Annotated in this window: 59 protein-coding genes, 1 pseudogene and 1 riboswitch (1 of these 61 running past the window's edge); of the genes and pseudogenes, 27 read left to right on the top strand and 33 right to left on the bottom strand. The window is 66.8% G+C overall.

What is annotated here, in order from left to right; genetic code table 11:
- Positions 1-63, top strand: a riboswitch (guanidine-III (ykkC-III) riboswitch); it begins 3 nt to the left of the window's first position.
- Positions 64-69: 6 nt separating this feature from the next.
- Both HLA91_RS12695 and HLA91_RS12690 read left to right on the top strand, forming a co-directional pair.
- Positions 70-381 (top strand): DMT family transporter, encoded by a 312-nt coding sequence (locus tag HLA91_RS12695; protein ID WP_170275003.1) that lies wholly within the window; start codon positions 70-72, stop codon positions 379-381.
- Positions 378-734 carry a DMT family transporter gene (locus HLA91_RS12690; protein ID WP_170274995.1) on the top strand — a complete coding sequence of 119 codons (357 nt, stop codon included), beginning with the start codon at positions 378-380 and terminating at the stop codon, positions 732-734. Before HLA91_RS12695 ends, HLA91_RS12690 begins: the two co-directional genes overlap by 4 nt.
- Positions 735-744: 10 nt before the next feature.
- Here HLA91_RS12690 and HLA91_RS12685 read toward each other — a convergent pair whose 3' ends face one another.
- The 4 genes from HLA91_RS12685 to HLA91_RS12670 all read right to left on the bottom strand — a co-directional run bounded on the left by HLA91_RS12685 (position 745) and on the right by HLA91_RS12670 (position 5,144).
- Entirely contained in the window at positions 745-1,821 is a 1,077-nt protein-coding gene (locus HLA91_RS12685) for an NADH:flavin oxidoreductase/NADH oxidase (protein ID WP_170274994.1), read from the bottom strand.
- Between the two features lie 52 nt (positions 1,822-1,873).
- On the bottom strand, positions 1,874-3,505 hold the full coding sequence (locus HLA91_RS12680) for an SLC13 family permease (RefSeq protein WP_170274993.1): 1,632 nt from the start codon (positions 3,503-3,505) through the stop codon (positions 1,874-1,876).
- Positions 3,506-3,574: 69 nt separating this feature from the next.
- Positions 3,575-4,384, bottom strand: coding sequence for an alpha/beta fold hydrolase (locus tag HLA91_RS12675; protein ID WP_212754368.1), 810 nt, complete (start codon positions 4,382-4,384; stop codon positions 3,575-3,577).
- A 121-nt stretch (positions 4,385-4,505) separates the two neighbouring features.
- Entirely contained in the window at positions 4,506-5,144 is a 639-nt protein-coding gene (locus tag HLA91_RS12670; RefSeq protein WP_170274992.1) for a thymidine kinase, read from the bottom strand.
- A 221-nt stretch (positions 5,145-5,365) separates the two neighbouring features.
- Between HLA91_RS12670 and HLA91_RS12665 the strand changes: the two genes are divergently transcribed.
- On the top strand, positions 5,366-7,591 hold the full coding sequence (locus tag HLA91_RS12665) for an NADP-dependent isocitrate dehydrogenase (RefSeq protein ID WP_170274991.1): 2,226 nt from the start codon (positions 5,366-5,368) through the stop codon (positions 7,589-7,591).
- Between the two features lie 78 nt (positions 7,592-7,669).
- On the opposite strand, the gene HLA91_RS12660 is transcribed toward HLA91_RS12665, so the two are convergent.
- Entirely contained in the window at positions 7,670-8,842 is a 1,173-nt protein-coding gene (locus HLA91_RS12660; protein WP_170274990.1) for a C40 family peptidase, read from the bottom strand.
- Positions 8,843-9,020: 178 nt separating this feature from the next.
- Here HLA91_RS12660 and HLA91_RS12655 point away from each other — a divergent pair, with 178 nt between their 5' ends.
- Entirely contained in the window at positions 9,021-9,473 is a 453-nt protein-coding gene (locus HLA91_RS12655) for a DUF6392 family protein (protein WP_170274989.1), read from the top strand.
- Between the two features lie 20 nt (positions 9,474-9,493).
- Positions 9,494-10,015: an O-acetyl-ADP-ribose deacetylase gene (locus HLA91_RS12650; protein ID WP_165884801.1), complete on the top strand. Its 522-nt coding sequence runs from the start codon at positions 9,494-9,496 to the stop codon at positions 10,013-10,015.
- On the opposite strand, the gene HLA91_RS12645 is transcribed toward HLA91_RS12650, so the two are convergent.
- Together HLA91_RS12645 and HLA91_RS12640 are read right to left on the bottom strand one after the other, a co-directional pair.
- Positions 9,996-10,730, bottom strand: a complete 735-nt coding sequence (locus HLA91_RS12645) for a hypothetical protein (protein WP_170274988.1) — start codon at positions 10,728-10,730, stop codon at positions 9,996-9,998. The two genes, HLA91_RS12650 and HLA91_RS12645, sit on opposite strands and share 20 nt — an antisense overlap.
- A 97-nt stretch (positions 10,731-10,827) precedes the next feature.
- On the bottom strand, positions 10,828-11,304 hold the full coding sequence (locus HLA91_RS12640; RefSeq protein ID WP_170274987.1) for an OsmC family protein: 477 nt from the start codon (positions 11,302-11,304) through the stop codon (positions 10,828-10,830).
- 239 nt (positions 11,305-11,543) lie between these two features.
- Here HLA91_RS12640 and HLA91_RS12635 point away from each other — a divergent pair, with 239 nt between their 5' ends.
- The 3 genes from HLA91_RS12635 (at position 11,544) to HLA91_RS12625 (ending at position 14,962) form a co-directional block, all read left to right on the top strand.
- Complete coding sequence (locus HLA91_RS12635; protein WP_170274986.1) at positions 11,544-13,031, top strand: peptide MFS transporter; 1,488 nt, start codon at positions 11,544-11,546, stop codon at positions 13,029-13,031.
- A 112-nt stretch (positions 13,032-13,143) separates the two neighbouring features.
- Positions 13,144-14,211, top strand: a complete 1,068-nt coding sequence (locus HLA91_RS12630) for a DUF808 domain-containing protein (RefSeq protein ID WP_170274985.1) — start codon at positions 13,144-13,146, stop codon at positions 14,209-14,211.
- A 31-nt stretch (positions 14,212-14,242) separates the two neighbouring features.
- Positions 14,243-14,962 carry a PIG-L deacetylase family protein gene (locus HLA91_RS12625; RefSeq protein WP_170274984.1) on the top strand — a complete coding sequence of 240 codons (720 nt, stop codon included), beginning with the start codon at positions 14,243-14,245 and terminating at the stop codon, positions 14,960-14,962.
- Positions 14,963-15,038: 76 nt separating this feature from the next.
- On the opposite strand, the gene tpx is transcribed toward HLA91_RS12625, so the two are convergent.
- The 4 genes from tpx to HLA91_RS12605 all read right to left on the bottom strand — a co-directional run bounded on the left by tpx (position 15,039) and on the right by HLA91_RS12605 (position 18,748).
- A complete protein-coding gene (tpx, locus tag HLA91_RS12620; RefSeq protein ID WP_170274983.1) occupies positions 15,039-15,536 on the bottom strand; it encodes a thiol peroxidase in 498 nt (165 codons plus the stop codon).
- Positions 15,537-15,602: 66 nt separating this feature from the next.
- Complete coding sequence (locus HLA91_RS12615; RefSeq protein ID WP_170274982.1) at positions 15,603-16,628, bottom strand: DUF368 domain-containing protein; 1,026 nt, start codon at positions 16,626-16,628, stop codon at positions 15,603-15,605.
- A 103-nt stretch (positions 16,629-16,731) separates the two neighbouring features.
- A complete protein-coding gene (locus tag HLA91_RS12610; protein ID WP_170274981.1) occupies positions 16,732-17,793 on the bottom strand; it encodes a zinc-binding dehydrogenase in 1,062 nt (353 codons plus the stop codon).
- 85 nt (positions 17,794-17,878) lie between these two features.
- A complete protein-coding gene (locus HLA91_RS12605; RefSeq protein WP_170274980.1) occupies positions 17,879-18,748 on the bottom strand; it encodes a uracil-DNA glycosylase in 870 nt (289 codons plus the stop codon).
- 157 nt (positions 18,749-18,905) lie between these two features.
- Between HLA91_RS12605 and HLA91_RS12600 the strand changes: the two genes are divergently transcribed.
- The 3 genes from HLA91_RS12600 to HLA91_RS12590 all read left to right on the top strand — a co-directional run bounded on the left by HLA91_RS12600 (position 18,906) and on the right by HLA91_RS12590 (position 21,117).
- On the top strand, positions 18,906-19,829 hold the full coding sequence (locus HLA91_RS12600) for a patatin-like phospholipase family protein (protein WP_165883216.1): 924 nt from the start codon (positions 18,906-18,908) through the stop codon (positions 19,827-19,829).
- 140 nt (positions 19,830-19,969) lie between these two features.
- Positions 19,970-20,470 (top strand): 4'-phosphopantetheinyl transferase family protein, encoded by a 501-nt coding sequence (locus tag HLA91_RS12595; RefSeq protein WP_170274979.1) that lies wholly within the window; start codon positions 19,970-19,972, stop codon positions 20,468-20,470.
- Positions 20,471-20,526: 56 nt separating this feature from the next.
- Positions 20,527-21,117 carry a protein-L-isoaspartate O-methyltransferase family protein gene (locus HLA91_RS12590; RefSeq protein WP_170274978.1) on the top strand — a complete coding sequence of 197 codons (591 nt, stop codon included), beginning with the start codon at positions 20,527-20,529 and terminating at the stop codon, positions 21,115-21,117.
- Between the two features lie 113 nt (positions 21,118-21,230).
- Here HLA91_RS12590 and HLA91_RS12585 read toward each other — a convergent pair whose 3' ends face one another.
- Complete coding sequence (locus HLA91_RS12585; RefSeq protein WP_170274977.1) at positions 21,231-21,893, bottom strand: peroxiredoxin; 663 nt, start codon at positions 21,891-21,893, stop codon at positions 21,231-21,233.
- A gap of 120 nt (positions 21,894-22,013) precedes the next feature.
- Positions 22,014-22,847 (bottom strand): siderophore-interacting protein, encoded by an 834-nt coding sequence (locus HLA91_RS12580; RefSeq protein ID WP_170274976.1) that lies wholly within the window; start codon positions 22,845-22,847, stop codon positions 22,014-22,016.
- A gap of 220 nt (positions 22,848-23,067) precedes the next feature.
- On the opposite strand from HLA91_RS12580, the gene HLA91_RS12575 reads away from it, so the two are divergent.
- Positions 23,068-24,684 (top strand): inorganic phosphate transporter, encoded by a 1,617-nt coding sequence (locus tag HLA91_RS12575; RefSeq protein ID WP_170274975.1) that lies wholly within the window; start codon positions 23,068-23,070, stop codon positions 24,682-24,684.
- Between the two features lie 67 nt (positions 24,685-24,751).
- Here HLA91_RS12575 and HLA91_RS12570 read toward each other — a convergent pair whose 3' ends face one another.
- From HLA91_RS12570 to HLA91_RS12555, 4 genes are read right to left on the bottom strand one after another with little or no spacing between them, the layout of a single operon-like run.
- Entirely contained in the window at positions 24,752-25,225 is a 474-nt protein-coding gene (locus HLA91_RS12570; protein WP_102162758.1) for a SufE family protein, read from the bottom strand.
- Positions 25,222-26,130: a rhodanese-like domain-containing protein gene (locus HLA91_RS12565; RefSeq protein ID WP_170274974.1), complete on the bottom strand. Its 909-nt coding sequence runs from the start codon at positions 26,128-26,130 to the stop codon at positions 25,222-25,224. The genes HLA91_RS12570 and HLA91_RS12565 overlap by 4 nt, the downstream gene beginning before the upstream one ends.
- Before the next feature lie 54 nt (positions 26,131-26,184).
- Positions 26,185-26,724 carry a DUF1697 domain-containing protein gene (locus HLA91_RS12560; protein WP_170274973.1) on the bottom strand — a complete coding sequence of 180 codons (540 nt, stop codon included), beginning with the start codon at positions 26,722-26,724 and terminating at the stop codon, positions 26,185-26,187.
- On the bottom strand, positions 26,721-27,161 hold the full coding sequence (locus tag HLA91_RS12555; RefSeq protein WP_170274972.1) for a YchJ family protein: 441 nt from the start codon (positions 27,159-27,161) through the stop codon (positions 26,721-26,723). Before HLA91_RS12555 ends, HLA91_RS12560 begins: the two co-directional genes overlap by 4 nt.
- A gap of 62 nt (positions 27,162-27,223) precedes the next feature.
- Between HLA91_RS12555 and HLA91_RS12550 the strand changes: the two genes are divergently transcribed.
- Entirely contained in the window at positions 27,224-27,808 is a 585-nt protein-coding gene (locus tag HLA91_RS12550; RefSeq protein ID WP_102162761.1) for an HhH-GPD-type base excision DNA repair protein, read from the top strand.
- Positions 27,809-27,878: 70 nt separating this feature from the next.
- Here HLA91_RS12550 and HLA91_RS12545 read toward each other — a convergent pair whose 3' ends face one another.
- Together HLA91_RS12545 and HLA91_RS12540 are read right to left on the bottom strand one after the other, a co-directional pair.
- Positions 27,879-29,147: a CPBP family intramembrane glutamic endopeptidase gene (locus HLA91_RS12545; protein ID WP_170274971.1), complete on the bottom strand. Its 1,269-nt coding sequence runs from the start codon at positions 29,145-29,147 to the stop codon at positions 27,879-27,881.
- A gap of 163 nt (positions 29,148-29,310) precedes the next feature.
- Entirely contained in the window at positions 29,311-30,162 is an 852-nt protein-coding gene (locus HLA91_RS12540; protein WP_102162763.1) for an alpha/beta fold hydrolase, read from the bottom strand.
- A gap of 146 nt (positions 30,163-30,308) precedes the next feature.
- Here HLA91_RS12540 and HLA91_RS12535 point away from each other — a divergent pair, with 146 nt between their 5' ends.
- From HLA91_RS12535 to HLA91_RS12525, 3 genes are all read left to right on the top strand, one after another.
- Positions 30,309-31,799 carry a VWA domain-containing protein gene (locus tag HLA91_RS12535; protein WP_170274970.1) on the top strand — a complete coding sequence of 497 codons (1,491 nt, stop codon included), beginning with the start codon at positions 30,309-30,311 and terminating at the stop codon, positions 31,797-31,799.
- 147 nt (positions 31,800-31,946) lie between these two features.
- Positions 31,947-32,597 (top strand): DJ-1/PfpI family protein, encoded by a 651-nt coding sequence (locus HLA91_RS12530; protein ID WP_338076743.1) that lies wholly within the window; start codon positions 31,947-31,949, stop codon positions 32,595-32,597.
- A gap of 25 nt (positions 32,598-32,622) precedes the next feature.
- Positions 32,623-33,324, top strand: coding sequence for an MgtC/SapB family protein (locus tag HLA91_RS12525; RefSeq protein ID WP_170274968.1), 702 nt, complete (start codon positions 32,623-32,625; stop codon positions 33,322-33,324).
- A gap of 3 nt (positions 33,325-33,327) precedes the next feature.
- Here the strand turns inward: HLA91_RS12525 and HLA91_RS12520 are convergent, their stop codons facing one another.
- Complete coding sequence (locus HLA91_RS12520) at positions 33,328-33,612, bottom strand: YdeI/OmpD-associated family protein (RefSeq protein ID WP_170274967.1); 285 nt, start codon at positions 33,610-33,612, stop codon at positions 33,328-33,330.
- A 151-nt stretch (positions 33,613-33,763) separates the two neighbouring features.
- Positions 33,764-33,973, bottom strand: coding sequence for a hypothetical protein (locus HLA91_RS12515; protein WP_170274966.1), 210 nt, complete (start codon positions 33,971-33,973; stop codon positions 33,764-33,766).
- Here HLA91_RS12515 and mobA point away from each other — a divergent pair.
- A complete protein-coding gene (gene mobA, locus HLA91_RS12510) occupies positions 33,966-34,556 on the top strand; it encodes a molybdenum cofactor guanylyltransferase (protein ID WP_170274965.1) in 591 nt (196 codons plus the stop codon). The two genes, HLA91_RS12515 and mobA, sit on opposite strands and share 8 nt — an antisense overlap.
- Before the next feature lie 10 nt (positions 34,557-34,566).
- On the opposite strand, the gene HLA91_RS12505 is transcribed toward mobA, so the two are convergent.
- A complete protein-coding gene (locus tag HLA91_RS12505) occupies positions 34,567-35,535 on the bottom strand; it encodes a WcbI family polysaccharide biosynthesis putative acetyltransferase (protein ID WP_170274964.1) in 969 nt (322 codons plus the stop codon).
- 148 nt (positions 35,536-35,683) lie between these two features.
- On the opposite strand from HLA91_RS12505, the gene HLA91_RS12500 reads away from it, so the two are divergent.
- From HLA91_RS12500 to HLA91_RS12490, 3 genes are read left to right on the top strand one after another with little or no spacing between them, the layout of a single operon-like run.
- The gene (locus tag HLA91_RS12500; protein WP_170274963.1) at positions 35,684-36,370 is read left to right on the top strand and encodes a glycosyltransferase; all 687 of its coding nucleotides are present in this window, start codon (positions 35,684-35,686) and stop codon (positions 36,368-36,370) included.
- Positions 36,367-37,371, top strand: coding sequence for an acyl-CoA dehydrogenase family protein (locus HLA91_RS12495; protein ID WP_170274962.1), 1,005 nt, complete (start codon positions 36,367-36,369; stop codon positions 37,369-37,371). Before HLA91_RS12500 ends, HLA91_RS12495 begins: the two co-directional genes overlap by 4 nt.
- Positions 37,364-38,806, top strand: a complete 1,443-nt coding sequence (locus HLA91_RS12490; RefSeq protein ID WP_170274961.1) for a bifunctional PIG-L family deacetylase/class I SAM-dependent methyltransferase — start codon at positions 37,364-37,366, stop codon at positions 38,804-38,806. The genes HLA91_RS12495 and HLA91_RS12490 overlap by 8 nt, the downstream gene beginning before the upstream one ends.
- Before the next feature lie 60 nt (positions 38,807-38,866).
- Here HLA91_RS12490 and HLA91_RS12485 read toward each other — a convergent pair whose 3' ends face one another.
- From HLA91_RS12485 to HLA91_RS12470, 4 genes are all read right to left on the bottom strand, one after another.
- The gene (locus HLA91_RS12485; protein WP_170274960.1) at positions 38,867-39,220 is read right to left on the bottom strand and encodes a DUF488 domain-containing protein; all 354 of its coding nucleotides are present in this window, start codon (positions 39,218-39,220) and stop codon (positions 38,867-38,869) included.
- 28 nt (positions 39,221-39,248) lie between these two features.
- The gene (locus HLA91_RS12480; protein WP_170274959.1) at positions 39,249-40,187 is read right to left on the bottom strand and encodes a diacylglycerol/lipid kinase family protein; all 939 of its coding nucleotides are present in this window, start codon (positions 40,185-40,187) and stop codon (positions 39,249-39,251) included.
- A 228-nt stretch (positions 40,188-40,415) separates the two neighbouring features.
- Positions 40,416-40,835, bottom strand: coding sequence for a type II toxin-antitoxin system VapC family toxin (locus HLA91_RS12475; RefSeq protein ID WP_170274958.1), 420 nt, complete (start codon positions 40,833-40,835; stop codon positions 40,416-40,418).
- A complete protein-coding gene (locus HLA91_RS12470; protein WP_170274957.1) occupies positions 40,832-41,065 on the bottom strand; it encodes a FitA-like ribbon-helix-helix domain-containing protein in 234 nt (77 codons plus the stop codon). Before HLA91_RS12470 ends, HLA91_RS12475 begins: the two co-directional genes overlap by 4 nt.
- Before the next feature lie 188 nt (positions 41,066-41,253).
- Here HLA91_RS12470 and HLA91_RS12465 point away from each other — a divergent pair, with 188 nt between their 5' ends.
- The 3 genes from HLA91_RS12465 (at position 41,254) to HLA91_RS12460 (ending at position 43,743) form a co-directional block, all read left to right on the top strand.
- A complete protein-coding gene (locus HLA91_RS12465; protein ID WP_170274956.1) occupies positions 41,254-42,873 on the top strand; it encodes a helicase HerA-like domain-containing protein in 1,620 nt (539 codons plus the stop codon).
- A 56-nt stretch (positions 42,874-42,929) separates the two neighbouring features.
- Positions 42,930-43,052: a hypothetical protein gene (locus tag HLA91_RS14115; RefSeq protein WP_259845159.1), complete on the top strand. Its 123-nt coding sequence runs from the start codon at positions 42,930-42,932 to the stop codon at positions 43,050-43,052.
- Positions 43,053-43,146: 94 nt separating this feature from the next.
- A complete protein-coding gene (locus HLA91_RS12460; RefSeq protein ID WP_170274955.1) occupies positions 43,147-43,743 on the top strand; it encodes a 1-acyl-sn-glycerol-3-phosphate acyltransferase in 597 nt (198 codons plus the stop codon).
- 208 nt (positions 43,744-43,951) lie between these two features.
- Here HLA91_RS12460 and HLA91_RS12455 read toward each other — a convergent pair whose 3' ends face one another.
- The 4 genes from HLA91_RS12455 to HLA91_RS12440 form a co-directional block, all read right to left on the bottom strand.
- Entirely contained in the window at positions 43,952-44,824 is an 873-nt protein-coding gene (locus HLA91_RS12455; protein ID WP_170274954.1) for a PKD domain-containing protein, read from the bottom strand.
- Positions 44,821-45,429, bottom strand: a complete 609-nt coding sequence (locus HLA91_RS12450) for a hypothetical protein (RefSeq protein ID WP_170274953.1) — start codon at positions 45,427-45,429, stop codon at positions 44,821-44,823. Before HLA91_RS12450 ends, HLA91_RS12455 begins: the two co-directional genes overlap by 4 nt.
- Positions 45,430-45,715: 286 nt before the next feature.
- Complete coding sequence (locus HLA91_RS12445) at positions 45,716-46,465, bottom strand: DUF429 domain-containing protein (protein ID WP_170274952.1); 750 nt, start codon at positions 46,463-46,465, stop codon at positions 45,716-45,718.
- Between the two features lie 6 nt (positions 46,466-46,471).
- Entirely contained in the window at positions 46,472-48,901 is a 2,430-nt protein-coding gene (locus tag HLA91_RS12440; protein WP_170274951.1) for an ATP-dependent DNA ligase, read from the bottom strand.
- Between the two features lie 30 nt (positions 48,902-48,931).
- Between HLA91_RS12440 and ku the strand changes: the two genes are divergently transcribed.
- Complete coding sequence (ku, locus tag HLA91_RS12435) at positions 48,932-49,858, top strand: non-homologous end joining protein Ku (RefSeq protein WP_170274950.1); 927 nt, start codon at positions 48,932-48,934, stop codon at positions 49,856-49,858.
- A 56-nt stretch (positions 49,859-49,914) separates the two neighbouring features.
- Complete coding sequence (locus HLA91_RS12430; protein ID WP_170274949.1) at positions 49,915-50,484, top strand: hypothetical protein; 570 nt, start codon at positions 49,915-49,917, stop codon at positions 50,482-50,484.
- A 187-nt stretch (positions 50,485-50,671) separates the two neighbouring features.
- Here the strand turns inward: HLA91_RS12430 and HLA91_RS12425 are convergent, their stop codons facing one another.
- The 3 genes and pseudogenes from HLA91_RS12425 to HLA91_RS13960 form a co-directional block, all read right to left on the bottom strand.
- A complete protein-coding gene (locus tag HLA91_RS12425) occupies positions 50,672-51,112 on the bottom strand; it encodes a YtoQ family protein (RefSeq protein ID WP_170274948.1) in 441 nt (146 codons plus the stop codon).
- Between the two features lie 110 nt (positions 51,113-51,222).
- Complete coding sequence (locus HLA91_RS14305) at positions 51,223-51,540, bottom strand: HXXEE domain-containing protein (protein ID WP_375545122.1); 318 nt, start codon at positions 51,538-51,540, stop codon at positions 51,223-51,225.
- 191 nt (positions 51,541-51,731) lie between these two features.
- A pseudogene (locus tag HLA91_RS13960) lies at positions 51,732-53,171 on the bottom strand (arylsulfotransferase family protein).
- A 517-nt stretch (positions 53,172-53,688) separates the two neighbouring features.
- Between HLA91_RS13960 and HLA91_RS14300 the strand changes: the two are divergent.
- Both HLA91_RS14300 and HLA91_RS12405 read left to right on the top strand, forming a co-directional pair.
- The gene (locus HLA91_RS14300) at positions 53,689-53,853 is read left to right on the top strand and encodes a transposase (protein ID WP_170274946.1); all 165 of its coding nucleotides are present in this window, start codon (positions 53,689-53,691) and stop codon (positions 53,851-53,853) included.
- Positions 53,854-53,902: 49 nt separating this feature from the next.
- Positions 53,903-54,083: transposase (locus tag HLA91_RS12405; RefSeq protein WP_170274945.1), on the top strand; the 181-nt coding region annotated here is incomplete at its 3' end.

Raw genomic sequence — 54,083 nt, 5'->3', positions numbered from 1 at the left:
CAGGCACCGACAGTGCCAGCGGACGAGGGAGCCGTACCCGCCGAGCGCAAAGACGGCCGCTTTCTCATCATGTACTGGACTGTTCTCATCTCATCCGGCACGTTCGAGGCGATGTGGGCGTTCGCCCTGGCCGCCCGCCATCTGCGGATCGTGCCGCGTCTGACTCTCTTCATCATCGGAACCATCGTCTCTATGGGAGGCCTCGCGTGGGGTCTGCAGAAGGTTCCTGTCGGCTCCGGTTATGCCGTGTGGGTCGCCGTCGGCGCGATCACCACGCTGGCGCTCGGCGCGCTGCGCGGGACTGAACGGCTGAATCTCGTGCGGATCGCCTGTGTCGCAGCGATCATCGCCGGTGTCGTCGGACTGCAGGTGCTGTCATGACGAAGTACTGGCTGGCACTCATCTTCTCCGGCATGGCCGAGGCGGTTTGGGCGGGCATGCTGGCCGCCGGAGTGCTGCACCCCGGACGCGGAGCGCTCTTCCTCATAGGCCTCGCGGCATCGCTGACCGGCCTAGCCTATGCAATGCGGGCGATCCCAATGGGCACCGCCTATGCGATCTGGACCGGAGTCGGCGCAGCGACGACCGCTGCCTGGTCCGCAGTCCTCGGCGAGGAGTTCGGGCCCGGCAAGATCGCCTGTCTGGTCCTCATCATCGCCGGTGTTGCCGGGCTGCAGCTCACCGCTGATAAGGCCGATGACGCCGGTACGGAGAAGGCAGCGTCGCAGTCTTAGGACTGTCGACTCACCACTTGCCGCGGGTGTACTGCGGCGGGTACGGCGCGTCGCGCCAGTTGAGTCCCAGTGCGTGAGCGGCCCGCAGCGGCCAGGCAGGTTCGCGCAGTGCAGCACGGGCCAGCAGCACGACATCGGCATCACCGGAGACCAGGATGCCTTCGGCCTGGGCGGGTTCGGTGATGAGCCCGACAGCACCGGTGGTGACACCGGCGGCGGCGATCTCGGCGGCCAGCGGCACCTGATAGGACGGGCCGACCGGGATGTCGGCGATGACGTTGCCGCCGGAGGACACGTCGATGAGGTCGGCACCGGCGTCCTGCAGGGCGATGGAGACCTCGGTCGCCTCGGCGACGTCGAAGCCGCCGTCGGTCCATTCGCTGGCCGAGATCCGCACGAGCACCGGTTTATCCTCGGGGAAGGCCTCGCGCACGGCGGTGTAGACCTCCATGAGCAGCCGTGAACGGCCGGCGAGGTCACCGCCGTATTCGTCGTCGCGGACGTTGGACAGCGGTGAGAGGAACGAGTGCAGCAGGTAGCCGTGGGCGGCGTGGATCTCGACCGTGTCGAAACCGGCCGCGTCAGCCCGGCGGGCGGCGGCTGCGAAGGCCTCGACGACCTCGGCGATGGCCTCCCGGCTCAGCGCTGCCGGCTCTGCCAGCCCTTCGAATGCGAGGGCCGAGGGCCCGACCGTCGCCCAGCCGCCCTCTGCCTCGGGGACGGAGCCGGACGGTTCGCCGACGAACGGACGGTAGGTGCTGGCCTTGCGGCCGGCGTGGGCGAGCTGCATGCCGATCGCTGCGCCCTGGCTGTGGGCGAAGTCGACGATCGGAGCCCAGGCCTCGGTGTGGGCATCGGACCAGATGCCGGCGTCCTGGGGGGAGATCCGGCCCTCGGGCAGCACTGCGGCTGCTTCGGTGAGGATGAGCCCGAAGCCGCCGGTGGCGCGGGCGCCGAGGTGGACGAGGTGCCAGTGACCGGGCATGCCGTCGAGGTTCTCGCAGGAGTACTGGCACATCGGTGCCAGCCAGACGCGGTTGCGGACGGTGAGTCCGCGCAGGGTGACCGGTTCGAAGAGCTTCGCCATGCCCTCACCCTAACTGCTGGTCAGCAGGCTGAGGGCATGACGGTCCTCACATTCACAGAGCGATCGAGAAGACGCCCACCGCGATCGTCATCGTGACGATCGAGATGATGACGATGCCGATGACGTTGAGCACCACACCGCCCTTGACCATGTCGGCGATGCGCACATAACCCGAGCCGTAGGCCACCGCGTTGGGCGGGGTGGCCACCGGCAGCATGAACGCACACGTGGCGGCGAGTGCGACCGGGATCGTCAGCAGCAGCGGGTCGTAGCCCAGGCCCATCGCCACACCGGCGACCACCGGGATGAACGTCGCTGCCGTCGCGGTGTTCGAGGTGATCTCGGTGAGGAAGATGATGCCGGTGGTGAGGATGACGACGAGTGCGATAAGCGGCACCCAGTCCAGCGCCTGGACTGATTCGCCGATCCAGTCGGTCAGCCCGGTCTTGGTGAACTGGTCCGACAGCGCCAGGCCGCCGCCGAAGAGCAGCAGCACACCCCACGGCAGTTCGACGGCCGATTCCCAGTCGAGCAGGCGCACGCCGCGGGCGTGGCCGGCGGGCATGAAGAACAGCAGCAGGCCGATGGTCATGGCGATGCCGGCGTCGTCGATCGGCGGGTCTTCGAAGATGATCGGGAGCGCGATCCACGACACAGCAGCGAGCACGAAGAGGGTGAGGACACGCCATTCGCCCTGGGAGACCGGTCCGAGCTTGTCCATCTCCGCCCGGATGAGGTCGCGGCCGCCGGGGATCCGGTCGATCTCGGGTTTGAAGAACATCTTGGTGAGCACGAACCAGGCGACGACGAGCATGACGATCGCCACCGGGGTGCCGACGAGCATCCACTGGCCGAACTGGATGTTGATGCCCTCGTTCTCGCGCAGGTAGCCGACCAGCAGGGTGTTCGGCGGGGTGCCGATGATCGTGGCGACCGAGCCGATCGAGGCGGCATAGGCGATGCCGAGCATGAGTGCGGTCCCGAAGCGCGACTGCAGGATGCCGTCGGTGCCGGTCGCGTCGTCATCGGCCTTCTCGGAGTCTTCGAGCGTGTCATCACCGGTCTTCGACATCGCCTCGTTGACGAGCACGAGGACAGACAGGCCGATGGGCAGCATGAGCACGGCGGTGGCGGTGTTCGACACCCACATCGACAGGAACGCGGTGGCGATCATGAAGCCGGCGATGAGTGCGCCGGTGCGCTCGCCCATGAACGACAGGATGATGAGGGCGATGCGCCGGTGGAGGTTCCAGCGCTGCATCGCCAGGGCGATGAGGAACCCGCCCATGAACAGGAAGATCGTGTCGGAGCCGTATTTCGCGCCGACTGAGGAGACGGTCACCGGGGCCTCTTCGGTGCCTTCGATGAGGAGGGGGAAGACGACGAGCGGGACGAGTGCGGTGGCCGGGATCGGCAGCGCCTCGGTCATCCACCACACTGCCATGAGGCTGGCTGTGGCGGCGGTGACGCGGGCGCCGTGGGGCACGTCCTCGGGCATGACGAACCAGATGATGGCGGCGAGCACGAGCCCTCCGATGATGCCGATCCAGCGGGTGTAGTTCGTCGACGTCGAGAACGGCTGTGCCCGCTCTCCGGGTGAGAGCATATTCTGCTCGCTGCTGCCGGTGCGCGGCAGCGGCGAGTAGTGGGAGGCGTGTTCGCCTGCTGGTCTGTTCTCGGACATCGGGCTCATTCCCTCAGATCGATGGGGGCGGTGGACAGGCGGATGGATGGGGCGGGTGGACGGGGTGTGTCAGCTGCGGTTCTCGGTGCGGGAGAAGAAGGCGGTCAGCGCATCGCAGACGAGGTCGGGGTGTTCGGCGACGACGATGTGGGCGGCATCCGGGATGACGGTCGCTTCACCTGCCTCGACCTGTTCGGCCAGGGCGCGCATGGACTCCGGCGGGTTGCCGATGTCCTGGGCGCCGGCGACGAAGAGGATCGGGATGGAGATGTCGGAGATCCGGTCGGTGAGGTCGAAGCGCGACAGCGCCTGGCAGCAGGCGATGTAGCCGGCGTCAGGGACGTTGCCGAGCATCTCGCAGACCATCGGGCCTGCCGGGTTGTCCTCGTCGAGGAAGCCGGCGGCGAACCACCGGTCGGCGGTGTCGGGGATGAGGCTGCGGGTGCCGTCAGCCCGGACGGCGGCGATGCGCGCGTCCCAGCTCTCAGCGTCACCGAACTTCGGGGCCGCGCACAGAGCGGCTGCGGCGGTGACCCGGTCGGGGTGGTCGAGGGCCAGCTGCATGGCCACCCCGCCGCTGATCGACAGGCCGGCGTAGAGGAAGGTCTCAGCGCCGATCGCATCGGCGATGGCGATGACACCAGCGGCGATGTCGGTCAGAGTGAGGTCGGCGAGCTGGGCTTCAAGATCGTCTGCGGTGTGACTGGCGGGGTCGTGGCCGGGCAGGTCGAAGGTGACGATGCGGTAGTCATCGGCCATCCGGTAGGCCACACCAGCCCAAAGTTCGCGGGTGGTGCCCAGCGCGTTGCCGAGGATGAGGACGGGAGCGTCGGGGCCGGGATCGTGGACGATCGAGTAGGACAGCAGCGGGATCGTCATGGTCGAGCCTCCTCCTTCACACGGAACGTTCAGCTTCCACCATAGTGAAGGCGCTCACGCACCGATACCGCAGGGCGCAGGCGTGTCCGGATCGTTAGGCGTCGCCGAGGCGGCGGCCGGCTCAGCGCGGCGCGCCGAGCACTCCCCCGGACCGGGTGAGATAGCAGTTGGCGCACAGCGACTCGTAGGTGACGTCCATGCCGTCGATGGCGACCTGGTCGCCGGAGAAGACGAACTCGCCATCAACCTGGCGGCCGTTGAACATCGCCTTGCGCCCGCACCGGCAGATCGTCTTGAGCTCCTCGAGCGTGTGGGCGATCTCCAGCAGCCTCGCTGAGCCGGGGAAGGCCCGTGTCTGGAAGTCGGTGCGGATGCCGTAGGCCATGACCGGCACGTTGTGCAGGGTCGCGATCCGCAGGCAGTCATCGACCTGGCTGCCGGTGAGGAACTGGGCTTCGTCGATGAGCAGGCAGGCGACCGGCTGGACGGGCATCTCCAGGCTCTCGATGAGCGCATCGTGGTCGACGTAGCCGGCGGTGTCGGCAAAGATCTGCTCGACATCGGCATCAGCGTCGATGAGGAAGTCGACGGTGCGGGTGACGCCTAAGCGGGAGACGATCTCGTCAGCGCCCTTCGTGTCGATGCGCGGCTTGGCCAGCAGCACCCGCTGGCCGCGCTCCTCATAATTGTAGGCCGCCTGCAGCAGGGCGGTGGACTTGCCCGAATTCATGGCGCCGTAGCGGAAGTACAGCTTCGCCATCGCGGTCTCCTCCCCTGTGCTGGTACTCAGCCGTCACCGGATCTTCCCTGGTGGCGGCAGGGTCGCGTGGACCCCGCGCAACAGGATAGTACGAACCGGCAGCCGGCCGGCGGGGCGTGTGCGATCGCACTCGCATCGTGCCCGAGGGGGTTAGGCCGCCGCCAGGGACGCTGAGTAGACTGACAGAGATAACCCCTAGCGATCTGGAGACGTCACTGACCATGTCAAAGATCATCTATACGCATACCGATGAAGCGCCGATGCTGGCGACGTACTCGTTCAAGCCGATCCTCGAAGCCTTCGCCACCACCGCCGGCGTCGAGGTCGAGACCCGTGACATCTCACTGGCTGGCCGCATCATCGCCCTCTTCGGCGACTACCTCACCGAAGAGCAGAAGGCTCCCGATGCTCTCGCTGAGCTCGGTGAGCTGGCCAAGCAGCCTGAGGCCAACATCATCAAGCTGCCGAACATCTCCGCCTCGGTCCCGCAGCTCAAGGCCGCGATCGCTGAGCTGCAGGAGAAGGGCTACCAGCTCCCGGACTACCCGGAGGAGCCGGCGACGGATGAGGAGAAGGACGTCCGCGCGCGCTACGACAAGGTCAAGGGCTCAGCCGTGAACCCGGTGCTGCGCGAGGGCAACTCCGATCGCCGCGCACCGGAGGCAGTGAAGAACTACGCCAAGAAGCACCCCCACTCGATGGGCGAATGGTCGGCTGACTCGAAGACCGCGGTTGCCACGATGGGCAAGGACGACTTCCGCTCCAATGAGCAGTCCGTTATCGCCGAGAAGGACGACACCTTCACGATCCGCCTGCGCACCGCCTCGGGAACCGAGACCCTCAAGGAGGTTCCGGTGCTCGCCGGCGAGGTCGTCGACGCGACCTTCCTCAAGGCCTCGGCGCTCGATGCGTTCCTCAGCGACCAGATCGCCCGCGCCAAGGACGAGGGTGTGCTGTTCTCCGTGCACCTCAAGGCGACGATGATGAAGGTCTCCGACCCGATCATCTTCGGCCACGTCGTCGAGGCGTTCTTCCCCGAGGTGTTCAGCACCTACGGCGAGCAGCTGGCCAAGGCCGGCCTGAGCCCCAACGACGGGCTCGGCGCGATCCTCTCCGGACTCGACGATGTCCCGGCAGACGTCGCCGACGGTGTCCGCGCAGGCATTGAGAAGGGCCTGGCTGAAGGCCCGGAGATGGCGATGGTCAACTCCGATAAGGGCATCACCAACCTGCACGTGCCCAGCGACGTCATCGTCGACGCGTCGATGCCGGCGATGATCCGCATCGGCGGCAAGATGTGGGGACCCGACGGTGAAGAAGCCGACACGCTGGCCGTCATCCCCGACTCCTCCTACGCTGGCGTCTACCAGGCAGTCGTCGAGGACTGCAAGGCCAACGGCGCCTACGATCCGGCCACCATGGGCTCGGTGCCCAATGTCGGTCTCATGGCCCAGAAGGCCGAGGAGTACGGCAGCCACGACAAGACCTTCGAGATCAGCGAAGCCGGCACCGTCGAGGTCGTCGACTCCTCCGGCACCGTGCTCATGAGCCACGACGTCGAGGCCGGTGACATCTGGCGGGCCTGCCAGACGAAGGACGAGCCGATCCGCGACTGGGTCAAGCTCGCCGTCACCCGCGCCCGGATCTCCGACACCCCGGCCGTGTTCTGGCTCGATGAGTCGCGTGCGCATGACCGCAACCTCATCGAGAAGGTCAAGCAGTACCTGCCCGAGCACGACACCGACGGCCTCGACATCCAGATCATGGATCCGGTCGCGGCAACCAAGCACTCGCTTAAGCGCATCCGCAACGGCCAGGACACCATCTCGGTGACCGGCAACGTGCTGCGTGACTACAACACCGACCTGTTCCCGATCCTCGAGCTCGGCACCTCGGCAAAGATGCTCTCGGTCGTTCCGCTCATCGCAGGCGGCGGCCTGTTCGAGACCGGAGCCGGAGGCTCGGCACCGAAGCACGTCCAGCAGCTGCTGGAGGAGAACCACCTGCGCTGGGACTCCCTCGGTGAGTTCCTCGCCACTGCCGAGAGCTTCCGCCACCTCAACCGCAGTGCGGGCAATGAGCGCGCCGGTGTGCTGGCATCGACCCTCGACAAGGCGACCGAGACCTATCTCAACGAGAACCAGTCGCCGTCGCGCAAGGTCGGCGAGCGGGATTCGCGCGGCAGCCACTTCCACCTGGCCCTGTACTGGGCTGAGGAGCTGGCCAAGCAGACCGAGGACGCTGAGCTGGCTGAGGCGTTCAAGCAGATCGCCGGTCAGCTGCGCGAGAACGTCGACACGATCGATGAGGAGCTGCTCGCCGTGCAGGGCGATTCCGCCGACATCGGCGGCTACTACCTGCCCGAGGACAAGAAGGCCTCGGCTGTCATGCGTCCGTCGAAGACTCTCAACGAGATCATGAAGACGCTGGAGAAGAAGGACGTCTGATCCTCTGATCCTCAGCGACAACAGCTGGGCCCGGAACCGATCGGTTCCGGGCCCTGCTGTTCTCAGCGCTCAGATCTGTCAGAGGTAGCGCTTGGCGCCGGCGAACTGGCCGGAGCGATCCCACTTCTTCCAGTCGACGATCTCGACGTTCTTCGAGGCGTTCGGGGCGTGGATCATCTTCCCGCCGCCGATGTACATGCCGACATGGTGGACCGATCCCTTGCCGCCGCGATTGGCGAAGAAGATGAGGTCGCCATGCTGCAGCTGCGAGGCCTTCACGCTCTTGCCGGCCTTCGACTGCGGGCCGGAGTCGCGCGGGATGTCGATGCCGTGGGAGCGGAAGACTGCATAGGTGAAACCGGAGCAGTCGAAGCCGTACTGGGACGTGCCAGCCCACAGGTACCGGATGCCCTCATACCGTTTGGCCGTGGCGGTCAGATCGGTCGGCTTGGGCTTCGGGGCGCCGGTGCCGGACGCCTGCAGGCGCACGTCAGCGGACTTGACCCAGCCGGTGGTGCCGTTGGGCAGGCGCACGCGCACGGCATCATCGCTGCGGGTGAGCACCGGCAGTTCGGTGTTCGTCGACACGGCCTTCATCGCCTTGCCGCCCGGGGCGTCGCTGACAGCGGTCTTGACCGCCTTGACGACGGCGAGCTCGCCTGCACCGCGCAGCTTGCCGAAGTCCGGGTTGCCGACGAGCTGGGCGCGCGGCATCCAGCCCTCATAGCCGTGCTTGGCGCCGGGGTCGGACTGCGAGCGCACGGCGACCTTCGCCCAGTCCTTCGTAAGCGACAGGACACGGACTTCGTCGCCGTAGAGCGCCTGGGTCTGTGTCTTGCCGGTCAGTCCGCGGCGCACCTCGGTGTCCTTGAGGTTGGCGTTCCACTCATCGAGCTTCACTGGGTTGGCCAGCGCCGGCTGGTCGACCTTGCGCGGGCTGGAGGAATCGGTCCAGACCGTGGCAACGGCGACGTCGACGAAGGCCGGTTTGCCCTCGTGCAGCCCGGAGCCGGGCTTGAGCGGCGGATCGGCGGCCGGGTTGGTGTCGATGACGTGGCCGGTGAGCGGATCGACTTCGATCTGCTTGATCGGCGGGCGCGGCGGCAGATCGTGACCGATCTGCGGAGGATCGGCCAGCGGGTTGGCCGCGGCGGGACCGGCCACGCCGGTGAGCCCGGTGGCTGTGAGAACGGCTGCGGCGAGGACGGTGCGGTACCGTCGGCGCAGCGGGGCACGGGTCGTGCGAGACATGGATGTCCTTCCAGTGACCTGGTGGGAAGTGGGACACGAATGCGATCTCACCGTAGCCAAAACCCGATTGCCGGTGAAAAGATCCACCCGCCGGGTCGCCGATCGTCACGCAATCGTGATACAGGCGCGCTGTCCAGCCCCTCCCGCTTCACACGTGAGCGACTGTAAGCTGTGTCACATGAACGCGCTGCCCGTGTCCGGAAACATCCTTCCCCTCAGTCGCGCTGTCGGCCGCCGCTGCGATGACATCGCCGTCCTCTCCGCCATGCTCGTCGTCGGGGAGAATCCGCTGCGCACGGAATCCGATGACTGCGTGTGGTGGACCTTCGTCAACTCCGGTGTCGAGTTCCTCTTCGCCTCCGGCACGCTGGCCGAGGTGGAGCTGCGCCTCGTTTACGACCGCACCGGTTCCTTCAACGGCATCGTCGTGCCCTCCTGGCTCGTTGAGTCGTGGTGGTGCCGGCCGAATGCCGCGCAGGTGCACAAGACGTTCGGCGCCCCGCAGCGGGTCCACGCCCTGTTCGAGGACAACACGGCCGGCGCCGAGGTGTTCAACCTGGAGACGACCGAGATCCGCACCGAATACGACGTCAACGGCGGGCTGTGCTCCGTCTCGCTGACCGTCGCCTGATCCGAAGGAGCAGCTTGACTATGCGCATCACCCTGCGCACCGGAGACATCACCGCCGAGACCTGCGAAGCGATCGTCAATGCCGCCAACTCCTCCCTGCTCGGCGGCGGCGGAGTCGACGGCGCGATCCACCGGGCAGCCGGACCGGACCTGCTCGAAGAGTGCCGGAAAGTCCGTGCCGAGCAGCTGCCCGACGGCCTGCCCGCCGGCCAGGCGGTCGCGACTCCGGCCGGAAACCTGTCTGCTGACTGGGTCATCCACACCGTCGGCCCGAACCGGCACGCCGGCCAGACCGATCCCGAGGTGCTCGTCTCCTGCTATGCGGAGAGCCTGAGAGAGGCGCAGCGTATGGGAGCCAGGACGGTGGCGTTTCCGGCGATCGGCGCCGGGGTCTACGGCTGGTCGGCTTCCGAGACCGCTGAGGCCGCCGGGCAGGCATGCTCCGCCCAGGGCTGGGAGGGCATCGACGAGGTGCGCTTCGTGCTCTTCTCCCCTGACATCCACGCAGCCTTCGCCCAGGTGTTCACTGAGGCTGACGGCTGAGCCTGAGGATGTAGCCCGAGACCACCTGTGATTCCAAGCCGTGGTCGGCTGCTTCACGTCGGTAGTCCTCGATCATCAGCGAAGCGGTGATCTCCCGCGGTTCGGTCGCGACCTGCCGCAGCACCGCACCGGCGGCATCACGCTGGGTGTAAGTCACCTGCATGTGCCCGTTCTCGCGCCGGTACTCCCCGGTGACAGTGTGCGCACCGACAGTGATGTCCTCGATGAAGACCTGCGGAGCGTCTGGCGCGGTCTGCGCGTCGGCGTCTTCCGGGTCGTCTGCGTGCGGGGACCCGGCGGTGATGAGTGCGATGCCGGAATCGGTCAGCGACTCTGCGATGAGCTGCCACAGCAGACCCCGGGCATCGGCGTCGAGGATGCCGAGCACATGGGCGACGAGGATGACCGGCACACTGCCGGGAGCCGGCAGCTGGGCGCGCAGCTCTTCTGCGTGCTCGGCTGCGACCGGCAGCGGGATGACGGTGACGCGCTCACGCATCCTCGCATCAGCCCCGAGCCGGCCGAAGAGCACGGCGCGCATGATCGCATCAGGTTCGCACGCGATGAGATCGGCGTGCGGGAACCGCTCATGCAGGCGCGTGCTGCCGATGCCCGACCCGGCCCTGTACTCAACGATCGGACCCGCCGAGGTGCTGACCGCCTCGGCGACGGCGGGCCCGATGTGGGCCATGAGCCGCTGCCAGGCGGCACCCATGAGCAGCTCATGCTACTCGGCCACGCCGGCAAACCAGGTGTCATCCATGGCGGTCATCCTAGGTGCGCAGGCGCCGCCGGCACGAAGCGCTGGGCGCTTATGCGTCCTGAGAGCGTGCTGCGATGTCGGGGCTGACCTCGGAGGTCATCGTCACCGGTGCGCCGTTCTCGATTGTGCGCGAGACGGTGCAGTAGCGGTCGTGGGAGAGCGTGAGCAGCCGCTCGACCATCTTCGCCGACTGCCGGCCGGCCTGGTCGTCGGGGAAGGCGAGGTCGAAGTGCAGCCGGATGTCATCGAGCCGGGAGGCCTCATCGTCCTCGACGATCTTCTCGCCGGTGGCGGTGATGTCGAAGCGCTCGGGTTCGGTGCGGCGGGTGGTGACGGTGTCGAGATCGATGGCCGAGCAGCCGGCGGTGGCCGCCAGCAGCAGCTCGACGGGAGTCATGAGCCCCTCGCCGCGGCCGAACTCGATCTCAGCGCCCGAGGCGGTGCGCGCCCGGTAGCGGTTCTCCGTGATCCTGGTCACCTCGACGCGGCGCTGTGCGTCGCCGCCGGTGGTCTCCTGTGCAGTCATGACCACATCCTGCCACCGCCCGCGAGGCCATGTACAGCGCGGCCGGGCTGTCAGCGACGGCGGTGGTGGAGGCGGTGGCGGAGGAGGCCAGGTCAGCAGCTGGAGGGTGTGAGCCAGGCGGCAGGGCGCGTTGGCGCGAGCTGTGTCACAGGAGTAGAGTGTCGGCGGCCTTCAGCACTGCCCCGGCACCTGCCGGCCCCTGGTCTGAAGGCAGCGACCGAATGACAAGGACTAAGGATATGACTGGCTCGTCTCAGACGGACGCCTCGGCTCTGAGCGCTGAGGACATGCGCAACGACACTCGCTTCTTCGGCCACCCGCTGCCGCTCATGCAGCTGTTCGGCCTCGAGATGTGGGAGCGCTTCTCCTACTACGGCATGACCGGCATCCTGGCCCTGTACCTGTACTTCAACACCACTGACGGCGGGCTCGGCATCCACCAGCCGACGGCCCTGGCGATCGTCGGCGCCTACGGCGGCGCAGTCTTCCTCGCCACCGTCGGCGGGGCCTGGCTGGCCGACCGGGTGTTCGGTACCGAACCGGTGCTGTTCTGGTCTGCCGTCATCATCATGTGCGGTCACATCGCCCTCGGCGTGCTGCCCGGGGTCGGCGGCGTGGCCGTCGGTCTCATCCTCGTCGCGCTCGGCTCCGGCGGCCTCAAGGCCACCGCCAGTGCGATCGTCGGCACGCTCTACACAGAGAAGGACACCCGCCGCGAGGCCGGATTCTCGCTGTTCTACATGGGCATCAACATCGGCGCCTTCCTCGGCCCGCTGCTCACCGGCTGGCTGCAGAAGAGCATCGGCTTCCACGTCGGCTTCGGTGCTGCCGCCGTCGGCATGGCCATCGGCCTCGTCGTCTACATGACCGGACGCAAGAACATCCCCGCCTCGGCGAAGATCGTCGTCAACCCGCTGCCGGCTGGTCAGCGCTGGAAGTTCGGTGCGGGCGCGATCGGCGTCATCGCCGTCATCACCGTGCTGTGGATGTCGGGGTTCATGAACGCCGACAACCTCGCGATCTGGACCACCCTCGTCTGCCTCATCGCCGCGACCGCCTACTTCACCGTCATCCTGCGCAGCAAGGAGATCACCGAGGTCGAACGCTCCCGCACCCTGTCGTTCATCCCGTTCGTGCTGGCGACGGTGGCGTTCTGGTCGCTGTACCAGCAGATCTTCAACGTCCTCACCGCCTACTCCGACACCGAGCTCAACCGCAGCATCTTCGGCTGGGAGATGCCGATCGCCTGGATCGCGCTCATCCCGCCGGTCTTCGTCATCGCCCTGGCCCCGGTGTTCTCCGCGATCTGGCTCAAGCTCGGCGACCGGCAACCGGCCACCCCGATCAAGGCCGGGCTGTCGCTGCTCGTCATCGGCGGGTCCTACCTGCTGTTCCTGCCGTTCGCGCAGTCGCACGGCAACACCGTGCCGCTGCTGTGGGTGACGTTCATCCTCGCGCTCTTCGTCGTCGCCGAGCTGCTCATCTCCCCCATCGGCCTGTCGGTGGCCACCCGCCTGTCGCCGAAGGTGTTCACCTCGCAGATGATCGCCCTGTACTTCCTGGGCTCCGGTGTCGGCACCTCGCTGTCCGGTGTGTTCGCGACGTACTACGACGCGAACAACCAGGTGCCGTACTGGACGACGCTCGGCCTGGCCTCGATCGTCGCCGGCCTCATCGTGCTGCTGACGGCCAAGCCGGTCATCCGGCTCATGCGCGGCGTCAAGTGACCGTGCCGATGAGCGCCGCTTCAGCGCCGGTGGGCCGTAAGATGTCAGCTATGACAGCGAGGACCCACCTGCACGATCCGCGCGCGGCGCACACCGCCTCGGGAGCCGGACGATGAGCGGCGGCATCGTCGCACTGCTCGACGATATCGCCGCGATGGCGCGCATGGCGGCTGCCAGCGCCGACGATGTGGCAGCCGCGACCGCCCGCGCCAGCGCGAAGGCCGCCGGTGTCGTCGTCGACGACGCCGCCGTCACCCCGCAGTACGTGCACGGTGTCTCCCCGGCACGCGAGCTGCCGATCATCTGGAAGATCGCACTCGGTTCGCTGCGCAACAAGCTGCTCATCATCCTGCCGGCCGCACTGCTGCTCAGCCAGTTCCTGCCGTGGGTGCTCACGCCGCTGCTCATGATCGGCGGCTGCTATCTGTGCTTCGAAGGCGCCGAGAAGGTCTGGGAGAAGCTGCGCGGCCACCACGCGGAGAAGGAGCAGCCCACGCAGCTGCAGGGTGAGAAGAGCGAGAAGCAGGTCGTCACCGGTGCGGTGCGCACCGACTTCATCCTCTCGACCGAGATCATGGTCATCTCCCTCAACGAGGTCGCCAGCGAGCCGCTCGTCAACCGCACGATCATCCTCATCGCCGTCGCCGTCGGCATCACGGTACTCGTCTACGGCGTTGTCGCGCTGCTGGTGAAGATGGACGACATCGGCCTGGCGATGACGCAGAAGGAGTCTGCTGGCACGCAGAAGTTCGGCCACTTCCTCGTCGCTGCGATGCCGCGCGTGCTCGATGCGATCTCGATCATCGGCACCTTCGCCATGCTGTGGGTCGGCGGACACATCCTGCTCGTGGGCACCAAGGACCTCGGCTGGGACGGACTCTACGGCGTCGTCCACCACCTCGAGGGCTACGGCGCTGCCGTGCCGGCGGTCGGGGCGGTGCTCGGCTGGCTCATCAACACGATCTGCTCGCTCATCCTCGGCCTCATCGTCGGGCTCCTCATCGTCGGCGTCATGCACCTGCTGCCCTTCGGCCACGGCACGAAGGACAGCGGCGAGGACGCCGAGCAGAGTGCCCCGGCGAGCACCGGCTCCGCTCCCGGAGCGCAGTCCGGCCCCGACCCTGCAGGCGGCTCCCACGCCGCCGGCGACGGACCGGAGGCGGCAGACGAGTCCCGCTGAGATGTGCCCGCCCATGGCCTAGGGTGGATGCATGAGCGATCTCGAATTCTTCGACACCACCGGCATCGACCGCGTCCTCGGCGTCGTCGCCCATCCCGACGACATGGAATACGGCGCCTCATGCGCCGTCGCAGCCTGGACAGCGGCCGGGATCGATGTCTCCTATCTTCTGCTGACCGCCGGTGAGGCCGGCATCCGCGACATGGATCCGGCCGAGGTCGCATCGTTGCGCCGCCGCGAGCAGGAGGCCGCCTGCGCCGAGGTGGGGGTTGAGTCGCTGACGATCCTCGACTTCCCTGATGGTCTCGTCGAGGCCGACCATGCGCTGCGCCGGGCGATCGCCCGGCAGATCCGGTCCTACCGCCCGCAGGCGATCATCACGCTGCCGTGGAAGCTGGAGGTCAGCTTTGGGCTCAACCACGTCGACCACCGCAATGTCGGCCTGGCTGTCATCGATGCGATCCGCGATGCCGACAATCCGTGGGTCTTCCCCGAACTGCGCGACGAGGAGGGCCTGGAGGCGTGGAAGGCGGACTGGCTGCTCGTCTCGGGTGATGAGCCGACCTGCGCTGTCGATGTCACCGGGGAGCCGCTGGAGCGCGGCATCGCCTCGCTGTCAGCCCACGAGGTCTACCTCGACGCCCTGCCGGGGCACCCCGCCCCGCGCGAGATGCTCGAGGGCATGACCGCTGCTGCCGGTGAGCGCGCCGGCGTGGCCAACGCCGTGGGGTTCCGCGCGATTCAGATGTGAGCAGCCGGCTGGATCTGTGCAGATCCAGCCGGCTGTCGGTGATGCGCCGGTTTCCGGCGCCGAGGTGGTGGGCGCGTCAGCCCAGGGCGGCGACGGCTGCGTCGTAGTCCGGTTCCTGGCCGATCTCCGGGACGAGCTGGGAGTGCAGCACGACGCCGTTCTCGTCGAGCACGACGACTGAGCGGGCGAGCAGGCCGGCCAGCGGGCCGTCGGTCATGCGCACACCGTAGTCATCGCCGAAGTCGGTGCGGAAGGCCGAGGCGCTGGTGACGTTGTCGAGTCCCTCCGCGCCGCAGAACCGGCCGAGGGCGAACGGCAGGTCCTTCGAGGCGCAGATGACAGCGGTGTTGTCGAGCGTGCCGGCGAGCTCGTTGAACTTGCGCACGCTCTCAGCGCACACGCCGGTGTCGACGCTGGGAAAGATGTTGAGCACGACGCGCTTGCCGGCGACATCGGCAGAGGTGACTGAGGACAGGTCGGTGCCGACGAGTTCAAAGGCAGGTGCCTTGCTGCCGGTCTCAGGCAGCGAGCCGTTGGTGCTGACAGGATCTCCCTGGAATGCGGTAGTAGCCATGCCTTCACCTTACGCGTCTGCACACCCCTGGCAAATGGCAGACGGTCACAATGAGACTCCCGGCCCTCAGCGTGCCGGCTTGTGCTCGACGTCGAGTTCCTCGTCGTGGCCGACCGGCGAATAGCGGGATTCGACGAGGATGAGGATGAGCACGGCGGCGGCACCGGCGAGCGCCAGCAGCACGGGCCCGGCGATCGGGGCGGTCGGCAGGATGAGCGCGCCTACACCGTGGGTCTCACCCCTGGCGTCCGGGGTGCCGTCGCTCTGCCACGGCCACAGGGCGCGCAGCGAACCGAACATCAGCCCGGCCATGACGAGCAGGGTCACCCGCCTGTGGTGGGTGAGCAGATAGCGCAGCAGGCTCACGAAGCTGGCAAGACCGAAGACCGCGCCGAGGCCGAAGATCGCGATGTAGCCGAGGTCGCGTTCGCTGATCGCTGTCATCGTCGTAGCGTACAGACCCACTGCCAGCAGGAAGAACGATCCCGACACGCCGGGGATCACAAGCGCGCAGACCGCCACGGCAGCAGCGAAGAACACGACGATCAGCGAGGGGTCGGCATCGTTGCCGCCGCCGGCGAAGCCGACCATGATGAACGCGGCTGCGGCGGCTAGGACGAACATGATGACGCCCACGGCCCGATGCTGGCCCGGTCGCCGGGCCGGAAGCATGCGCAGCGGGACCAGGATGCTCACGAGCACGAGACCGAAGAACAGTCCGCGGGAGTGCTCGGGATAGGCGGCGACGAAGTCCTTCATCACCCCCGCGATCGAGAGCACGGCAGTCGCCATGCCGATGAGCACGGGGATGATGAGCATCCACTGGGTGCGGCGCAGCTCGGTCATCATCCCGTTGATCCGGTCGGGTCCGACGACGAGCTTCTTGGCAGCGGAGATGACATGGGAGGCCGAGCCGATGAGCTCGTCGTAGATGCCGGTCACCAGCGCGATCGTGCCACCGGAGACGCCGGGGACGAGCTCGGCGCACCCGATGAGGAATCCCCGCAGCATGTCGAGCGGCACGAGGTGCCACGGTCGGCGCGGGGCACGCGGCGGCTGGCCGGCATGCGGGGTGTGGGCCTGATGCGACATAGGGTCCTCGGAGTCTCGGCAGATGGTCCGTCGAATATCGTAGGCCCGCCGCTTCAGAGTTTCCTGAGGCGGCGGGCCGTGTCGATGCCTGATGCAAAATGCGTCAGGTGTTGGGGTAGACGAGGATCTTCACATGCTGTTCGTTGTTGTTGATGAGCTGGTCGAAGCCCTTCTCGACGAGGTCATCGAGCGGGATCTTCGCGGTGATGAACGGGGCGAGGTCGAGCTTGCCGGAGCGCACGAGCTCAATGGTCGCTGGGTGGTCGTTGGCATAGCCGATGGTGCCGCGCAGGTCGATCTCCTTGAGCACGAGCTGCGACATCGCGACCTCGGGGTTGAAGCCCCAGATCGAGACGTTGACGATGACCGCACCGGGACGCACTGCATCGAGCAGCATGTCGAGGACGGCTGGTACCGAGGAGCACTCGAAGCCGACGTCTGCGCCCTGGCCGTCGGTTCGCTTGCGGACCTCGTCGGCGACGTTGACCTCACGGGGGTCGAAGATCTCATCGGCCACACCGGTCTCACGCGCCTTGGCCTTACGGGCCTCGGAGAGCTCGGAGATGTAGACCGTCAGGCCCTCGGCCTTGAGCACGGCGGCGGTCAGCAGGCCGATCGGCCCGGCACCGCCGACAATGGCGACGTCGCCGGTCTTCGCATCCGAACGGACGTAGGCGTGATGGCCGACCGAGAGCGGTTCGATGAGCGCGGCCTGGTCAAGCGGGATATCACCGACCGGGTGCACCCAGCGGCGTTCGACGACGATCTTCTCCGACAGGCCACCGCCCCGGCCACCGAGGCCGATGAAGTTCATATTCGGCGACAGCTGGTAGTCCGACCCCTCACCGGTGTCGACGCCTTCGGCGATGATGTAGGGCTCAACGACGACGGACTCACCGACGGTGAGGTCGTCGACGCCCTCGCCGAGGGCGGTGATCGTGCCGGAGAACTCGTGGCCCAACGTCACCGGAGCCTCTTCCCCTGAGATCGGGTGCGGGCTGCCCTTGGGCGGGACGAAAATCGGGCCTTCGAGGTACTCGTGCAGATCGGTTCCGCAGATGCCGCACCAGGCGACGTCGATGGCGACGGTGCCGGGCTTGAGCTCCGGCTCGGGGATGTCTTCGATGCGGATGTCGTGGTTGTCGTAGTAGCGTGCAGCTTTCACGATCGTGAACCTTTCGCGAGACGGACAGCCGATCCGACTGCCTGCCTCCAGATTACGACCGGGCAGGCGTCCTATGCACGTTCTCTCATGAGTCGGGACTCAGGGTTTCACCAGTGTTCACCTGGTGAATCACCTTTGCCCGGGCAAACACCGCATCGAGCATGTCAGTCGTCAACCGGCCAGTGAAGGTGTTCTGCTGGCTGGGATGATAGCTGCCGAGCAGCCGCACCGCCACACCATCTGGCCGGGTGAGGACCGCCTCGGCGCCGTGGCCGAACCGCGGCTGGGGGCGCGGGACATCCCAGCCCATGGCGCGCACACCGGACAGGGTCGCCTGCCAGGCGATCCCACCGAGAGCGATGAGGATTTCGAGGGTGGGGATGAGCTGGAGTTCGCGCCGCAGCCACCCGGCACAGGCGTGCCGTTCGTCTGGGGTGGGTTTGTTGTCCGGCGGGGCGCAGTGGACCGGGGCGATCGTGCGCGCGCCGGTCATGACGAGTCCGTCGCCTGCCACCTTCGAGTCGGGCTGGGAGTTCATGCCCGCCCGGTAGAGCGCAGCATGGACCCAGTCGCCGGACCGGTCACCGGTGAACATCCGCCCGGTCCGGTTCCCGCCGTGGGCCGCCGGGGCGAGGCCGATGATGCCCAACCACGCCTCCGGGTCCCCGAGCGAGGCGACCGGCCTGCCCCAGTACGGCTCCCCGGCAAAGGATGCGCGCTTGTCGTGTGCGACCGATTCGCGCCAGTCGACGAGCCTCGGGCAGGCCCGGCACTTCGTCACCCGGGCATCGAGCTCAGCCAGGGTGCGTGCACGATCGGCCAGGCGGGTGACGTCCTCAGCACTGCGGGCCACCGGGGTGCTGCGCTTGGCAGGATCTTCCGGCCAGCCCTGGCCGGCAGGCACCGGCGAGGCGAAGAGCTGGCCGGTGAGCGGGTGCGGCAGGCGTTCGGTCATGTCCTGAGCCTAGCCTGCTGAACCTATCCGGCAAGCTGTCTTGTGCTTCACTATGGATGTCTGCGGCACAGGACTGCGTGCGGGCATGGCTGATCTCACGGAAATCGGGACGGCCTGAGCCCACCCGAAGAGGCGCGTGGTGTCGTAGATTGGAGCCATGCCAGGAGACGACACAACAGCTGGCGCGGCTCAGCTGCACAGCACGGTGACCGACACGGCTCTCATCTTCGAAGGCGGCGGAATGCGCGCAGCGCTGACGTCGGCGATGGTCATCCGCCTGCTCGAGGAGGAGATCTACTTCGACTGGGTGGCAGGCATCAGCGCCGGTGCGACGAACACCGCGAACTACCTCTCGCATGACCCGTGGCGAGCCCGCCGCTGCTTCGTCGAGTTCTCCGCTGACCCGAACTTCGGCAATATGCGCACGTTCCTGCGCGGGCAGGGCCTGTTCAACTCCGAGTACATCTACCAGGGCACCTCGCAGCCGGATGAGGCGCTGCCGTTCGACTGGGAGACCTTCGAGGCCAATCCGGCGGAGTTCGCCATCGCGGCTGTCGATGTGGAATCCGGTGAGGAGCGGATCTGGTCGCGCGCCGATGTCGATGAGATGCACGACCTGATGACGGCCGTCCAGGCATCGTCGACGATGCCGGTGGTGATGCCGCCGGTGACGATCGGCGAGCGCACCTATGTCGACGGTGCGCTCGCCGAGCACGGCGGGATTCCGCTGCCGACCGCCCAGCGGGCCGGTTACGAGAAGTTCCTCATCGTGCTGACCCAGCAGCGTGACTATGAGAAGGCCCCGCAGCGGTTCCCGGCCTTCTACCGCAGCTACTTCCGCCGGCACCCGGCGGTCGCCGATGCGCTGCTGGGCCGGTGGAAGCGCTACAACGAGATGCGCGAGCAGGTCTTCGAACTCGAACGCCAGGGCAAAGCGTATGTCTTCGCACCGGAGATCATGCCGGTGTCCAACGGCGAGCGCAATCTTTCGAAGCTCGCCGCAGCCCACCGGATGGGCCTGTCGCAGGTGCGCCGCGAGATGCCGGCGATCCGCGAATTCCTCGGTCTCGACGGCTCATGAACCTGCCGCCTGGGGTCACCAGGCTCACCGTCCCGTGCCCGCGCCGACCCGATGTGCCCATGTGGATCGCCGACTTCAGCGCATGCACGACAGACGTGTCCTCGTCCCCGGGACGATCGGCTGGTTCTGCTGAGGCAGCGATGCGGATGCAGATCAGCCGGCAGGTGCTTGCCGGCTGGCTGCAGGTGCCGGTCGAGTCCGTGGACCTGGACAGTGATGAGTGCGGCGCTCCCCTGCTGTTCGTCGACGGCGCGCCTGGCCCTTTCGTCTCATTTGCCAGTTCCGGAGGTCTGCTGGCGATCGCGGCAGCCGATGTCCGCCTCGGCGTCGACATCGAAGCGCGAGCCACCCGGCAGACCGCGACCGAGGTCGCGGCGCTGCTGCATCCGGCCGAACAGGCGGCGATCGCCCAGGCTGAGCCCGCCGAGCAGGCTGTCGTGTTCACCCAGCTGTGGGTGCGCAAGGAGGCACTCCTCAAGGCCTACGGGACCGGCCTGCTGCGCGATCTCGCCGCCGATGACGTCACCACCGCCTCGGGCGCGGGGGCCAGCATGTGCCTGTGCGACGTCACCGTTCCCGCTGACGTCGTACCAGTGGCAGCTGAGGAGCCGTTCCACGCTGCCCTGTGCCTGGCCGGCTGAGGCCAGCCCGGACACAGGCAGGGTTCCTACACTGGTGGCAGCAAAGGAGTGAGGACATGACCGCAGCCGCCCGCCCATCGGAGATCCGCGAGGTGATGGAGCGCCTCGACCGCGCCCGGTTCCTGCCTGCCCAGCACCGCCGCAGCAGCCAGTGGGACCGGCCGGTGCCGATCGGCTACGGGCAGACGAACTCCCAGCCGAGCACGGTGGTGGCGATGATGGACCTGCTCCAGGTCCACCCGGGGATGCGGGTCCTCGACATCGGCTGCGGCACCGGCTGGAGCACCGCGATCCTCGCCGAGCTCGTCGGGCGTGAGGGCTCTGTCACCGGTGTCGAGCGGATCAGTGCGCTGGCCGACACCGCCCGGCAGCTGCTGGCAGACATCGACACCGTCGAGATCGTCGAGGCGACCGGCGGGGTGTTCGGACTGCCGGATGCCGAGCCCTTCGACCGGATCCTCGTCTCGGCTGCCGCCACCCAGCTGCCCGAAGAGCTCATCGACCAGCTCGTTCCCGGCGGCATCCTCGTCATCCCGGTCGGCTCGACGATGCTGCGGGTGAAGAAGCTCGTCCAGGGCGAGGTGCACATCACCGAACACGGCGGCTACGCCTTCGTCCCGCTCATCCGCGAGGCCCACGGAGACTGAGATTCCGCGGCCTGCAGACGACTGCGGCCCCGCCGGTGGGCGGGGCCGCAGAACAGTCAGCAGCCGGTGACCGGAGCGCGCCGGTCAGCCGTCATGCGCACGTCAGCGCGGTGTCAGCCGCAGCCGACAGCGCCGGTGCCAGCGGCGTCGGCCTTGACGCGGGCGGTGCGCAGGTAGGAGTAGTGCTCCTCGACGTCGTCGAACTTCTCCTTCGCCTCAGCGGTCGGCACCTCCGGGGGCACGATGACCTTGTCGCCGGGCTGCCAGTCGACGCCGGTGGCGCATTCGCCGCGGTCGGCTTCCTGCAGGGCGTCGATGACGCGCAGAATCTCGTCGAAGTTGCGGCCGGTGGACTTCGGGTAGGTCATCGTCAGGCGGATCTTCTTAACCGGGTCGATGACGAACACCGAGCGCACCGAGGAGGTGTCGCCCTCGCCGGGGTGGATCATGTCGTAGAGCTCGGCGACCTTCTTGTCCGGGTCGGCGATGATCGGGTATTCAACGGTGGTGTTGTTGTACTCGTTGATGTCGGGGATCCACTGGGCGTGCTCCTCGTTCGTGTCGACCGAGAGCGCGATCGGCTTGACGCCGCGCTTGTCCCATTCGGCCTGCAGCTGGGAGACGCGGCCGAGCTCGGTGGTGCACACAGGGGTGAAGTCGGCTGGGTGGGAGAAGAACACGACCCACTCGTCACCGGCCCAGTCGTGGAACGCGATGGGTCCCGTCGAGGTCTCGCTGGTGAAGTCAGGGGCGGTGTCTCCAAGGTGAAGGGACATGTCGATGCCTTTCTGCAGCGAACCAACGGGGATATGTCTATACATTATCTCGGATCGGCGCGCAACAATAGTTGCCCCTGCCTTATATGACCGGCGCCACACACGGCTGCGGCACCGGATTCAGCTGCCGGTGGCGGCTTGTTCGCTGGCCTCCATCTCGGCAACGAACTCGCGCTTGGAGGACTGCCATTCGTCCTCGGTCATGCCCAGCCGCCAATAGCCGGAGATCGAGGCGGCGGACTTCTCCACTCCCCGTTCGACGAAGAGGAACCGGCGCAGATCCTTGATCATCTCAGCGACGCCGTGGATGAAATAGGCGACCTCGCCTGCAGGCGGGGTGAAGTCGCGCACGGCAGCGGCAAGCGCGGTGCCCGGTGTCGCGCCGTCGCGGGCGACCCACTGCAGTGTCGCGTCTTCGGGTTCGGGCATCTCGAAGCGGGCACGCTGGTGGGCGATCTCGATGAAGGCCGTCGCCGAGGTGCCGGCTGGCAGGGCATCGAGGGCGGCGGCGATCGCCGGGGCTGCCGACTCATCGCCGGCGAGCACGATGTGCACTCCGGCCGGTGGCGCCCAGGCACCGCCGGGACCGAAGAAGGCGAACCGGTCACCGGGTTCAGCGTCGCGGGCCCAGGGGCCGGCGAGTCCCTCTTCACCGTGGATGACGAAGTCGATCTCCGCCTCCCCGGTCTCCGTGTCGACGCGGCGCAGCGTGTAGGTGCGGGTGACCGGCGCATCGGGCCGGGTGCGGTCTTCGAGCACCTCGGCGGCATCGTCGGGCCAGGCGTACTCGGCACCGGCGGGCGGGAAGAGCAACTTGATGTAATGGTCGGTGTACGGCACGTCGAGGCCGATGAGATCACTGCTGGTGACGGTGAGGCGGATGAGCTCATCGGAGAGCCCCCGCCGGGAGGTGACGGTGCCGTGGCGCAGAGTGCGCTTCTTCGCTGGCGCCATTGCGGCAACCTGCCTTTCGCATGTAGGGATCTGGCCGGGTGCGGCCACGGCCCCACCCTACCCCACCGGTAGTTAGGACAACCTCATTCGCGTACTGGGCAGGTGCCCGGCGCCTCGGGAACGGCGAGAGTACGCCCAAAACTCCTCTGGAATTCAGCCACAGGCCACCTGTGGTGCCGACAATCCAGTGAAAGCAAGCGCTTATGTGTCTGGAGGAATCATGGCAGACGATACGATGACCCGCGGCGCACATGCTCCGGTGACGCGAGGTTTTCTCGGCCCCGACAAGTGGTGGCACATCTGGTTCGGACTGCTGCTGGCGGCAGCGTTCATCGGCTTCACGTTCTGGTCGTTCGGCTATGTCGGCCAGACCCAGTTCCGGCTCGTGCTCATCACCACGATCATCTTCGGCATGTTCATGGCCTTCAACATCGGCGGCAATGACGTCGCCAACTCGTTCGGCACGAGTGTCGGCGCTGGGACGCTGACGATGAAGCAGGCGCTCATGGTCGCCGCCGTCTTCGAGGTCTCCGGTGCGGTGCTCGCCGGCGGTGATGTCACCGATACGGTGCGCTCGGGCATCGTCGACCTCGGCGGGATGCAGGTCGACCCGATGGACTTCGTGTTCATCATGATGTCGGCACTGCTCGGCGCGGCCGTGTGGCTGCTGGTGGCCACCCGGATGGGCTGGCCGGTCTCGACAACGCACTCGATCATCGGCGGCATCGTCGGCGCGGCTGTCACCCTCGGCATCGTCACCGGCACCGGTGGACTGGAGATGGTGCAGTGGGGTCAGATCGGCCAGATCGCGATCTCCTGGGTGCTCTCCCCCGTGCTCGGCGGGCTCGTCGCCTACGTGCTGTTCGGCCGGATCAAGAAGCACATCCTCGTCTACAACGAGGAAGCCGATGAGAAGCTGCGCCAGCTGCGCGTGAGCCGGGCAGAGCTGCGCAACCGGCACAAGCAGTCGTTTGAGCGGCTGACGGAGCTGCAGCAGATCGCCTACACCAATGTCATGGCCCGCGATGCCGCGCAGGTGAACCTGCCGGACTTCAAGCGCGAGGAGCTCGAATCCGACTACTACCGGGAGCTGTACGACCTGCAGCAGGAGGCCGAGCAGGTCGATGCGCACCGCGCGCTGCAGGTGTGGGTGCCGCTGCTGGCTGCCGGCGGATCGATCATCATCGGCTCGATGCTGCTGTTCAAGGGGCTGAAGAACCTCGACCTGTCGATCGACGGTGTCGGCAACTACCTCATCCTCGGCATGATCGGTGCGTCGGTGTGGATGGCGGTGTTCATCTTCGCCAAGACGCTGCGCCACCACGACCTGTCACGCTCGACGTTCCTGCTCTTCAGCTGGATGCAGGTGTTCACCGCCTCGGCGTTCGCGTTCTCCCACGGCTCGAATGACATCGCCAACGCCGTCGGCCCGTTCGCAGCGATCATCGATGTGCTCAAAACGCAGTCGGTGGCTGAGGAGTCGGCGGTGCCGGCGGCGATCATGGTCACTGCCGGTGTCGCGCTCATCGCCGGGCTGTGGTTCGTCGGCCGCAAGGTCATCCAGACCGTCGGCACGGGCCTGACGAAGATGCACCCGGCCTCCGGGTTCGCCGCCGAGCTCGCCGCAGCCGGTGTCGTCATGGGTGCGTCGGTGCTCGGCCTGCCGGTGTCCTCAACACACATCCTCATCGGCGCGGTGCTCGGCGTCGGCCTGGTCAACCGAGCGGCGAACTGGAACCTCATGAAGCCGATCGCTCTGGCCTGGGTCATCACCCTGCCGGCGGCAGCGCTCATCGGCTCGGTCGGCGTCGTCACGCTGCGCGCACTGCTCGGCTGAGCCAGGTGCAGCCTCAAGCGGCTGCGGCCAACTGCGGGCGCTGGCCCTCGGGTGGGCCCTGCGGGGTTCAGCCGAGCGCCTTCTCCTTGACCTGCCGCTGGATGCGGGCGAGCATCCCGGACATGCCGCGCAGCCGCAGCGGGCTGACGGAGTCGTTGAGCGAGAGCTTGAGCGCCAGGTCCGAGGGCACCTCGAGGATCTCCTTGGCCGTGAGCCCATTGAGACCCTCGTGCAGGATGCCGGCGAAGCCGCGGGTCGTCGGCGCCTCGGGCGGGGCGGAGAAGAACAGCCGCACCTCAGCGTCCTCGCCAGCCGGCGCCTCTGTGCTGGCCTGCTCGCCGTCGCCGACTTCGGTGACGAGGAAGATCGGCGACTGGCACTCCGGGACCGGTTCGAGCAGCTCGGGGTGGTCGGCGTAGCGCTCGGGCAGGCCGGGCAGCTCGTTGCTGAATTCGAGCAGCAGCTGCAGCTTGTCCGGTTCGGCCAGGGCTGCGAAGTCGTCGATGATCTCCTGCAGCGACTCAGGAAGGTTCTCGCTCATGCGCGTCCGGGCACCTCCCCGCGGTCTTCGCCCTTGACGATCGGCACGCGCACGGCGTTGCCCCATTCGGTCCAGGAGCCGTCGTAGTTGCGCACCGACTCGTAGCCGAGCAGGTAGCGCAGCACGAACCAGGTGTGGCTGGAGCGCTCGCCGATCCGGCAGTAGGCGATGATGTCATCGTTGCGGTCGAGGCCGACCTCGTCGGTGTAGATCGCTTCGAGTTCGTCGCGGGAGCGGAAGGTGCCGTCCTCGTTGGCCGCCCGCGCCCACGGCACCGAGGCGGCCGTCGGGATGTGCCCACCGCGCAGGGCGCCCTCTTCGGGGTAGTCGGGCATGTGGGTGCGGGCACCGGTGTACTCCTCCGGCGAGCGCACGTCGATGAGCGGCTTGCCGAGGTGGTCGAGCACATCGGTCATGAAGGCGCGGCTGCCGGCGTCGACTCGCTCGACGACCGGGTATTCGGTGGCCTCGCGCTTGGGGGCGTCGGTCGTCATCTCACCGCCGGAGGCGATCCAGGCCGCACGCCCGCCATCCATGAGGCGCACATCCGGGTGGCCGAAGAGCTCGAAGACCCACAGCGCGTAGGCGGCCCACCAGTTGGACTTGTCGCCGTATATGACGACGGTGTCCTCGCGGCTGATGCCCTTCTTCGACATGAGGGCGGCAAAGCCCTCGCCGTCGAGGTAGTCGCGGGTGACGGGGTCGTTGAGTTCGGTGTGCCAGTCGACCTTGACGGCTCCGGGAATGTGGCCGGTCTCGTAGAGCAGGACGTCCTCGTCGCTTTCGACGATGACAAGTCCGTCGTCGCCGAGGTGTTCGGCGACCCAGGCGGTGCTCACGAGCTTCTCGCCGTGGGCGTAGTCGCTGAACTTCTCATTCGGGTCGGCCGCGGGGCGCTGTGTCACTGAACCTCCATAGGGGTGTGGCTTCTTGAGTGCGTAACGGCACGCCTGCCCATCCTATTCCGCCCGGTCGCACAGTGCCGAGACGGCCGCCAGGGTGCGGACGTTGCGGGCGGTGACGGTGAAGCCCAGCCGGCGTTCGAGCAGGCTGTGGGAGACCTTCGAGCCGTGCACGCCGCGATCGTGCCAGACTCGCACGTGATCGTCTGCCCAGGCGGCCTGTTCGCCGCCGGTGAGCGGCAACGCGCAGCGGCCGGACTCGGCGACGGGCGCGGCGAAGAGGTAGACGAGTTCGGTGCTGGGATTGTCGGCGATCCCGGCGAAGGGATCGTCGGCGAGGATCTCTGCGAGTTCGGCTGCGGTGCGGGTGACGACCGGGACTGCGAATCCGTACGTCTCCTCGACTGCCGCGGTGAGGCGATCGGCGAAGGCGGCCGGCGCCTCGGGCGGGGTGCACACGAGGTTGCCGCTGGCCAGGTGGGTGGCGATGTCTCCGGCGCCGAGGCGGCCGGCGAGTGCGCGCAGTTCGGACATCGGCACGCGGTTGCGTCCGCCGACGTTGATGCTGCGCAGAAAGAACGCGCTGCGCTGGCTCATCGCGACCCCGCCGGCTGGCCGGAGGCTTCGAGGGCGTCGACGTAGACCCAGCGGCCGGCGCGCTTGGCGAAGGTGGAGACCTCGTGGATGATGTGCTTCTCGCGGTCTTCGATGCAGTGGGCGCGGAATTCGACGATGCCCTCGGTGTCGTCTTCTCCCCCGGCTTCGGTGCGCAGGATCTCCAGGCGCACCCAGTCAGCGACCGGCGGGGTGGTGTCGGCTGGGCGAGTGCGCGGATCCCACGTGCGGAAGAGGTGGTCGCCGTTGCCGGTGGCGAAGGCGGAGTAGCGCGAGCGCATGAGCGCCTCGGCGGTGGCAGGCCAGGTCTGCAGGTTGAGGGCGGGCTGGCAGCAGTCGCGGAAGGCTGCACCTATCGGCAGGCCGCCGCACGGGCAGGTCGCACCGCCGCTGCTGCGGGAGAACGCATGCGTTGTCATGGATCCGACGCTAGCAGGATCGGCGCAGGCACAGGAATGTCCAGTGCTGACACAATAGGGGCATGACGACTCTGTATCTGGCGACCGAGCCGGCCGCTGACAAGCTGCTGGCTGAGAATCCCTTCGCCCTGCTGACTGGAATGCTCCTCGATCAACAAGTCACCATGGAGTCCGCTTTCGCCGGACCGGCCAAACTGGCCGAGCGCCTCGGCGGCTACTCCCCCGAGCTGGTGGCCGAGGCCGATCCCGAGGAGTTCCTCGAGGCGTTCAAGGAAAAGCCGGCCGTCCACCGGTTCCCGAAGTCGATGGCTGAGCGGGTGCAGAAGCTCGCGGCCACGATCTGTGCCGACTACGACGGCAAAACCGAGGCGCTGTGGACTGCCGGCGACCCGGATGGGGCCGAGGTGCTCAAGCGGCTGAAGAAGCTGCCGGGCTTCGGCGATCAGAAGGCGAAGATCTTCTTATCGCTTTTGGGCAAGCAGTTCGATCTGCAGGCTGAGGGCTGGCGTGAGGCGGCCGGTGAGTACGGGGATGAGGACGCGCTCATCTCTGCTGCTGACATCGTCGATGATGAGACGCTGCAGCAGGTGCGGGAGAACAAGAAGGCCCGCAAGGCCGCGGCGAAGGCAGCCAAGCAGAAGAAGTGATTATCGACCGCTTAAAGCGGTTGAGAAATGCAGCGGCCGGGACCCGATCGAATCCCGGCCGCTGTCGTTGTCACTGCTGGTCCGGCCAGCCGGGCGGCTGCTGACCTGGCTGCTGGCCACGATGCTGACCTGTCTGCCCGGGGACGGGCTGGCTGGGTCCGGGCTGGCCGGCGTTCCCGTCCTGCCAGCCGGTGCCGAAGTGCTGTGGCGGCGCCGCCTCGGGAGCGGGCGGCTGTCCGGCATCGGCCCGCGCGTAGTGATCGTACGGCAGCGGGGCTGGCGCCTCGGCACCCCACTGCTGCACCGGAGCTCCGGTGGTCGCGGCGCCGCGGCGCGGAATCTCCTCGGCCACCCCGTACATCTGGACGCTGCGCACTCGGGCGAGGATGATCGCTGCGGCGGAGACGACGAGGATCGCAGCGACCGGGATGAGCATGAACGGCCCGCCGGCACCGGCCGAGCGGTCGATCTCCTGGGCGATCTCACCGCTGAAGGTCGCGGTGACGAACAGGGCGACGTTGTTGATCGCGTGGATGACGATCGGTGCCTCCAGACCGCCGCTGTAGTGGGCGAGGAGGGAGAGGAAGACGCCGAAGAGCCAGTAGTACAGGATCAGCCACGGGTCACCGGCCATGTGGGCTGCGGCGAAGAGCACAGAGCTGACGGCGGTGCCGAGGATGAGCGACGGGATGGGCCCGCGCACCCAGGCGCCGGCGATGCGCTGGATGACGCCGCGGAAGACGTACTCCTCAGCTGCAGCCTGGAACGGGGTAGTGAGCAGGACGACGACGAGGTAGAAGATCGTCATGCCGGCCGGCAGCGGGGCGTAGGCATCCCAGTCGCTGCTGACGACGAGCAGTGTGATGTAGATGGCGAAGCCGATGCCGATGGGGATGAGGCTCCACAGAAGCCACGTCCAGCGGAACCGTCCGACCACCGAATTGAGGAAGCCGATGCGCTGCCGGAACAGGAAGCGGTGGAAGATGAGCGCGACGACGGCGAGTGCGATGAGTGAGAGGTTGGTGGCCAGCAGCATGAGCGGCGACATACCGATCTCGCCCTCCATTGCCGCTTCGATATCGAGCTGACCGGTGGCCAGGTCGATGATGCCGGCGATGAGGGTGAAGACGAAAGAGGCGACCAGCATCGTGATGAGCAGCGCGATGATCGTGATGACGCCCTTCCACCAGCGGTTGCTCGGCAAACGGTAGAACTCCGAATGCGTCTGACCGCGCTCCGCGGCGGAGGGAGCGGTCGAGGGGTCAGCTGCGGGCAGATCCGCTGCGGCGTACGGAGCGCTGGCTGGTGTGGGCTGGCCGACCGAAGCTGCCGGTGCCATGGGCGCCGCGTGGTGGTCTGGGCTGCGGCCGGTCTCAGGGCCGGGGGCAGTGTGCGGCTGGGGATGTGGGGAACGCGTGGGGTCCGGGTGTCCGGGCTGGTCATCATGCATGACACCAAAACTACCAGCGCGCGACCGCCCTGCGGCTCACGTGCGGTGACGCTTATGAGATGAAGAATCGCCGCAGCGCGGCGAGGAACTCCTGGGGCTTCTCCGAGTGGATCCAGTGCCCGGCTCCCTTGATGGTGATCTTGAGCATGCGCGGGAACAGGGCGCGCATCGCCGGGGTGTACTCCGGCTTGATGTAGTCGGACTTCTCTCCGGCGGCCCAAAGGACGAGCCGGTCGTAGGTCCTGCCGTCTGTGTCGGGGAAGTCTCCGATTCTCGACAGGGAGCGGCACAGCAGGTCGAGATTCGGCTCCCAGTAGTAGCCGTCATCACCGGGTCGCAGGTTCTGCAGCAGGAAGCCGCGCACACGGTCATCGGGGATGTCTGTGGCGAGTTTCTCATCAGCCTCACTGCGGGAGTCGACGGTGGAGAGGTCGAGGGCGCGCAGGGTGTTGAGCAGGTGGGAGAAGCCGCTGCCGGCATCGTGTGAGGAGTCTGCGCTGCTGACCGGCGAGATGTCCTCGACGACGAGGCGGTCGACCAGCTGGGGGTGACGTAGGGCGAGCATCATCGCGACTTTGCCGCCCATCGAATGCCCGACCACACCGACAGGCGACTCCTCGGCACCGAAGGTGACGAGCTCCTCGGCGACGGCATCGGCCATCTCGACGTAGTCGAACTCTTCGGTCCACGGGGATTGCCCGTGGTTGGGCAGGTCGACGAGCAGGCTCGTGCATTCGGGCTCGAGGCCCTTGGCGATCGAGGTGAAGTTCTTGCCGCGGCCGAACAGGCCGTGGAGGAAGACGATCTTCTCGGTGTCACCGCTGCCGCTGCCGATCTGCGTGGTGTGCAGCTTCGTCTGCGCTCGGGTCTCACCGGTGCCGGTCGTCTGGGTCTGTGGACTCATGGCGAACAGTCTAGTGACGAGCCAGCCCCCACGCGCACACAGACGTTATTCAGAGAAAACGGCGTCTCTGTAATTGACCTGACAGTGACATCTGTATAACGTGAACCATGTCCCGTATGAATATATACCTAACTGAGTGAGAGAACATGACGCCTCCCACCCGTTCACGTGGCTTCCGCAGCCTCTTGGCCGCAACCGCGGCTGGATCCCTGGTCGCCGCCACGGCGTTCATCGGAGCTTCCCCTGCTGCTGCGCAGTCCATCGAACCAGCTCCGAACCCATCCCTGCCTGATCGCTGCGGCCTCAACCTCGGCATCGTGCTCGACCTGTCCAACTCCCTGACCGATGCCGATGTCGAAAAGTCCAAGGAAGCCGCCAAGGGCGTCGTCGACACCCTCACCGGCACTCCGAGCTCCGTGGGCGTGCAGACCTTCGCCACCTTCTCCCCGGCCGGCGACAACGCCGATATCCCGGTCACGAGCATCGCCGAATCCGGCAATGCCGCCGGCGTCAAGGACCGCATCGACGGACTCACACGCCCCGCCAGAAGCGACGGCGGCACCAACTGGGACCGCGGCATCGCCCAGGCCCAGGGCAAGAGCTACGACGCCGTGCTCTTCGTCACCGACGGCAAGCCGACCGCCTACGGCACCCCCGGTGAGGGTGACAGCACCGACCGCGGAAGCCGGTTCGACCAGATCGACCTCGACACCGCCATCACCTCGGCCAACGGCGTTAAGGGCGAAGGCACGAAGATGGTCGGCATCGCCGTGGGCAGCGAGCCGACGATCGAGAACATCGTGCAGATCTCAGGCCCGAATGAGAACTCCGACTACTTCTCCGCCGATGACTACAACCAGCTCGGCGAGCGTCTGCGGCAGATCGCTGCCGCCACCTGCGAAGGCAGCGTGACGGTGCTGAAGAAGACGCAGATCGGCGAGGCTGAGCCGGAGCCGGCCGAAGGCTGGGACTTCACAGCCACCAACGCCGACCCCGCGCAGGCCACCACCGATGAGAACGGCGTGGCGAACTTCTCCTATGAGGATCTCGTCTCCAACCCGACAGTGGACACGACGATCACCGAAACGCTCAAGGACGACTTCACGCTGCTGCAGCAGGACGGCAAGAACGCTGTGTGCCGGGAGACCAGCGGTGAGGAGCCGGTCGATGTGCCGGTTGAGAACGCCGGTGAGACCGGCTTCAGCCTGACAGTCGAGCGCGAACAGGTCGTCACCTGCACCGTCGTCAACTCGAAGGCTGGCGACGATCCCACCGAGGAGCCGACCGAGGATCCCACGGATGATCCGACGGAGACCCCGACCGATGACCCGACGGAGCAGCCGACGGACGACCCGAGCGATGATCCGACGGACACGCCTTCGGATGATCCGACCGATCAGCCCAGCGACCAGCCCTCGGACGAGCCCTCGGACGAGCCGTCTGACAAGCCCTCTGACAAGCCCGGTGACGACGACGGCAAGGATGACGACGGCCGCGATGAAGATGGCTCGGGCCGCGACGACGACCGCGACCTGCCGCGCACCGGCGCCGAGGTCGGTATGTCCGTCGGATTCGGACTCGCACTGCTCGCAACGGGTGCCGCAGCTGTCGCGCTTACCCGCCGCAATCGGGCCTGATGACACGCGTGATCACGTGCCGGTGAGCAGGTGATCCATTGGACCCGCTGAGAGGGCGGAGCAGCAGACGATGCTGCTCCGCTCTTGTGCTGCCCGGGTTCAGTCGACCGGAACCTGCTTCGGAGTTCTCCTGCGTAGACTGGGATGGTGGAGAACCGCACTGTCGCCGTCGTCCTGTTCGAGGGGTTCGAAGTGCTCGATGTCTTCGGGCCCGTCGAGCTGCTCAGCGTGTTGCCCGATCACTTCACCATCGTCATGCTCGGGCCCACCGGTGAGCCGGTCGCCAGCCATCAGGGCACCCGGATCGTGCCCGACACCGCCTGCACCGCAGCCCCGGCAGCCGATATCGTACTTGTTCCCGGCGGCTTCGGCACGCGCCGGCTCGTCACCGAGGAGGGGTTCCTCACTTGGCTGCGGGAGTACTGTGCCGACGCCGAGGTGGTGGCTTCGGTGTGCACCGGATCGGCGCTGCTGGCAGCGGCCGGCCTGCTCGATGGGCACCGGGCGACGACGAACAAGCGCGCCTACCGGTGGGCGACGGGCTTCGGAAGCGATGTCGACTGGCAGCCGGTCGCCCGCTGGGTCGAAGACGGCAGCCGCTGGACATCCTCGGGTGTGGCTGCCGGGATGGACATGACCGCTGCCCTCATCGCATCGCTTACGAGCCCGGAGCAGGCCCGTGAGGCCTGCGACTTCGTCGAACTCGACGTCGATGCCGACCCGGGCTGGGACCCCTTCGCTGCACGCAACGGACTCGTCCCCGGCACCGGTGCCCACCGCCTCGGCGACGGCAGCTGACAGAACAGGGAGTGAGGACACCGACGTGGACATTGATCTCGTTTCCGCCGACCTGGGCACCCAGGCCGTGCTGCTGGTGGCCGCCTTCGTGCTCTCGGCGATCATCGGCGTCGAACGCGAGCTGCGTCACAAGAGCGCCGGAGCGCGCACGCACATCCTCGTCGGCCTGGGCGCTGCCCTCTTCACGCTCGTGTCGGTCTACGGCTTCGCCTCAGCTGAGGACGTCACCCGCGATCCCGCCCGGATCGCCGCGCAGATCGTCACCGGCATCGGCTTCCTCGGTGCCGGTGTCATCTTCGTGCGCCAGAACAGCGTCTCCGGGCTCACGACCGCAGCCAGCATCTGGGTGACCGCCTCGGTCGGGATGGCCTGCGGTGCCGGCATGCCGGCTGTTGCGGCGCTGACGGTCGGACTGTACCTGCTGACCGTGTTCGTCGTGACCTTCGCAGTCAAGCGGATGCGCGATCCGCGCCATTCGCGCTACATCACGATCCGCTACGCTGACGGCCACGGTGTGCTGCGCGACATCCTCGCCACCGCCTCGGAGCTGGGATACGAGGCGGCCCTGACCCACACGCAGCGCCTGCACGGCCGGAAGGGCACGATCATCCAGGCGTCGCTGCGCTTCACCCCTGGCCCGGATCTCAAGTCCGGCACGCTGGTCGAAGAGCTGACCGAACTGCCCGGCGTCTACCGGGTCATCGCCGCCACCGAGGAGAACGACTGAGGTTCAGCTGCCCTGGGCGGCCGGTGGCCTGCCGGTGCGCTCGCGGTGCTTGCAGCCGGGCCAGCAGCACGGCCGGCGCATCCCATCCTCAAGCTCCTCGCGGGTGCGCCGGATGCGGCGCTCACGCGTTGCGGCCTGCTTGGCGTCTTCGACCCAGCAGATGAACTCGTTGCGCGCCAGAGTCGTGATGTCCAGCCACGCCTCACGCGCCTGGGCGTGCGCGGTGAGCTCTGCGCCCAGATCCTCAGGCAGCGGATGGACGGCACCGCCGGGCAGATCCTCACTCATGGCGCGATTGTACTCCCGACCGGGACCACCTGGGTGTCGGCGATCCTGTCGCCGAGGTGACGGCCGTCGGAGCGCAGCAGCCTCATGCCCGGAAAGACGAAAAGCAGCGCCCTGCCCGACCAAGTGAGATGTGCAGCGCTGGCCGGGGTACTCAGTGCAGGCGCCGTCGATGATGCCGAGGTGTGCCGTAGGGCCGGTGGTGGTCCAGAGCGGCGAAGGTCAGCACGATCGGCGCGGCTGAGGTGAACGCCGCGACGAGCTGGGCGTGGACATCCTGCGCTCCCGGCGTGCCAGGCGGTCCGCGCCCGAGGCGGTTCTCGCCGCAGGCTGGGATGCGCCCGTAGGCTAGCGGTATGGACACTGCGGCGATCATCCTCACCGGCGGGCGCTCGAGCCGCTTCAGCGGCCGACACACCCCGGGCATCGAGATCGCCGGAACACCGGTTATCGCCTCACTCCTCGCCACCGTTGAGGCCGCCGGGGTCGGCGAGATCATCGTGTGCGGCTCGGCTGCCGGCATCGATGCCAGCGCGCTCACCCGGGTGCAGGTGGTGGCAGAAGAGCCAGCGTTCGGCGGGCCGCTGCACGGCATCAGCTGCGCTCTTGCAGCGCTGCCGGCAGGTGAGAGGGTCATCCTGGTGCTCGCCGGTGACATGCCGGCGATCACCGCGTCACTGCTCGACCGGCTGCGCGAGTCTGCCGCGGCCGCGTCTCCGGCTGCAGCCGTCGACCCGAGTGGGCGGGTGCAGTTTCTGTGTGCGGCCTGGCCCGAGGCGGTGCTCCGGGATGCCGTAGCCGGCCTGGGGTCTGCTGTCGGGCTGCCGGTCAAGGCGCTCTACCGCGGCCGGGAGGTCACCCTCATCCCCGCCACCGAGTCTGAGCTCATCGACATCGACACCCCGGCCGATCTCGACCGCGCTGAACGCGCAACCGACGCCGATTGACTCGGCGCGCCTACGGCAGCAGGGCGTCAAGCCCGAGGATCTCGATGCGCTCCCGGCAGCGGTCCAGCGCCGCCTCGACGAACCCAGGCCGCTGGCAGAACACCGCCTGCTCGGCAGCCACCTGGTCCTCGCTGACCGGCGCATCCCAGTCACGGGACTGCCACGCGTCCTCCCGGGCTCCTTGCCGCAGTTCGGCAGCCAATACCGCTGCCGCTTCCATCCGCACCGGTGCCTCCAGCCCGCCGAGCAGCTCCCGGCCCGGATGCACAGGGGTGACCACCTCCTCGGCGCCGGTGACCTCCGCGGCACGCTGCAGCGTGCGTTCGGCCAGGGTCATGAGGGTAGCGGTGTCGGGGTGGTTGATCGTCGGCCAGTGCGGGGCGGCTGCGAGCACGTCATCCATGACGACGGTGCCGTGGGCGTCCTGCCGGCGGCGCAGCTGGGAGACCGACTCCGCAGCCGCGGCGGTGATGGCCTGCGGGCTCAGCGGTGGCGCGCCGGCCAGCCAGGCGGCGGCATCTGCCGGGTCGCGGCCGGCGGCAGCGGCGATGATGGTGCGCAGGTCCGAATACGGCACCACCGGCGGGTCGAGGCTCGAATCCTGCGGGTCGCGCACGATCGCGTGATACGGGTGCAGCCCGTTGTAGCGCAGGGAGGGGATCCGCACGCTGCCCGCTTCGGGGCGCAGGAGGGCTTCGAGCTGTTCGGTGCCGCACGGCATGCCGCGGTAGTCGGCGTGCACCGGCTGGATGACGAGCACATCGATGCCCTCGATGAGCGCCCGAGCCCGGGCGGTGTCCTCTTCGGTCCATTCGAAGATCGGCGGGATCCGCATGGTGGTGAGCCACCCGCTGGACTCCAGCAGGATGCGCATCGACTCCGCCTGGCAGTTGCCCACCACGACCGCCTTCGGCCGGTCGTCTGCCCACGGTGCGGGGGCGAGTTCGTAGAACGCTGCGTAGTGCTGTCGTCTGCCCATGGCATCTCCTCAGGTCAGCTCATCATCACCACGGCCGCAGTGCTGCCGATGACGGAAATGAGCAGGTAGGATCACAGTACAAGGTTCCTTGACGCCCTGGGAATGGTCCACCCGCTCCCGGGAAAACTGTGGCAGGAGGGATGGACAGGTGACGGACTCCGCGCAGCTGCACGTCGTCATCCCCGCCCACAACGAGGAAGCCCTCCTGCCCCGCGCGCTCGATGCCCTCAACGCCTCGGCGGCGGCGGCCGGCTGCCGGCTCGGCGTCCTCGTCGTCGCCGACTCCTGCACCGATGCCACCGCGGCCACCGCCCGCGCCCACGGCGCCGACGTGCTGCCGGTCCGCCTCGGCCGGGTCGGCGCGGCACGGCACGCCGGATTCGCCCACCTGCGCGCCACCGCACCACAGGCCGCCTGGCTGGCCACCACCGACGCCGACAGCGCCGTACCCACCTCGTGGTGCCGCCGCCTCCTCGAGCTCAGCGCCGAAGGCGCCGAACTCATCGCCGGCACCGTCTGCCTCGAACCCCCGGCAGACCCGCAGCTGCCGGACACGCTGGGCACCCGCTGGTCGGCCCTGTATGCCACCGGCATCACCCCGGCCGGCCACCGCCACATCCACGGCGCCAACCTGTCCTTCCACCCGCGCACTTACGACGTCCTCGGCGGATTCGCAGCCCTGGCCGTGCACGAGGACGTCGACCTCGTCACCCGCGCTGAGGCCGCCGGCCTTGACGTGCGCTGGCCGCTCGACATCCCCGTCACCACCTCCCGCCGCACCGATGGCCGCTCACCCGGCGGCCTGTCCGACGACCTCAAGGAGCTCATCTCATGACCCAGACCCGCGGCCGGCTCGCCGCCCAGCTCACCGGCCACGCACTCCCCCACCCCGCCAGCGGCGACACCCTCACCCGGTTCGCCACGCTGGCGCGCCTCGCCCGCGCGGACCTCGTCACCGCCCGGTTCATCGAAGCCCACGCCGATGCCCAGGCGATCACCACCGACCTCGGCGCACCCGACCTCGTCGAACCGGGCAGCCACTGGGGCGTATGGGCGGCTGAGCCGCCGCAGCCGCAGCTCACCGCCGCCGAGGCGGCAGGCGCCTGGTCGCTGACCGGCACCAAACCGTGGTGCTCAGGGGCCGGCATGTGCACCCATGCGCTCGTGACCGCCCGAGAGGAATCCGGGCAGGTCGGGTTCTTCGCCGTCGATCTGCGCCAGGACGGCGTGCGTGCGGTGCCCGAAACGTGGCCTGCTGTCGGAATGGCTGCCAGCGACTCCGGCTGGGTCGAGTTCGACACGGTGCCGGCTCGCCGGCTCGGCAGCCACCGCGACTATCTCGACCGGCCCGGCTTCTGGCACGGCGGTGCTGGAGTCGCAGCCTGCTGGTACGGCGGCGCCCGCGCCGTGGCCGAACCGCTGCTGGCCAAGGCACAGCGTGAGGGCGTCTCCCCGCTCATCGCCGCGCAGGCCGGTGCGGTCGCAGCCGAGCTTGCCGCCGGCTGGGCGCTGCTGGAGTCGACTGCCGCGTTCATCGACGCCGACCCCGGCAACTCCTCGGGGCTGATGATGGCTCGCGCGCTGGCGGTGCGCACCCGCATCGACCGGATGGCAGCTGATGTCATCGAACGCGTCGGCCGGGCACTCGGTGCCGGGCCGCTGTGCGGCGACGGCGAGCACGCGCAGCTGGTGGCCGACCTCAGCGTCTACATCCGCCAGACCCACGCCGAAGCCGACGAGGCTGCCATCGCCGCCCAGATCACCGAACACAACGATGACACTGCTCCGACTGCAGCCTGGGATCGGCTCCTCGGACTCACCGGCGCCCATGACTGAGCCCACCCCCGCAACCGGTCCCGCAGCCGACGCTGAGTCTGCCGGCGAGCGCACCTTCTCCGGCGCCCAGGTGCCTGCCGCCTCGGGCACGGAGATCGACACCTGCGCCGCCGCGCTGCCCGCCTGGCCGGGAGCCGAGGCGCTGCCGGGACTGCTCATCGTCGCTCCACACCCAGATGATGAGATCGCCGGCGCCGGCGGGCTGTTCGCTGCCGCCCTCGATGCCGGTATCCTGGTCCGCCTGGCTGCGGTCACCGACGGCGAGGGCTCACACCCGCCGGAGGCCGTCGATCCGGCCGAGCTCGCCGCCATCCGCCGGGGCGAAACTGACGCGGCCCTGCAGGTTCTCGCTGATGCCGCCGGCTGTCCCGTCCCGCCGGTCACCCGGCTGTCGATCCCCGACGGCGCAGTTGCCGAGCATGAGGAGACGCTTGCCGGGCGGCTGGCTGAACTCCTCGATGAGCTGCCGACCGGCACGTGGATCGCTGCTCCCCTGCGCACCGACGGCCACCCCGATCACGACGCGGCTGGCCGGGCCGCCTTCGCCGCCGCTGCGACCCGTCCGACCTGCCCGGTCGTCGAATATCCGGTGTGGCTGTGGCAGCACACCGCGCCGGCAGACGTGCCCGATGAGCTCGCGGCAGCTGCGGTGCGCCTCGATGTGCCCGAGCGGCTACGGGCGTCGCTGCCTGCCGCGCTGGACTGCTTCCGCTCCCAGGTCAGTCTCGACTACGGGGTCGCCGTCGACCGGGATCCGGCCGCCGGGCCCGAGGCGGTCGTTCTGCCGGCGAGGGTGCGGGAGCGGATGTGCCGGGAGCGGCAGGTGGTCTTCGTCCACCGCTCGGCCGGCTTCGATGACCTCTACCGGCACGCTGATGACCCGTGGTCGGTCGGCCAGCGGTGGTACGAGCGCAGGCGCGCTGAGCTCATCATGGCGATGCTGCCCAAGCCGCGCTTCGACCGGGTCTTCGAGCCCGGCTGTTCAATCGGGATGCTGAGTGAGAAGCTCGCCGCCCGGTGTGAGGAGCTCATCTGCGCTGATGTCGTGCCTGCTGCCGTCCATGCCGCCCGGCAGCGGCTGCGCGCCAGCAGTGCCGGCGCCTCGGTCGAGGTGCGCTGTGCCGGGATCGAGGACTGGCCGACCGGCAGCTTCGACCTCATTGTCTTCAGCGAATTGGCCTACTACCTCAGCGACGAGTCATTCGCAGGGTTCCTCACCTCGGCGGCGGCGAGCCTGCGCTCAGGCGGGGTGGTGCTGGCCGCGCACTGGCGGCACCCGGTGCCCGGTGGCTACCGGAGCGCTGAAAGCGCCCATGCGGCGCTGGCCGGCATCGACGGGTGGACCCGGCACGCCTCCTACCGGGATGCCGATGTGCTCATCGACGTCATCGGCCCTGATGCCCCGAGTGTTGCGAGCCAGGAGTTCTTCGCCTGAACTGCGTGCTGCCCCGACTGCCGGCTGCCTGACGGCCGGCCCCGGCGATGCAGCCGCAGCTCAGCTCTTCGTGCTGCGTGAGGAGAGGATCTTCTTCATCACGCTCAGGTGGCTGTGCTCGGGGTCCTTCGACGCGGTCAGCAGCACGATGTTCTTCTGCTCGGCCAGCGTGGCGGCGAAGTCGTCGAATTCCTCGTTGTCCTTGAGCTCAGCGCGGTAGCGCTTAGAGAATTCGCTGTAGTCTCCGCCGTTGTGGAACCACGTGCGCAGATCATCACTCGGGGCGACGTCCTTGGCCCACAGATCCAGATCCGCGTCCTCCTTGCTGATGCCGCGCGGCCAGAGCCGGTCGAGCAGCACGCGGTAGCCGCCTTCGTTGTCGTCGTAGATGCGTGCAATGGTGATCTCACTCATACATCCATGATGCCCCACACGGAGGCTGTCAGTCGGGCAGACCCTGGATGAGGCGGACAGCCCGGGGCATGACAGCGATCTCCACTTCGGCCCCGTCGTGGCTGCTGGGGAGGATCTCCTCGCCGTCGGCGTAGACCGGCACGCTGCTGGGGACTGTGACCCGGACGCGTTCGACCCGATGCTGCCGCAGCGGTGCCAACAGTCGGTGGGCGCGCAGGTAGATGAGCGGGAAGAGGCCTGCCAGCAGGAGGCGGGGAATCCTGTCGACTGTGCTCATGACGGCGGTCCCGGACCTGGGGTCGGCTGCGGGGGCCAGTGGGATGCCGCCGCCGATCCAGGGCCCGTTCTGCACGCAGATGAGCGTGGCCGTCAGATTCTGAGGCGGCTGGTCGTCGCGCGAGATGCGGAATCGTGCCGGGCGGAATGCTGGGAGTTCGCGCAGGAGCGCCACGAGGTAGCGTCCGGTGACAGGCAGCCGGCGGTAGGTGTTGGCGCGTGCGTTGACGAGCGCGTCGAAGCCGATGTTGGCGGAGTTCGCTACCCATACGTGCGACTGGCCTGAGTCCGGAGTCGTGACCGTCATGTGCAGCGCATCTACCGTGCAGCTGCGCAGCGCACCGTCCCGCAGCGCACCGTCCCGCAGCCCATCGAGCAGCCGGGACAGGCTGCCGACCGGGTCGCCGCGTTCGATCCGGGCGGCGCGGGCGAAATCATTGCCGGTGCCTGCCGGCACGATGCCCAGCGGGATGCCGGTGCCAGCAGTCAGGGCGAAACCGGCGGCCACTGTGCCGTCACCGCCGCAAACGACCACCGCATCGACACCGGCCTCAACCGCCTCGGCCGCGGCATTGAACTGGAGCTGGGCGTCAGCACCGGTCGGAACGAACAGCTCAAGGTCCGCCGCAGCTGCGGCGAGCGCGGTCGCACACCCGGGGTGCCGGTCAGCGGCCAGAGGATTCAGGAGCACGAGGACGCGCCTTGGCGACCTGATGCGGCCCGCTTCTCGGGCATGTGTCCCAGCCTCCACAGAACAGTCTCCTCGCCAGCCTGATCGTCATCGTCGACGGGCGCACATGTGCCCTCAGACTGCCTCCATGATGCCCCAGTGCTCGACAGCCTGCCGGACAGACTGATCTCGTCGCACCCATCCGGCACGACGGCCGCCGAGCCTTCCACCGCCGACTGAGAGAGCTGTTCAGGCTTCCCACGGATTGATCGTGGAGACACCAGTTCCCTGGAAGTCCTTGACGTTGCGCGTTGCGCACGTTGCGAGATGAGTGCGGCAGATCGCCGCGATCTCCGCGTCAGCCATGCTGATGGGAGATCCCGAAGCTTTACGATTGGCGACGAGCTCTGCGTAATGAGATGCAGCGGCGACGTCGAAGGGCAGCACAGCATTGAGCCGCCGGTATTGGTCCAGGACAGCTTCGACACTCTGTGCAAGCTGCGTCTGACGTCTGCCGCCGGGCAGACGGCGAACACCGACCAACAGCTCGGCAGCCGTGATCGCAGTGATCGCAACCTCACCAGACAGCGATTCGAGCCACGCCACCACACGCGGGTTCGGCAGCGGACGGAACAGCTCCGAGATGACGTTCGTGTCTAAGACGATCACGCGAAGTCCACCGAGCGTGCGCGCTCGTCCCTGCTGGGAACGGGAAGCTCATCAACGCCTCCAGCTTCCCGAGCGGCCTGCATCAGTGCCATTCCGATATTCGGTCTGCTGGCCGCCTGCGTCAGAATCTCGCGCACTTCAGCTTCCATGGAGCGCCCGTGCTTCCGCGCCCGCGCAGCCAGGGCGGATTTGACCGATTCCTCGAGTCCTCGCACCACTATCGCAGCCATCACGCATCACCTCCGTTTGATATCACTCATGATATCACCTGTCTGCAGCTGAGAACCAGAGTCAACCAGGCAAGAACCAGAGCCAACGCAGACTCCCGGCCCACGCAGAGAGAACCGCATGGTGTGCTCCTACCGGCCCCTGAAGCGATCGCCGCTGCTGCGCGCGCCTGCTGTGCTTGAATGACCTCATGAGCGACACGCAGGCCCTTGAAGCGATCCGCGCCGGATACACCTTCGACGAACCCGCCATCGACCTCGGCTCCGCCTTTGACGGCGACACCCCCGCCCCTGATGTGCGCGTGCGCATCCCGCTGGCGATGTTCAACCGCCACGGCCTCATCGCCGGTGCCACAGGCACCGGCAAGACGATCACCCTCCAGGTGCTTGCCGAGGCGCTCTCCACTGCCGGCGTTCCCGTGTTCGCAGCCGATCTCAAAGGCGACCTGTCCGGCATGGCGAGCCCCGGTGAGCCGTCCGAGAAGCTCACCGCCCGCACCCAGGCCAACGGCCAGGACTGGCAGCCCGAGGCCTCCCCGGTGACCTTCTACTCCCTCGGCGGAGAGGGCACCGGCATCCCGATGCGTGCGAGCGTCAGCTCCTTCGGACCACTCCTGCTGTCGAAAGTCCTGGGCCTCAACGACACCCAGGAGTCCGTCCTCGGCCTCATCTTCCACTACGCCGACTCCGCAGGCCTGGCGCTGCTCGACCTCTCCGACCTCAAGGCGGTGCTGTCCTTCCTCACCTCCCCGGAGGGCAAGGCGGACCTGAAGGACATCGGCGGAGTCTCCACCGCCTCGGCTGGGGTGATCCTGCGCGCGATCGCGAACCTGGAGATCCAGGGTGCCGACGCGTTCTTCGGCGAACCCGAATACGACATCTCCGACCTGCTGCGCACCCAGGGGGCTGCCGGCACGATCTCGATGCTCGAGCTGCCGGCCGTGCAGAACCGCCCGGCCCTGTTCTCGACCTTCCTCATGTGGCTCCTCGCCGAGCTGTTCGAAACCCTGCCCGAGGTGGGTGACGCCGACAAACCCACGCTCGTGTTCTTCTTCGACGAAGCCCACCTGCTGTTCGCCAACGCGTCGAAGGCGTTTCTCGACTCGGTCGCCCAGACGGTGCGCCTTATCCGTTCGAAGGGTGTGGGCGTCTTCTTCGTCACCCAGCAGCCCACCGACGTTCCCGAGGCGGTGCTCGCCCAGCTCGGCTCGCGCATCCAGCATCAGCTGCGCGCCCACACTCCCAAGGAGGCCAAAGCGCTCAAGGAGACGGTGTCGACCTTCCCGACGACTGATGTCGACCTCGGTGCGCTGCTCACCACGCTGGGCACCGGCGAGGCGATCGTAACCGTCATGGATCCCGATGGGGCACCGACACCGGTCGCTGCGACGAAGATCTTCGCCCCGCGCTCGAAGATGGGTCCCAGCGACCCGGCCCTGATGGAACAGCTCGTAACCGATTCTGCCCATCAGGCGACCTACGGTGAGCGCATCGACCGGGAATCGGCCCGCGAGATCCTCACCCAGCGCCTGGAAGCCGGTGCTGCCGACGCCGAGGCGGAGGGCACCTCGGGCCCGGAGCCGGCGCCAGGCAGCGGGCCGGATGCCGAACACGATGAGGCTCGGATCCCGCTGCCGGACACCGCAGGGGCGGGCAGAACCAGCCGCAGCCGGTCGACGACGCCCGGCAGACAGGATCGGACGATGCTCGAGCAGGTGGTGAATTCCCGCGAGTTCCGGCAGTTCACCCGCACCGCTGCCCGCGAGATCGCCCGCGGGATCTTCGGCACCGGCCGGCGCCGTCGGCGCTGAGACGCAACAGCCGAGATCAATCGCGCAGCTCCAGCGAGGCCAAGGACGTCGAGTCGATGCACGTCCATGCCAAGAGTCTCGTCGAGCCTGATATCGCGTTCACCGGCAAGTTCCACGAACCGGCGGGCCACTGGCTGCTCATGCACGAGTCCGAAGGCAACGAGTTGTGCATCGTGTGAACCACCTCGGGAGCGGTGACCGACGTTGCGCGCCTGGCTGCACGCCGGATGGACCGGTGCGCTTCGGGGCTCGAGAGTGCTCTACGGTTAAGCTATGCTCCGACGACTCGCCGCCCGCGCCTTCTGGCGCTTCAGCCGCTGGACGCTGCGCACCCAGCCGGCACCGACTCAGCCGACGATCCTCATCGGCGCACCCCACACCTCGAACTGGGACTTCATACTCATGCTCTGCATCGCCTGGGAGCTGGGCATCGATGTGCGCTGGATGGGAAAGAAGAGCCTGTTCCGCTCCTGGCGGGGGCCGTTCATGCGCGCCACCGGCGGCATCCCGGTCGACCGCGACAATCCCAGCCGCGTTGTCGCTGAGGTCGTCGAGGCTGCCCGCGCTGGGGAGATCTTCGGGCTCGTCATCACCCCGGACGGCACTCGCAGCGGGCACACTCACTGGAAGTCTGGGTTCTACCGCATCGCTCGCGAGACCGGCATGCCGGTGACCCTGGGCTACGTCGATTCGACGACGCACACGACCGGGCTCGGCCCGACCCTGGAGATGACCGGTGATGTCGCCGCCGATATGGATCGGATCCGGGCCTTCTACGCGGATAAGACCGGCATCCGCCCGCACCGGCAGGTGACACCGCGGCTGCGCGATGAGTCCGGCGGGCAATTCGGCGGGCGCACGGGCGCTTGATCAGGGTTTGCAGGAGTTCTCGACATCGGCGCCGAGGTAGTCCACCCGCTGGCATCAGAGGATCGGGGCGTGCGCCGGTTCTTCTGCCGTGACTCCTTGCGGCGTGCCGTCTGACACCTCGGGGTGCCGCCAACATCGGCACTTACATCTGAGGTTCGATGACGATCGCCCAGCGGACCGACGCTGGAGGCGGTGACCGACGGCGTTCTCATGGGCAGTCGGGGCCGTCGGGGTTCTTGGTGCAGTCCTCGTCGACGAGGTAGCGCACGTACCGGTAGATCTCGACTGGCACCGGTCTCGATGCGATCTCAGCTGTGCCGGGGATGTCCTCCCATGCTCCGCCGTCGACACGGAACTGACCGACGTAACTGGTCGTTAGATTGATCGTGTAGTCACCGCTTTCCGTGTAGGAATGGCTGATATCGGCGTCGTGGGCGTATCTGGGCTTGCGGCCGGCTGAGGTCGTGGTGATTGTGTTGCCGTCACCGAAGTTCCATTTGTATTGCGCTGGCGTCACCCTGATCTCGACGGTGTATCCGGCGAGCTCCATCGTATCTGTCCGCGAGGAGTTATTGCCGGCCCATACGGCTACAGGCTTGTTCACCACACCCCACCCTTCGGGCATGACGAAGATGTCAGACGGTGGGATCGAGGTCTCCCCGACGTCTTCCCATGTCACATCCGGTGGAGGCTCCACATAGAAGTCTGTGTCAGGCGGGCTGTTGCTGTCACGATCCGGCGACGGCTGCGGCCGGCGCTCACACTGCCTGGCCCGGCTCCCCGGGTCGCCCTCAAGCAACTGGCAGGCCCGAGGCCCGGAATCAGCGTTGTTGTCCCGGCGATCACGATCGGAATTGTCGCCGTTGCGGTTGCCGCCGCCCCGGCCCGAACCGTCGCGGTCCTTCTTGCGTTGCTTACGATCCTTGCCATCGCGCTTCTTCGTTTTCTTGCATTTCACCTTTCCCCAGTCGTTATGAATTTCGCCTTGGCAGGGTCCAGCAGAGACAGCTAACAACGGAGTTTTGACCTCTACTGGTGCAAGTAAAAGTAAAACGAGAATAAGCAGAAGAAAGCGCGTCATTTCTCGCACCCGTAGCCAGATTGTTCAGCCTGAACGATCAACCATTTGTTGTTCTCGCGTTGCAGAGAGTAGTCCGCAATGAAGGGTTCTAGATCGTCTGCCTTAAGTGACTCGCCTTCGCTGTCCAAAAGGTCAAACTTGCTGTAGTCAACGCACGACTCGAAGAGAGCCTCTCCGCCCCCGTCATCTTCAAGGGTCAAGTCGCTAAGTAAATGGTAGTTATGAACAACAGATCCTGTTGCTGTCTCGCCGTTGCTTCTCGCTTCGTCGAAACCATCTTCATAAGCTTCGCGAAAGCTGCCTCCCGCATATCGAAGGGCAACGTCTTGATTCTCGTACCCCGAAGTGGCGACGGTGTTATACGCAGCTGTGAAGCTAACCAACACCTGGTAAGCCTCGTCCGCCGCCTTCTTCTCATCCGGCGTTAGGTTCAACTCTGTCTCGTACGGAGGCTCGGTGAGCTCAGGGCTCGGCTCTGCATCGGCGGTGGACGAAGCAAACGAGGGAGTCGGCTCCTCTTCCTGGGCACCGGCGCAGCCACTAGCGACCAGCACCAACGCGCCTAGCGACGCACCCATCACTACGCCTCGTCCTGTGAACCGCATCCTGTCGACTCCTCTTCGGGTTAAACCAAAACTAGGTCACTCATACCTGCGAAGGAATAGCCGAAACGGAACTGTGGACAAGGACCAGTCAGAGCCGCGCCGTCCCGCAGACCCTGACTAATACTTCAGAACAGAAGGCACGTATCACCATCCGCATGTGACGTTCATCACGGTAGCAAAATGTTCGGCGACGTGGAACCAGAGGCACGAGTACCCAACGGCACCATCGACCAACCCTCCGGGACTGAAACTCGCTCGTGACACTGCGGTGCCGTACATGCACCACTCACACGGCCACCGTGCCAAACGGAACGTGGATCCACCCCTCTGTCAGGGCATCTTTCTGCTCCGCTGCTGTCGGCACGCGCGTGCGCCCGTCTGCCGACTCGACGGCCACCAAAGCAGAGATGACCGCATCGAGAGCGTCATCCGAAGACATGCAGACCGAATCGTATCCGTTCCAGTCAACTGCACACCGCTCGATCAGCCCCGTCACGATGTCCTCCCGCAACCGCCCGTCCCGCTTGTAGCCGCGAAATGGAAGCTGCCACACCTTCAACGCTGCTGCCGGGTACATCTCACATACCCGCCCAGCGCCATCGCGCTGGCATTCCATTCCACGATCGCGCAGGCGCGCCTCGACTGCAGCCCAGCGCAGCGCCGGGTACGCAATACGATCGGCGGCCACGCTCAAAGGCGTGAGACCGCACCACTGGTGCACCAGCTGATCCGTCCGGCGCAGGACCATCCCCCGGCGCCACCGCACATCTGCTGCCATAGGCGCCGCGTGCTGCTGCAGTGCATGATCTGCGACGAATTCAACGAACCCCGCCGGCCAGCCGAAGGGCACATCAATGCCGGCCTTCGAGACCCCACTGAGCATCTCGATAAGCTCCTCATCATCGAGCCCGCAGCCGGCGTCTTCCACGACCACCCGGCCCTGAGGTGTGCGCTGCAGTCGGGCGAATCCGGTCCTGCCCGGTTCGGCAGCGAGATCGACACCGGCGAAGACTGCAGCTTCCCACGGCTCCGTCACGACGCGTCACACCTCCCACCGCACCTCGTCAGGATCCTTGTCATCGCGCCAGCCGCGCCAGGCGGCCTGCCGGACCCGGCCCTGCCGTGTCCGCCCGGCCAGCGTCACCTCGGCGACGAGCGTCGGCCTCACCCACCATGCATCAGCCTGGTCTTCGGTCGGCACATCGTCGACCGGCGGGGTCTTGCGCTCAAGTTTCCGCAGCTTCGCCTCGATCTCAGCCAGCTGCCGGTCGGTGAATCCCGTGCCGACCCGCCCGGCGTAGCGCAACTCTCCGTCATCATCAGGTACGGCGACAAGCAGCGAACCGATCCCGCCGGCCCTGGCGCCCTTCCCGTCGCGGGCGCCGATGACGATGACCTCCTGGTGCAGCTGCGTTTTGAGCTTGATCCACGCCGAGCCGCGCTGGCCGGTCAGGTAGACCGAATCGGCGCGCTTGGCGACGACCCCTTCGAGCCCGAGCGCCCGGCTGGCCCTGATCGCCGCCTCCAGTGGACCCTCATGCGCCGGCGGCACGGTGACGTACTCGCCTTCATCAAGCACCTCGGCGAGGATCTTCCGGCGGGCCCGGTAGGTTTCGCGGATGAGCGAGCGGCCGTTGTGGGCGAGGATGTCGAAGACCATATAGCGCAGCTCAGCGTCATCGGGCACGTCGTCCTCGCCGCTGAGCATCGCCTGCAGCAGACTGAAGTCCGGCCTCCCGTCCCCGTCGAGCGCTACGAGCTCCCCGTCGAGGATCCCGGTGCCCTCCAGCAACTCAGTGAGCTCGCCTGCCTGCGGGAACTGCTCTGTCATGTCCTGGCCGTTGCGGCTGGCGAGCACCACTCCCCCGGTCCCGACGCCGGCGAGCATCCGGTAGCCGTCCCATTTCATCTCCGCGACCCACGTCTCGCCAGCACCCTTCCCGAGGCGGATGTCGGCCTCCGAGCCCGCGCGGGCGAGCATCGGGGCGGGGATGTCGCTGAGCGCAGGAACGTCGCCGGAGTCCTGGCCACCTGCAGAAGGAGCCGCCTTCTCGCCGCGCTCCCCCGCCTCGGGCGCGGGACCGTTCCCGTCGCCGGGCTGGTCCTTCATCAGCTGCAGCAGCCACGTGTTCTTCCCGTCCATCCCCTTCGTGCGGATGAGTGCGAACCGGCGTGGGATGCCTTTGAGCCCGCCGTCCTCGCGGCCGTGGAGGACGGCGATGATCTCCTTGTCATCACGCCATTTCTCGCGCTCATACGTGCCGGCATCCCAGATGGTGACCTCTCCGGCGCCGTACTCGCCCTTGGCGATCGTGCCCTCGAAGCTACCGTATTCGAGCGGGTGGTCCTCGGTCTGGACGGCCAACCGGTTGACGTTGTGCTTCAGCGGCACGCCCTTGGGCACCGCCCAGCTGACGAGCACTCCGGAGTGCTCCAGCCGGAAGTCCCAGTGCAGGCTGCTGGCGTGGTGCTCCTGGATGACGAAGCTCGGGGCCTCCACTTTCGAGGTGTCGGCTGGCCTGTGTGCCGGAACCGGTTCGCTGGTCTTGGCGGCGTCGCGCATCGACCGGTAGGTCTCCAACCGGTCAGCACCGAGGTCCGCAATTGGGTCCAGACCCTCCTCAACGCGTGCGATGACGTCCTCGAACTCCAGCTGCGCAAGGTCCGGGTCGGCCAGTTCATCCCAAGTGCGCGGGGCGGCGACGGTGGGGCGCAGACGACCGCGCAGCGAGTAGGGGCTCACAGTGGTCTTCGAGGCGCTGTTCTGACTCCAGTCGAGGAAGACCCTGCCGGTGCGGTCGGTCTTCTTCATCGTCGAGACGACCTCATCGGGGTGGTCAGCTTCGAGTGCGCGGGCGAGTTCGTGGGCGACGTCGGAGATCTGCTCGGAGTTGTGCCGACCGTCAAGAGCGGCGTAGAGGTGGATGCCCTTCGAACCTGAGGTCACCGGGTAGGTCGGCATGCCCATGTCCTCGAGGATCTCCCGGCACCAGGCGGCGACGGTGGCGCAGTCGGTGAGGTCGGTTCCCGGGCCGGGGTCGAGGTCGAGGACGAGGCGGTCGGGGTTGCGCGGCTGGCCGTTGCGGCCGAAGCGCCACTGCGGGGTGTGCAGCTCGAGGGCTGCGACCTGGCCGAACCACGCAAGTACGGCCGGTTCCTCGGCCACCGGATAGGTGTTGGTGCCGCTCTTGTGCTTGATCGTGCCGGTGGGGATCCAGTCCGGGGCCGAGTCCTCCAAGTCTTTGCGGAAGAAGGCATGTCCCGCCTCGGCGGCGGTGCCGACCCCGTCAACCCAGCGTTTGCGGGTGACCGGCCGGCCGGTGATCTGCGGGATGAGGACGTCAGCGACGGTGAGGTAATAGCGGATGACGTCGGCCTTCGTGGTGCCGGTCTCCGGGTAGAGGACCTTGTCGAGATTGGAGACGGTGAGCGTGCGGTCTCCGACCTGGAACTTCTTGCGAGCTGGCGCCATCGTGGTCCCTTTCTGCGTAGAATCCATGCTATGCGAGCAATATGGACCGGCGCCATCACCTTCGGGCTCGTGAACGTTCCCGTCAAGGCCTACAGCGCCACGGAGAATCACGACGTGTCCTTCCACCAGGTCCACGACGCCGATGGCGGGCGGATCCGCTATGAGCGGCGCTGCGAGGTCTGCGGTGAGAAGGTCGAGTACAAGGACATCGACAAGGCCTACGAGTCCGGTGACGACACCGTCATCGTCACTGATGATGACTTCGAGGCGCTGCCGGAGAGTGACAACGACGAGATCGAGGTCGTGCAGTTCGTCCCGACCGAGCAGATCGATCCGATCATGCTCGACCGCACCTACTACCTGGAGCCTGCAGCGAAGTCGCCGAAGTCGTATCTGCTGCTGCGCCAGGCGCTGGAGGACAGTGACCGGACCGCGGTGGTGACGTATTCGCTGCGGCAGAAGACCCGGCTGGGTGTCTTGCGAGTGCGCGGGAAGGTGCTCGTGCTGCAGGGCATGCTGTGGGCCGATGAGGTCCGCAGCGTCGACTTCAAAGGCGTGAAGTCGAAGGCGAAGATCAGCAGCAAGGAGAAGGAGCTCGCCGGCGCTCTGGTCGAGCAGTTCGCCTCGGACTTCACCCCCGAGGAGTTCGAGGACGACTACCAGGTCGAGCTGCGCAAGCTCATCGACGCCAAGCTGGAAGCCGGTGACACCCTCGACACCGAGGCGACCTTCGGTGAGACACCTGACGAAGCCGGTGAGGCCGACGGCGATGACGCGGACGTCGTCGATCTGATGGAGGCGCTGAAATCCTCGCTGGACCGCAGGCGCGACGGGTCGAAGCAGAAGTCGGGCGGGTCCTCGAGCGGCAAGAAGGCCGGTGGCAAGAAATCAGACGAAAAGAAGTCGGGCGGGAAGAAGTCTTCGAAGAAGAAGTCGGATTCGGCGAAGAGCGCATAAGCTTCTGATTCGGCGCGATCGCCCTTCCGCGCCGGCAGAAATCCGATAATGGCATCATGACGGACTTTGCACTGCAGCCACCGCAGCCGGCTCCTCTGCGAGGAGACGAACCATTCGACGGAATCGATGCAACGGTTCTCGACTTCTGGCGATACGCGCTGTCGAACTTGAGGGTGAACAACGTGCGCGGATACATCGCCGAGTTCCTCGTCTCTCGCGCGGTCGGCGCTGTCGGATCTCGAATCGAGTGGGACGCCTACGATGTGGTCACACCTGAGGGAACCACAATCGAAGTCAAAACATCCGCCTATGTCCAGGCATGGGAACAGCGCACAATCTCACGCATCAGCTTCAGCGGCTTGAAACGACGCATTTGGGACACCGCCTCCGGTCTGAGTCGCGAACAGACATACAACGCCGATATCTACGTGTTCGCAGTGCACACTGCACAGACGCACGAAGAGTACGACGCGCTCGCCGTCTCGCAATGGAAGTTCTACGTACTGCCCCGCCGCATCCTGCGGAAGCTCGGCTATTCGTCTATCAGCCTGCCGACGCTCGAACGGCACGCTGGTCAGGCCGTGCAGTACTCCGGCCTAGCCGAGGCGATCAGAACTACGGTCTGAGAACAGACCTGCCGGCGCCGCTTCCCACGGGCGACGCTAGCAGGAGCCTCGGGGCAGCGAACGGGGAAGCTGGCGCGATCGACAGACGGATAGACCGCGAAACCGGATTCGGTTTCAGTGAGGACCATGTCCTCACCTCCACGCCTCGGGCGAGTGAAAGCCCGCCCCAACCGCTGTGATAGAGCTCTTAGGCGTTGAGCACGTAGCGCAGAGTCTCGACGACCTGATCAGTCGTCTTGCACCAGGCTTGGGCACCGGCGTCCACTTCCTTGAGCGCATGGACGGTGTCTTCGTCGTGCAAGGTGATGTACGGGGTGCCCAGCGCCGCACAGTACCCGGCTTCGAAGGCGGCGTTCCACTGCTTGTACTTGTCGCCGAAGCGCACAACGACCATATCGCTGTTCTCGATGAGGGTGCGGGTGCGGATGGCATTGACCTTGGCTGACTGGTGATCGCGCCAGAACTGGCTGGGCGTCTCACCCAGATGGTCGCCGGCTGCATCGCTTGCGGGGTGATCGGTCACCGGTGCGGTGAACACGACGTCCAGACCGGCGGCCTCGGCACCTCGTTCGATCTCGTCCCGCCAGTCAGTGTGGATCTCGCCGGAAAGATAGACATTGAAGCTCATCGCTGCCTCCTGTAGAGAAATGCAGTATCCGTCAGCATCTTCAACCCTATCTCAGCGATGCGGTGGCCGGGTGGCTGAGAGCACCGGTCACAGTGTTGCGCAGAAGGAGATCACTTCCTCGAATCTGCGAACCGGGCGAGGACGTGGCAAGCGGTAGCTGCTGGCACCAGGATCGCGATGCCTGCTGCTGTGTCTCGCACGCTGATGTCGAGGCCGCAGCGTGCCAACTCCCTGCGAGCGTTGACTGTTCCCGGCAACATCACCAACACGGCTGAGACCACACCTGCGGTGTATCCGCGCTGGAGGATTGATGCGAGCAGATGTGTTCCCACGTGGGCTTCGAGCCCAGCAGCGACCGCCCGGTAGAAGCGAGAATCACCCGATTCTGCAACTCCTCGTGCGCATGCCGCCGGTGCCAGCAGCCCCATGAGACCAACAGCGATCTAAGACTGGCGCGGGGTCATACGCAGCTGCTGGATTCCAGTCTGAGCGGCAAGGCGCTCACAGGTCGCCGGAAACGCGAGTGCTTCCTCGACATCGTGCAGGAGCCACGCGCTGAACAGCGCTGCTGGCCCTTTCCACTTCACACCGCACCTCCAGCTCACGGCTGGTCTTCCGTCTACTGTGCCAGTCCTTCGCCCTCGGGCTGGACTGCCGCGCTGCCGATCGGGTCACCGTCGGCATTGAGTGCTTCGACAACGATGTGTTCGAACGACTGCGGTGACTCCCCCGAGCCCTCATCAGCATCATCGTCGCCGTTTCCGTCCGCGCCCTCCGGCAGTTCGATCGCCGTCTCAAAGCCAGTGCGCTCACTGGTGGCGACCTCGGAAAGCGTGGACGAATCGGCACCGACCAGCACGCGCCATGACTCGACTTCTGTCGCACCGTTCCAGCTGACATAGACACTCGTGACGCCATCCTCTGTCCGCGCGACGGCTGCGGGCGGTGCCGTGGGTGTCGCCGTCCACTCGTGGAAGTACGCGCGATAGTTCGAGTCAGCTGCCACGGTCCAGTCGCCGAGAACCTCCCCGTCCTGGGCGTACAGCGTCCATGACGGTAGGGCACCCCAGCCCAGCACGACGCGTCCGTTGGCCAGCTCCTGGAACGAGCCCTGGTTGGCTGCGATCCGATCAACTGGCGGCAGATACTCGGTGATGATCTCGATGGTCATCTCGTCGGTGTCGACGTCGAGGCGCAGCCCGCGCGAAGAGTCACCGCGTGTGGGTGCTGACTGGTTGTCGAACATCGTGATCGAGCCGTCAGCCTGACGTTCGATGTCATGCTGCCATGCGAAGTAAACGCCGTCACCAAGCTCGAAGTCGGACTCAGGCCCGCCGGCTGTCCAGTTCACCTCGCCGGATTCCCTGTCGAGGTTGTAGAAGGCGTGTGTGTTGCGCGCATTCACCAGCAGCGAACCGTCGTCATCGACGGTGGCGGAATTGCCGTGGAAGTAGTCGAAGGGCTTCTCCTCGGTTCCCGCGTCGTCTTCGAACTCGCGCTGGGTTTCGGTGACGGGGATATGGTCGAGTGAGCTCCAGTCGAACAGGACCTCGCCGGTTTCGAGGTCGATCTCCTGAACGACGCCGTCCCAGACTCAGCCGTCCGTCTCACCTCCGAACGCGGTGAGATCAGTCTGCTTCGGAACATAGGCGAGCACCAGCAGCGTGCCCTCCTCCGTCACCGTCGTCTCATGGAGATCGACCATGCGATGCGGCAGGTCCCCGCCGGTGCCCACACGGGCGATCTGCTCATACGAGTCATCGAGAATGACAACCTCTCCTTCGGCCAGCGGGGTATCGACCGTTCCCTCCCACCACGTGAGGACTTCCTGGCCCTGGTAGTCCTGGACGCGCAGATCCCACCCTGCGGTGTCGCCGTCCGGGTCGGAATCTTCCTCGATCCATACGGGCTCCCCGGCGCCGTCGACGATGAGCCGGCCGGACCAGATGCCTGTCTCCTGTGACTTCGGGCCGAGGAAGACATACTGGTCGATACCATTGACGCTCAGATCGAGAGGCTCACCCTCGATAGGCGGGGCGGTGAGGTCCGGGCGGCTCACATATTCCCTCAGCTCCACTGATGCGCTGTCCTCGCCATCCGTGCAGCCTGTCAGCGCTAGGGCGATGATCGATGCGGCCCCGATGGTTATGCGCGACCGGTGACGTGACGACGGGGTCATGAGATGTGCTTAGCTCCTCAGCACGCGCAGGGGAGGCGCGGCGTTCAGTGTGGCCGGCCTCAGGCATCGTTCCCGGCAGCGTTAAGTCCCCTACGACAACGCGCGACTGGTGGCACGGCACTGTGATCATGGACGTCTCAACAGGAGTATAGGTCGCATCCGTAAGGATCTGTGGGCAAAGACCTTTGACGTGCGTCGTTCTCGAACGAGCTCCATCAGATCGCCACCATGCAGATTCACGTGCCCCTGCAACGCCCTGGTCTGCAAAGTGCTGCCGGGATGTCCAGCAGGAATGGAACCGTGCCGATCCGCACTCGCAACCCACCGTCGAGACCTGTGAATCGCCCCGGGGATAATAGAGGCAGGGAGATTGGAAGAAGGAGATTCTCTCTTGCCAGTGAAATACACCGACGAACTTAAGGCTCGTGCCGTAGAGCTTGTCATCCATGCTCAGGCCGATCCGGAGACCGCGAACGGAGCCATCACCCGTGTCGCGAACGAACTCGGCCTTAGCAAAGAGACCTTGCGAGTCTGGGTGCGTAAGCACAGGAGGGACTGCTGAAGGTTTGGTTGACTTCACGACTGGATAAATTCCAGGAAGGATAGAAGTCATGCCCAAGATCTACACCGATGAGTTCAAGCAATCAGCGCTCGATCTCGTAGGCGACGGAATGACCCAGAAGCAGGTCTGTGCTGACCTCGGGATCTCGAAATCAGCCCTTCAGGCCTGGGTCCGTGACTCCCGCCTGCGCGAGCACGGCCTCGAGCCCTCCCGTGATCCCGAGGAGTCAC

It is taken from the genome of Brevibacterium luteolum (genome assembly GCF_013004595.1).
GTDB classification, from domain to species: Bacteria; Actinomycetota; Actinomycetes; order Actinomycetales; family Brevibacteriaceae; genus Brevibacterium; species Brevibacterium luteolum.
Note: the sequence above shows the minus strand (reverse complement) of the source record. Positions and strands in the feature narration are given on the sequence as shown.

Excerpts from the sequence above, each read along its gene's own strand:
- HLA91_RS12545 (WP_170274971.1), bottom strand. The coding sequence starts at position 29,147 with ATGGCACCGGCAGCTTCGGTCGGCCAGCCCACACCAGCCAGCGCTCCG.
- HLA91_RS12635 (WP_170274986.1), top strand. The coding sequence starts at position 11,544 with ATGACTGGCTCGTCTCAGACGGACGCCTCGGCTCTGAGCGCTGAGGAC.
- HLA91_RS12450 (WP_170274953.1), bottom strand. The coding sequence starts at position 45,429 with ATGCGGTTCACAGGACGAGGCGTAGTGATGGGTGCGTCGCTAGGCGCG.
- HLA91_RS12680 (WP_170274993.1), bottom strand. The coding sequence starts at position 3,505 with ATGTCCGAGAACAGACCAGCAGGCGAACACGCCTCCCACTACTCGCCG.
- HLA91_RS12615 (WP_170274982.1), bottom strand. The coding sequence starts at position 16,628 with ATGTCGCATCAGGCCCACACCCCGCATGCCGGCCAGCCGCCGCGTGCC.
- HLA91_RS12660 (WP_170274990.1), bottom strand. The coding sequence starts at position 8,842 with ATGTCTCGCACGACCCGTGCCCCGCTGCGCCGACGGTACCGCACCGTC.
- HLA91_RS12520 (WP_170274967.1), bottom strand. The coding sequence starts at position 33,612 with ATGAGTGAGGATCTGCCCGGCGGTGCCGTCCATCCGCTGCCTGAGGAT.
- HLA91_RS12540 (WP_102162763.1), bottom strand. The coding sequence starts at position 30,162 with ATGAGTCCACAGACCCAGACGACCGGCACCGGTGAGACCCGAGCGCAG.
- HLA91_RS14305 (WP_375545122.1), bottom strand. The coding sequence starts at position 51,540 with ATGGGGCTGCTGGCACCGGCGGCATGCGCACGAGGAGTTGCAGAATCG.
- HLA91_RS12505 (WP_170274964.1), bottom strand. The coding sequence starts at position 35,535 with ATGGGCAGACGACAGCACTACGCAGCGTTCTACGAACTCGCCCCCGCA.
- HLA91_RS12595 (WP_170274979.1), top strand. The coding sequence starts at position 19,970 with ATGCGGATGCAGATCAGCCGGCAGGTGCTTGCCGGCTGGCTGCAGGTG.
- ku (WP_170274950.1), top strand. The coding sequence starts at position 48,932 with ATGCGAGCAATATGGACCGGCGCCATCACCTTCGGGCTCGTGAACGTT.
- HLA91_RS12590 (WP_170274978.1), top strand. The coding sequence starts at position 20,527 with ATGACCGCAGCCGCCCGCCCATCGGAGATCCGCGAGGTGATGGAGCGC.
- HLA91_RS12625 (WP_170274984.1), top strand. The coding sequence starts at position 14,243 with ATGAGCGATCTCGAATTCTTCGACACCACCGGCATCGACCGCGTCCTC.
- HLA91_RS12605 (WP_170274980.1), bottom strand. The coding sequence starts at position 18,748 with ATGACCGAACGCCTGCCGCACCCGCTCACCGGCCAGCTCTTCGCCTCG.
- HLA91_RS12650 (WP_165884801.1), top strand. The coding sequence starts at position 9,494 with ATGCGCATCACCCTGCGCACCGGAGACATCACCGCCGAGACCTGCGAA.
- HLA91_RS12600 (WP_165883216.1), top strand. The coding sequence starts at position 18,906 with ATGCCAGGAGACGACACAACAGCTGGCGCGGCTCAGCTGCACAGCACG.
- HLA91_RS12645 (WP_170274988.1), bottom strand. The coding sequence starts at position 10,730 with ATGGGTGCCGCCTGGCAGCGGCTCATGGCCCACATCGGGCCCGCCGTC.
- HLA91_RS12630 (WP_170274985.1), top strand. The coding sequence starts at position 13,144 with ATGAGCGGCGGCATCGTCGCACTGCTCGACGATATCGCCGCGATGGCG.
- HLA91_RS12485 (WP_170274960.1), bottom strand. The coding sequence starts at position 39,220 with ATGAGTGAGATCACCATTGCACGCATCTACGACGACAACGAAGGCGGC.
- HLA91_RS12440 (WP_170274951.1), bottom strand. The coding sequence starts at position 48,901 with ATGGCGCCAGCTCGCAAGAAGTTCCAGGTCGGAGACCGCACGCTCACC.
- HLA91_RS12585 (WP_170274977.1), bottom strand. The coding sequence starts at position 21,893 with ATGTCCCTTCACCTTGGAGACACCGCCCCTGACTTCACCAGCGAGACC.
- HLA91_RS12575 (WP_170274975.1), top strand. The coding sequence starts at position 23,068 with ATGGCAGACGATACGATGACCCGCGGCGCACATGCTCCGGTGACGCGA.
- HLA91_RS12555 (WP_170274972.1), bottom strand. The coding sequence starts at position 27,161 with ATGACAACGCATGCGTTCTCCCGCAGCAGCGGCGGTGCGACCTGCCCG.
- HLA91_RS12425 (WP_170274948.1), bottom strand. The coding sequence starts at position 51,112 with ATGAGCTTCAATGTCTATCTTTCCGGCGAGATCCACACTGACTGGCGG.
- HLA91_RS12670 (WP_170274992.1), bottom strand. The coding sequence starts at position 5,144 with ATGGCGAAGCTGTACTTCCGCTACGGCGCCATGAATTCGGGCAAGTCC.
- HLA91_RS12580 (WP_170274976.1), bottom strand. The coding sequence starts at position 22,847 with ATGGCGCCAGCGAAGAAGCGCACTCTGCGCCACGGCACCGTCACCTCC.
- HLA91_RS12535 (WP_170274970.1), top strand. The coding sequence starts at position 30,309 with ATGACGCCTCCCACCCGTTCACGTGGCTTCCGCAGCCTCTTGGCCGCA.
- HLA91_RS12490 (WP_170274961.1), top strand. The coding sequence starts at position 37,364 with ATGACTGAGCCCACCCCCGCAACCGGTCCCGCAGCCGACGCTGAGTCT.
- HLA91_RS12550 (WP_102162761.1), top strand. The coding sequence starts at position 27,224 with ATGACGACTCTGTATCTGGCGACCGAGCCGGCCGCTGACAAGCTGCTG.
- HLA91_RS12675 (WP_212754368.1), bottom strand. The coding sequence starts at position 4,384 with ATGACGATCCCGCTGCTGTCCTACTCGATCGTCCACGATCCCGGCCCC.
- HLA91_RS12560 (WP_170274973.1), bottom strand. The coding sequence starts at position 26,724 with ATGAGCCAGCGCAGCGCGTTCTTTCTGCGCAGCATCAACGTCGGCGGA.
- HLA91_RS12695 (WP_170275003.1), top strand. The coding sequence starts at position 70 with ATGTACTGGACTGTTCTCATCTCATCCGGCACGTTCGAGGCGATGTGG.
- mobA (WP_170274965.1), top strand. The coding sequence starts at position 33,966 with ATGGACACTGCGGCGATCATCCTCACCGGCGGGCGCTCGAGCCGCTTC.
- tpx (WP_170274983.1), bottom strand. The coding sequence starts at position 15,536 with ATGGCTACTACCGCATTCCAGGGAGATCCTGTCAGCACCAACGGCTCG.
- HLA91_RS14115 (WP_259845159.1), top strand. The coding sequence starts at position 42,930 with ATGCACGTCCATGCCAAGAGTCTCGTCGAGCCTGATATCGCGTTCACC.
- HLA91_RS12665 (WP_170274991.1), top strand. The coding sequence starts at position 5,366 with ATGTCAAAGATCATCTATACGCATACCGATGAAGCGCCGATGCTGGCG.
- HLA91_RS12655 (WP_170274989.1), top strand. The coding sequence starts at position 9,021 with ATGAACGCGCTGCCCGTGTCCGGAAACATCCTTCCCCTCAGTCGCGCT.
- HLA91_RS12495 (WP_170274962.1), top strand. The coding sequence starts at position 36,367 with ATGACCCAGACCCGCGGCCGGCTCGCCGCCCAGCTCACCGGCCACGCA.
- HLA91_RS12570 (WP_102162758.1), bottom strand. The coding sequence starts at position 25,225 with ATGAGCGAGAACCTTCCTGAGTCGCTGCAGGAGATCATCGACGACTTC.
- HLA91_RS12430 (WP_170274949.1), top strand. The coding sequence starts at position 49,915 with ATGACGGACTTTGCACTGCAGCCACCGCAGCCGGCTCCTCTGCGAGGA.
- HLA91_RS12470 (WP_170274957.1), bottom strand. The coding sequence starts at position 41,065 with ATGGCTGCGATAGTGGTGCGAGGACTCGAGGAATCGGTCAAATCCGCC.
- HLA91_RS12685 (WP_170274994.1), bottom strand. The coding sequence starts at position 1,821 with ATGGCGAAGCTCTTCGAACCGGTCACCCTGCGCGGACTCACCGTCCGC.
- HLA91_RS12465 (WP_170274956.1), top strand. The coding sequence starts at position 41,254 with ATGAGCGACACGCAGGCCCTTGAAGCGATCCGCGCCGGATACACCTTC.
- HLA91_RS12690 (WP_170274995.1), top strand. The coding sequence starts at position 378 with ATGACGAAGTACTGGCTGGCACTCATCTTCTCCGGCATGGCCGAGGCG.
- HLA91_RS12460 (WP_170274955.1), top strand. The coding sequence starts at position 43,147 with ATGCTCCGACGACTCGCCGCCCGCGCCTTCTGGCGCTTCAGCCGCTGG.
- HLA91_RS12455 (WP_170274954.1), bottom strand. The coding sequence starts at position 44,824 with ATGACGCGCTTTCTTCTGCTTATTCTCGTTTTACTTTTACTTGCACCA.
- HLA91_RS12640 (WP_170274987.1), bottom strand. The coding sequence starts at position 11,304 with ATGACTGCACAGGAGACCACCGGCGGCGACGCACAGCGCCGCGTCGAG.